The 57,041-nt window shown below is 74.0% G+C and carries 46 protein-coding genes and 1 pseudogene (2 of these 47 only partly in view); 31 read left to right on the forward strand and 16 right to left on the reverse strand.

What is annotated here, in order from left to right:
* The 3 genes from ACFVVA_RS25125 to ACFVVA_RS25135 all read right to left on the reverse strand — a co-directional run.
* Positions 1-3,122, reverse strand: the 5' portion of a protein-coding gene (locus ACFVVA_RS25125) for an error-prone DNA polymerase (protein ID WP_387692836.1). Its footprint begins 160 nt before the window's first position; the window shows 3,122 of its 3,282 coding nt (coding positions 1-3,122); its start codon is at positions 3,120-3,122; its stop codon lies beyond the left edge, outside the window.
* 64 nt (positions 3,123-3,186) lie between these two features.
* Positions 3,187-4,842: a DNA polymerase Y family protein gene (locus tag ACFVVA_RS25130; protein ID WP_387692838.1), complete on the reverse strand. Its 1,656-nt coding sequence runs from the start codon at positions 4,840-4,842 to the stop codon at positions 3,187-3,189.
* Between the two features lies 1 nt (position 4,843).
* Positions 4,844-5,692: a hypothetical protein gene (locus ACFVVA_RS25135; RefSeq protein WP_387692840.1), complete on the reverse strand. Its 849-nt coding sequence runs from the start codon at positions 5,690-5,692 to the stop codon at positions 4,844-4,846.
* A gap of 313 nt (positions 5,693-6,005) precedes the next feature.
* On the opposite strand from ACFVVA_RS25135, the gene ACFVVA_RS25140 reads away from it, so the two are divergent.
* The 5 genes from ACFVVA_RS25140 (at position 6,006) to ACFVVA_RS25160 (ending at position 9,300) form a co-directional block, all read left to right on the forward strand.
* Entirely contained in the window at positions 6,006-6,545 is a 540-nt protein-coding gene (locus ACFVVA_RS25140; RefSeq protein ID WP_387692843.1) for an RNA polymerase sigma factor, read from the forward strand.
* Between the two features lie 20 nt (positions 6,546-6,565).
* Positions 6,566-6,922 carry a hypothetical protein gene (locus tag ACFVVA_RS25145; protein ID WP_387692845.1) on the forward strand — a complete coding sequence of 119 codons (357 nt, stop codon included), beginning with the start codon at positions 6,566-6,568 and terminating at the stop codon, positions 6,920-6,922.
* 212 nt (positions 6,923-7,134) lie between these two features.
* Positions 7,135-7,848, forward strand: coding sequence for an ArsR/SmtB family transcription factor (locus tag ACFVVA_RS25150; RefSeq protein WP_387692847.1), 714 nt, complete (start codon positions 7,135-7,137; stop codon positions 7,846-7,848).
* Entirely contained in the window at positions 7,845-8,660 is an 816-nt protein-coding gene (locus tag ACFVVA_RS25155) for an SRPBCC domain-containing protein (protein ID WP_387692850.1), read from the forward strand. Before ACFVVA_RS25150 ends, ACFVVA_RS25155 begins: the two co-directional genes overlap by 4 nt.
* Positions 8,661-8,727: 67 nt before the next feature.
* A complete protein-coding gene (locus ACFVVA_RS25160; RefSeq protein ID WP_387692852.1) occupies positions 8,728-9,300 on the forward strand; it encodes a dihydrofolate reductase family protein in 573 nt (190 codons plus the stop codon).
* A gap of 162 nt (positions 9,301-9,462) precedes the next feature.
* Here ACFVVA_RS25160 and ACFVVA_RS25165 read toward each other — a convergent pair.
* Positions 9,463-10,227 (reverse strand): annotated as a pseudogene (locus tag ACFVVA_RS25165) (class I SAM-dependent methyltransferase); the annotation flags it as partial.
* Between the two features lie 146 nt (positions 10,228-10,373).
* Between ACFVVA_RS25165 and ACFVVA_RS25170 the strand changes: the two are divergent.
* Positions 10,374-10,964, forward strand: a complete 591-nt coding sequence (locus tag ACFVVA_RS25170; protein ID WP_387692855.1) for a DinB family protein — start codon at positions 10,374-10,376, stop codon at positions 10,962-10,964.
* A 4-nt stretch (positions 10,965-10,968) separates the two neighbouring features.
* On the opposite strand, the gene ACFVVA_RS25175 is transcribed toward ACFVVA_RS25170, so the two are convergent.
* Complete coding sequence (locus ACFVVA_RS25175) at positions 10,969-11,529, reverse strand: ATP-binding protein (RefSeq protein WP_387692857.1); 561 nt, start codon at positions 11,527-11,529, stop codon at positions 10,969-10,971.
* A gap of 58 nt (positions 11,530-11,587) precedes the next feature.
* On the opposite strand from ACFVVA_RS25175, the gene ACFVVA_RS25180 reads away from it, so the two are divergent.
* The 4 genes from ACFVVA_RS25180 (at position 11,588) to ACFVVA_RS25195 (ending at position 16,187) form a co-directional block, all read left to right on the forward strand.
* Positions 11,588-12,601, forward strand: a complete 1,014-nt coding sequence (locus tag ACFVVA_RS25180; protein ID WP_387692859.1) for a hypothetical protein — start codon at positions 11,588-11,590, stop codon at positions 12,599-12,601.
* 201 nt (positions 12,602-12,802) lie between these two features.
* The gene (locus ACFVVA_RS25185; protein ID WP_387692861.1) at positions 12,803-13,954 is read left to right on the forward strand and encodes an SUKH-4 family immunity protein; all 1,152 of its coding nucleotides are present in this window, start codon (positions 12,803-12,805) and stop codon (positions 13,952-13,954) included.
* Positions 13,955-14,127: 173 nt separating this feature from the next.
* Entirely contained in the window at positions 14,128-15,225 is a 1,098-nt protein-coding gene (locus tag ACFVVA_RS25190) for a DUF2332 domain-containing protein (RefSeq protein WP_387692862.1), read from the forward strand.
* A 203-nt stretch (positions 15,226-15,428) separates the two neighbouring features.
* Complete coding sequence (locus ACFVVA_RS25195) at positions 15,429-16,187, forward strand: MerR family transcriptional regulator (RefSeq protein WP_387692864.1); 759 nt, start codon at positions 15,429-15,431, stop codon at positions 16,185-16,187.
* Between the two features lie 133 nt (positions 16,188-16,320).
* Here the strand turns inward: ACFVVA_RS25195 and ACFVVA_RS25200 are convergent, their stop codons facing one another.
* Positions 16,321-18,714 (reverse strand): FtsX-like permease family protein, encoded by a 2,394-nt coding sequence (locus ACFVVA_RS25200; RefSeq protein WP_387692866.1) that lies wholly within the window; start codon positions 18,712-18,714, stop codon positions 16,321-16,323.
* On the reverse strand, positions 18,711-19,424 hold the full coding sequence (locus tag ACFVVA_RS25205; protein WP_387692868.1) for an ABC transporter ATP-binding protein: 714 nt from the start codon (positions 19,422-19,424) through the stop codon (positions 18,711-18,713). Before ACFVVA_RS25205 ends, ACFVVA_RS25200 begins: the two co-directional genes overlap by 4 nt.
* A gap of 301 nt (positions 19,425-19,725) precedes the next feature.
* Between ACFVVA_RS25205 and ACFVVA_RS25210 the strand changes: the two genes are divergently transcribed.
* The 3 genes from ACFVVA_RS25210 to ACFVVA_RS25220 all read left to right on the forward strand — a co-directional run bounded on the left by ACFVVA_RS25210 (position 19,726) and on the right by ACFVVA_RS25220 (position 23,166).
* The gene (locus ACFVVA_RS25210) at positions 19,726-21,174 is read left to right on the forward strand and encodes a histidine kinase (protein ID WP_387692870.1); all 1,449 of its coding nucleotides are present in this window, start codon (positions 19,726-19,728) and stop codon (positions 21,172-21,174) included.
* The gene (locus ACFVVA_RS25215) at positions 21,126-21,773 is read left to right on the forward strand and encodes a response regulator (RefSeq protein ID WP_380538753.1); all 648 of its coding nucleotides are present in this window, start codon (positions 21,126-21,128) and stop codon (positions 21,771-21,773) included. The genes ACFVVA_RS25210 and ACFVVA_RS25215 overlap by 49 nt, the downstream gene beginning before the upstream one ends.
* Positions 21,774-22,122: 349 nt before the next feature.
* Positions 22,123-23,166, forward strand: coding sequence for an isopenicillin N synthase family dioxygenase (locus ACFVVA_RS25220; protein ID WP_387692872.1), 1,044 nt, complete (start codon positions 22,123-22,125; stop codon positions 23,164-23,166).
* 186 nt (positions 23,167-23,352) lie between these two features.
* Here ACFVVA_RS25220 and ACFVVA_RS25225 read toward each other — a convergent pair whose 3' ends face one another.
* Positions 23,353-23,553, reverse strand: a complete 201-nt coding sequence (locus ACFVVA_RS25225) for a hypothetical protein (protein WP_387692873.1) — start codon at positions 23,551-23,553, stop codon at positions 23,353-23,355.
* A 547-nt stretch (positions 23,554-24,100) separates the two neighbouring features.
* On the opposite strand from ACFVVA_RS25225, the gene ACFVVA_RS25230 reads away from it, so the two are divergent.
* The 3 genes from ACFVVA_RS25230 (at position 24,101) to ACFVVA_RS25240 (ending at position 28,261) form a co-directional block, all read left to right on the forward strand.
* Positions 24,101-24,901, forward strand: coding sequence for a BTAD domain-containing putative transcriptional regulator (locus ACFVVA_RS25230; protein WP_387692875.1), 801 nt, complete (start codon positions 24,101-24,103; stop codon positions 24,899-24,901).
* Positions 24,898-27,384: a BTAD domain-containing putative transcriptional regulator gene (locus tag ACFVVA_RS25235; protein WP_387692877.1), complete on the forward strand. Its 2,487-nt coding sequence runs from the start codon at positions 24,898-24,900 to the stop codon at positions 27,382-27,384. The genes ACFVVA_RS25230 and ACFVVA_RS25235 overlap by 4 nt, the downstream gene beginning before the upstream one ends.
* A gap of 85 nt (positions 27,385-27,469) precedes the next feature.
* Positions 27,470-28,261 (forward strand): MerR family transcriptional regulator, encoded by a 792-nt coding sequence (locus ACFVVA_RS25240; RefSeq protein ID WP_387692879.1) that lies wholly within the window; start codon positions 27,470-27,472, stop codon positions 28,259-28,261.
* A gap of 105 nt (positions 28,262-28,366) precedes the next feature.
* On the opposite strand, the gene ACFVVA_RS25245 is transcribed toward ACFVVA_RS25240, so the two are convergent.
* From ACFVVA_RS25245 to ACFVVA_RS25260, 4 genes are all read right to left on the reverse strand, one after another.
* A complete protein-coding gene (locus tag ACFVVA_RS25245) occupies positions 28,367-30,544 on the reverse strand; it encodes a 3-hydroxyacyl-CoA dehydrogenase NAD-binding domain-containing protein (RefSeq protein ID WP_387692881.1) in 2,178 nt (725 codons plus the stop codon).
* 88 nt (positions 30,545-30,632) lie between these two features.
* Positions 30,633-31,847: an acetyl-CoA C-acetyltransferase gene (locus ACFVVA_RS25250; protein ID WP_359900090.1), complete on the reverse strand. Its 1,215-nt coding sequence runs from the start codon at positions 31,845-31,847 to the stop codon at positions 30,633-30,635.
* Between the two features lie 71 nt (positions 31,848-31,918).
* Positions 31,919-33,061 carry an acyl-CoA dehydrogenase family protein gene (locus ACFVVA_RS25255; RefSeq protein WP_387692883.1) on the reverse strand — a complete coding sequence of 381 codons (1,143 nt, stop codon included), beginning with the start codon at positions 33,059-33,061 and terminating at the stop codon, positions 31,919-31,921.
* Between the two features lie 2 nt (positions 33,062-33,063).
* Complete coding sequence (locus tag ACFVVA_RS25260; RefSeq protein WP_387692968.1) at positions 33,064-34,281, reverse strand: CaiB/BaiF CoA transferase family protein; 1,218 nt, start codon at positions 34,279-34,281, stop codon at positions 33,064-33,066.
* A 306-nt stretch (positions 34,282-34,587) separates the two neighbouring features.
* Here ACFVVA_RS25260 and ACFVVA_RS25265 point away from each other — a divergent pair, with 306 nt between their 5' ends.
* The 9 genes from ACFVVA_RS25265 to ACFVVA_RS25305 all read left to right on the forward strand — a co-directional run bounded on the left by ACFVVA_RS25265 (position 34,588) and on the right by ACFVVA_RS25305 (position 44,571).
* Positions 34,588-35,067 (forward strand): hypothetical protein, encoded by a 480-nt coding sequence (locus ACFVVA_RS25265; protein WP_387692885.1) that lies wholly within the window; start codon positions 34,588-34,590, stop codon positions 35,065-35,067.
* Positions 35,068-35,087: 20 nt separating this feature from the next.
* Positions 35,088-37,205 carry a hypothetical protein gene (locus ACFVVA_RS25270; protein ID WP_387692886.1) on the forward strand — a complete coding sequence of 706 codons (2,118 nt, stop codon included), beginning with the start codon at positions 35,088-35,090 and terminating at the stop codon, positions 37,203-37,205.
* Positions 37,206-37,218: 13 nt separating this feature from the next.
* Positions 37,219-38,283 (forward strand): hypothetical protein, encoded by a 1,065-nt coding sequence (locus tag ACFVVA_RS25275; protein ID WP_387692888.1) that lies wholly within the window; start codon positions 37,219-37,221, stop codon positions 38,281-38,283.
* A 94-nt stretch (positions 38,284-38,377) separates the two neighbouring features.
* On the forward strand, positions 38,378-38,929 hold the full coding sequence (locus ACFVVA_RS25280) for a GNAT family N-acetyltransferase (RefSeq protein ID WP_387692889.1): 552 nt from the start codon (positions 38,378-38,380) through the stop codon (positions 38,927-38,929).
* Between the two features lie 81 nt (positions 38,930-39,010).
* The gene (locus ACFVVA_RS25285) at positions 39,011-39,988 is read left to right on the forward strand and encodes a hypothetical protein (protein ID WP_387692891.1); all 978 of its coding nucleotides are present in this window, start codon (positions 39,011-39,013) and stop codon (positions 39,986-39,988) included.
* Positions 39,985-41,253, forward strand: coding sequence for a sensor histidine kinase (locus ACFVVA_RS25290; protein WP_387692893.1), 1,269 nt, complete (start codon positions 39,985-39,987; stop codon positions 41,251-41,253). The genes ACFVVA_RS25285 and ACFVVA_RS25290 overlap by 4 nt, the downstream gene beginning before the upstream one ends.
* A 44-nt stretch (positions 41,254-41,297) precedes the next feature.
* A complete protein-coding gene (locus ACFVVA_RS25295) occupies positions 41,298-42,017 on the forward strand; it encodes a response regulator (RefSeq protein ID WP_387692970.1) in 720 nt (239 codons plus the stop codon).
* A 137-nt stretch (positions 42,018-42,154) separates the two neighbouring features.
* Positions 42,155-42,805, forward strand: a complete 651-nt coding sequence (locus tag ACFVVA_RS25300) for a Pr6Pr family membrane protein (protein WP_387692895.1) — start codon at positions 42,155-42,157, stop codon at positions 42,803-42,805.
* A 284-nt stretch (positions 42,806-43,089) separates the two neighbouring features.
* On the forward strand, positions 43,090-44,571 hold the full coding sequence (locus ACFVVA_RS25305; RefSeq protein ID WP_387692898.1) for a S41 family peptidase: 1,482 nt from the start codon (positions 43,090-43,092) through the stop codon (positions 44,569-44,571).
* Positions 44,572-44,601: 30 nt separating this feature from the next.
* Here the strand turns inward: ACFVVA_RS25305 and ACFVVA_RS25310 are convergent, their stop codons facing one another.
* Complete coding sequence (locus ACFVVA_RS25310) at positions 44,602-46,215, reverse strand: ABC-F family ATP-binding cassette domain-containing protein (protein ID WP_387692901.1); 1,614 nt, start codon at positions 46,213-46,215, stop codon at positions 44,602-44,604.
* Positions 46,216-46,763: 548 nt separating this feature from the next.
* Between ACFVVA_RS25310 and ACFVVA_RS25315 the strand changes: the two genes are divergently transcribed.
* From ACFVVA_RS25315 to ACFVVA_RS25330, 4 genes are all read left to right on the forward strand, one after another.
* Positions 46,764-47,963, forward strand: a complete 1,200-nt coding sequence (locus tag ACFVVA_RS25315) for a trypsin-like serine peptidase (RefSeq protein ID WP_387692903.1) — start codon at positions 46,764-46,766, stop codon at positions 47,961-47,963.
* Between the two features lie 120 nt (positions 47,964-48,083).
* A complete protein-coding gene (locus ACFVVA_RS25320; protein ID WP_387692905.1) occupies positions 48,084-49,721 on the forward strand; it encodes an ABC-F family ATP-binding cassette domain-containing protein in 1,638 nt (545 codons plus the stop codon).
* A 124-nt stretch (positions 49,722-49,845) separates the two neighbouring features.
* A complete protein-coding gene (locus tag ACFVVA_RS25325; protein WP_359900059.1) occupies positions 49,846-50,529 on the forward strand; it encodes a nitroreductase family protein in 684 nt (227 codons plus the stop codon).
* An 83-nt stretch (positions 50,530-50,612) separates the two neighbouring features.
* The gene (locus tag ACFVVA_RS25330; RefSeq protein WP_387692907.1) at positions 50,613-51,215 is read left to right on the forward strand and encodes a GNAT family N-acetyltransferase; all 603 of its coding nucleotides are present in this window, start codon (positions 50,613-50,615) and stop codon (positions 51,213-51,215) included.
* A 91-nt stretch (positions 51,216-51,306) separates the two neighbouring features.
* On the opposite strand, the gene ACFVVA_RS25335 is transcribed toward ACFVVA_RS25330, so the two are convergent.
* Positions 51,307-52,260 carry an aldo/keto reductase gene (locus tag ACFVVA_RS25335; RefSeq protein ID WP_387692909.1) on the reverse strand — a complete coding sequence of 318 codons (954 nt, stop codon included), beginning with the start codon at positions 52,258-52,260 and terminating at the stop codon, positions 51,307-51,309.
* Between the two features lie 337 nt (positions 52,261-52,597).
* Here ACFVVA_RS25335 and ACFVVA_RS25340 point away from each other — a divergent pair, with 337 nt between their 5' ends.
* Together ACFVVA_RS25340 and ACFVVA_RS25345 are read left to right on the forward strand one after the other, a co-directional pair.
* Positions 52,598-54,133, forward strand: a complete 1,536-nt coding sequence (locus tag ACFVVA_RS25340; protein ID WP_387692911.1) for a carbohydrate binding domain-containing protein — start codon at positions 52,598-52,600, stop codon at positions 54,131-54,133.
* Between the two features lie 174 nt (positions 54,134-54,307).
* The gene (locus tag ACFVVA_RS25345) at positions 54,308-55,711 is read left to right on the forward strand and encodes an SDR family oxidoreductase (RefSeq protein ID WP_387692913.1); all 1,404 of its coding nucleotides are present in this window, start codon (positions 54,308-54,310) and stop codon (positions 55,709-55,711) included.
* Positions 55,712-55,822: 111 nt separating this feature from the next.
* Here ACFVVA_RS25345 and ACFVVA_RS25350 read toward each other — a convergent pair whose 3' ends face one another.
* Together ACFVVA_RS25350 and ACFVVA_RS25355 are read right to left on the reverse strand one after the other, a co-directional pair.
* On the reverse strand, positions 55,823-56,350 hold the full coding sequence (locus ACFVVA_RS25350; protein WP_387692915.1) for a hypothetical protein: 528 nt from the start codon (positions 56,348-56,350) through the stop codon (positions 55,823-55,825).
* A gap of 106 nt (positions 56,351-56,456) precedes the next feature.
* Positions 56,457-57,041 carry the end of a serine hydrolase domain-containing protein gene (locus tag ACFVVA_RS25355; protein ID WP_387692917.1) on the reverse strand. 627 nt of this gene lie beyond the right edge of the window, so the window shows 585 of its 1,212 coding nt (coding positions 628-1,212); the start codon falls outside the window, past its right edge; the stop codon is at positions 56,457-56,459.

Consider the following 57,041-nt stretch of genomic DNA (forward strand, 5'->3'; position numbering starts at 1 on the left):
GTCTCGTCCTCCAGGCTGAGGAAGAGCACCCCGCCGGCCGTCGGCGGCCGCTGCCGGTGGGTGACCAGGCCGCCGACCACCACCGCCGTTCCCGGCGGTACGTCCGGGAGCCGGTCGGCGCAGAGGGCGCCGCCGCGCTCCAGCCGGGCGCGCAGGTGCTGGAGCGGGTGACTGGTGGCGGAGGTGCCGGTGGCCCACAGGTCGGCGATGGTCTCCTCGACCGGGCTCATCCCGGGCAGCTCCGGCGCCTCGGTGCCGGGCGTGGTGCCGGGGATCAGATCGGCCGAGATCCCGGCGAACGCCCCTGCCGCCCACAGCGCCTGACGCCTCGTCAACCCGAAGCAGTCGAAGGCCCCGGCCGTCGCCAGCGCCTCCAGGGCGGGCCCGGGCAGGCCGGTGCGGCGGGCGAAGTCCTCCAGGTCCGCGTACGGCTGCCCGGCCACGATCGCCTCGGCCTGCGGGGTGCCGATGCCGCGCACCGTCTCCAGGCCGAGCCGGATCGCCGGCTGCGGGCGCCCTGCCGTCAGCGGCGGCTTCGGGGTCGGCCCCCGGTACGGTTCCAGGGTGGGCCGCGCCCCACTGGCGTTGACGTCCACCCCGCGCACCCGCACGCCGTGCCGGCGGACGTCCGCGACCAGGCTGAGCGGCGAGTAGAAGCCCATCGGCTGGTTGGCCAGCAGGGCACAGGTGAAGGCCGCCGGGAAGTGGTGCTTCAGCCAGGCGCTGGCGTACACCAGATAGGCGAAGCTGATCGCGTGGCTCTCCGGGAAGCCGTAGTTGGAGAAGGCCTCGATCTTGCCGTAGACGTCCTCCGCCACCTCGGGCGGAATGCCGCGCTCGGCCATCCCGCCCAGCAGCCGGTCGCGCAGCCGGGCGACCCGCTCGTGCGAGCGCTTGGCGCCCATCGCCTGCCGCAGCCGGTCGGCCTCGGCCGGGGTGAACCCGGCGCAGTCGATGGCGAGTTGCATCATCTGCTCCTGGAACAGCGGCACCCCCAGGGTCTTGCCGAGCGCGTTCTCCATCAGCGGGTGCGGGCAGCCGGCCGGCTCCGCCCCGGCGCGGCGGCGCAGGTACGGGTGGACGGAACCGCCCTGGATCGGTCCGGGGCGGATCAGCGCGACCTCGACCACCAGGTCGTAGAAGTGGTCCGGCTTGAGCCGGGGCAGGGTCGCCATCTGCGCCCGGGACTCGACCTGGAACACGCCGACGGTGTCGGCCCGGCGCAGCATCGCGTACACGCCCTTGTCGTCGTCCGGGATGGTGGCCAGGTCGTAGCGCAGACCGTGGTGCTCCGCGACCAGGTCGCAGGCGTCGTGCAGGGCGGCCAGCATGCCGAGGCCGAGCAGGTCGATCTTCACCAGTCCGGCGCCGGCGGTGGACTCCTTGTCCCACTGGAGCACGGAGCGCCCGGGCATCCGGGCCCACTCGGTGGGGCAGATCTCGCCGATCGGCTCCCGGGTGAGCACCATGCCGCCCGAGTGGATGCCCAGGTGACGGGGCAGGCCGTGCAGCTGGGTGGCGAGCTGGAGCACGTCGGCGGGGATGACGGCGTCCGCGCCGGGGGCCGAGCGGAAGTCGGTCTGCCGGCTGAACGCGTCCACCTGCCCCTGCGGGTAGCCGAGCACCCGGGCCGCGTCGCGGATCGCCAGCCGGGGCCGGTAGGTGATCACATTGGCGACCTGGGCGGCGTGCTCGCGCCCGTAGCGGCCGTAGACGTACTGGATGACCTCCTCGCGGCGGCGGTTCTCGATGTCCAGGTCGATGTCGGGCGGCCCGTCCCGGGCCGTGGAGAGGAAGCGTTCGAACAGCAGCTTGTAGTGGATCGGGTCGACCGCGGTGATCCCGAGGGCGTAGCAGACCGCCGAGTTGGCGGCCGAGCCTCGGCCCTGGCACCAGATGTCCCGGCTCCGGCAGAAGTCCACGATGTCGTGCACGATCAGGAAGTAGCCGGCCAGGTCGAGGTCCTCGATCACGTCCAGCTCCCTGCCGAGCTGGCGGCGGGCGGCGGCGTTGCCGGGGCCGAAGCGGCCCGGGCCGCCGGCCGCGACCAGGGCGCGCAGATGGCTGATCTCGCTCTCGCCCTCGGGCACGGGGAAACCGGGCAGCTCCGGATCCAGCCGGGCGAAGTCGAAGGCGCAGGCCCGGCCGAGTTCGGCGGTGGCCCGCTGCACCCCGGGGAAGCGGGCCAGCCGGCCGGCCATCTCGCGGCCCGAGCGCAGGTGCGCGGTGCCGGCCGCCCTGGTCCAGCCGACCGCGTCCTGGAGGGTGCGGCGGTCGTGCAGCGCGGCGAGGCTCTGCGCGAGGCGGCCCTGGGCGGGGCCGGCGTGGTGGGCGTTGGTGGAGGCGACAACGGGGAGCCGCGCCGTCGCCGCGAGGGCGGCGAGGGCGTCGTTGCGCCGGTCGTCGCCGGGCAGCCACTGGTCGATCAGCTCGACGTGGACGTTCTCGCGGCCGAACGCCTCGGTGAGGGTACCGAGCCGGCGCTCGGCCTCGCCCCGGTCGGGCAGTGCGGCGGGGACCCGGCCGAGCCGGCAGCCGGTGAGCACCGCCCAATGGCCGTCGTGCGCCCCGGCGAGCGCCGCGAGGTCGTACACCGGACTGCCCTTGGCGCCGCCGGCCAGCTGGGCGGCGGCGATCGCGGCGGAGAGGCGGCGGTAGCCGGCCGGATCGCGGGCGAGGACCAGCAGGTGCTCCTCCGCCCCGCCGTCGCGGACGGTCAGCTCGGCGCCGAACACGGTGGCCAGGCCCGTGCCCCGGGCCGCCTCGGCGAGCCGGACGGCCCCGTACAGGCCGTCGTGGTCGGTGATCGCGAGGCTCTCCACGCCCAGCCGGACCGCCTCGGCGACCAGGTCCTCCGGGTCGCTGGCGCCGTCCAGGAAGCTGAAGGCGGAGTGGACGTGCAGCTCGGCCCAGGGCTCGGCGGCCCTCCCGGGGCCGGTCCCGAACCCGGGCTCCGCCGGAGCGGGAGCGGGAGGGGATTCGGGAGCGGGGGGAGCCTCGGGAGCGGGGGCAGGCTCGGGAGCGGGGCGGCGCAGCGGGACGACCGTGCGGTCCGGCGCCGCGCCGGTCAGCCGGCGGTGCAGCTCGCTCCAGGGGAGGGTGGGGTGGCTGGTGAAGCCCATCGGGGGTTGCCTTCGTCGTTCTCGTGCTCGTTCCACTCCCCCCGGGTCCGGGCCGACCGACCCGCTAGTCGTAGCCGGCCTCCAGGTACCAGGCACCCCCCTCCACGGTGAGCAGCAGCGCCCGGCCACCGCCCACCACGACCTGGAACCGCGCCCGGCGCCGGGCCAGCGACTGGTCCCACCAGTACTCGACCGCCGGCCAGGGACCGGTCCAGCCGTCCACCCGCTCCTCCCGGCCCCGGACCACGACCAGGGCCAGCCGGGCCGACACCCCCGCCCGGCCGTCCACCGTGACCGGCCGCCCGGCCCCGTCCAGCACCCGCACCGGCGCGGGCTCCCGCAGCACCACGGCGGGCCACACCTCCGGCAGCCGCCCCGGCCAGGGCGCGTCGGCCGCCACCGCCGCCTCGTACGGCTCGCCCCACGGCACCTTGACCGCCTGCTCGCCCGGGCCGCGCCCGCCGGCCGGCTCGATCCGGCGCAACCCCGCGTGGCCGAGCACCGCCTGCACCCGGGCGACCGCGCGCTCCACCCGGTCGTCCGCGACGGCCTGACCCCACAGCGCGAGCTGGCGGCCCTGGTCCGGGGAGAGGCCGTCGGGGGCCAGCCGGAGCAGGGTGAAGCCCGGGTCCTCCCCGCCTTCCCCGTTGCCGGCGAAGGTGCCCGCGCCCTGCCAGGCCTGCAGCTGCCAACGGACCCGCTCGGCCAGCGCCGTCGCGGACAACCGGCCCTCGTGCCGCCACAGCCGGGAGGCCGTCCGACCGTCCGCGCAGGCCACCTCGACGGCCACCCGGCGGCAGGTCAGCCCGGCCCCGGCCAGCCGCCGGTGCAACTGCTCGGCCAGCGTGCGGGCGACGAACACCAGCGGCTCGGCCAGCGGCTCCGGCGGGTCGAAGCGCTGCTCGACGGCGAGGTCAGGCTCCTCGTCGCGCGGCACCAGCGGGCGCGGCTGCAAGCCGCGGGCCAGCCGGTGCGCGACCGTCCCGGACGGGCCGAAGCGGTCCGCGACCGACTCGGCCGGCAGGGCGGCGAAGGCCCCGACGGTGGGCAGGCCGAGCCGCCCCAGCAGTTCGGCCAGCGTCTCGTCGCCCAGCGCGCTCACCGGGTACGGGGCGAGGAACTCCGCCGTCCGGCCGGCCGGGACCAGCACCCCGGCCCGGGCGGCGAGCACCGCGGCGAACAGGCCGTCGGCGACACCGACCCGGGTCTGCGGGGCGGCTTCGGGGCGGGAGGCGGTTGCCGGTCGGGAGGTGGCTTCGGGCCGGGAAGCGGCTGCCGGTCGGGCCTCGACGGCCACCGCGCCCGGGACGGCGTCCGGGACGAGGGGCCGTCCGAGGGCGTCCGCCACCGCTCTGCCGACCTTGCCGGCCAGCGCCTCCTCGCCGCCGAAGTAGCGGCCCGGGCCCTTCACCGGGATCGCGCACAGTCCCGGACGGATCACCTCCACCCGGGGCGTGAACGCCTCCACCGCCGCGACCACCGGCTCGAAGCGGCGGGTCTCCGCCTCCGGGTCGCGGTCGCGCAGCTCCAGCTCCGGGCAGAGCCGCTGGGCCAGCTTGAGCCGCTGCCCCTGCCGCACCCCGGCCGCCCGGGCGCCCGCCGAGCAGGCGAGGATCCGCCTGCCCTCGGTCACCGCGACCGGGTCGTCGCCGGTGACGGCCACCACCGGCCAGTCCGGGCACCAGACCACCAGCACCCGGGGGGTTCCGTCGTCCGCCATCTCAGACCACCGCCGCCACGCGGGGTGCCATCGGCTCCGCCGCCGGTAGCGCCGGCATCGCCGGTTCCGCCACCGGCTGCGGCCGTCCCTGTCGCGGCTGTTCCTGGAGCGGGCGCACCGCGCCGTGCTCGTCGGGCAGCCAGAGCCGGGCCGTCCGGCCGCGCACCGCCGAGCCGCGGCCCTCGGCCACCACCTCCACCTGCCGGCCGACGAGCTGCCCGTGGCCGTCGCCCAGCCCGAACCAGCGCCCGGAGCGCACCCCCAGTCGCAGCACCGCGCCCGGCCACGGTCCGGCGACCAGCAGCACGCAGCCGCTGCGCCGCAGCACCGCCGTCAGCCGGGCGGCCAGCTTCGGCGGCACCGGCCCGTCCGGGCGCAGCATGATCAGCTCGACCGCGCCGGCCAGCACCGAGACCACTTCGGCCCAGTGCGGCCCCGGATCGTCCGCGACCAGCAGCCGCCGCAGGTCCAGTCCGTACCCCTCGGCGGCGGCCAGCCCCAGGTCCGGCAGTCCGACCGCCGCGGCCCAGCCGCCCTCGGTCTCCTTCACCCCGGCGGCGAGCGCCAGCAGCAGCCCGGTGTCCCCGCCCGCCACCGACACCGCCGTCCCCCGGCGCAGCCCGGCGTCGGGCAGCACCTCCCGCAGCGCGGACGGCACCGGCAGCAGCCCCCGGGGCTCCGCCGTCCGCCCGGCGGCCGGTGTCGCCCGTCCCTCTCGTTCCTCCCGCTCCCGCGGCTCACCCCGCTCCCCCCGCTCCCCCGGCGCGGCAGCCGGGGACGCCACCGGGCGGAGCACGGGGCGTGCGGGCTGCTCGGCGGTGGATTCGAAAACAGATTCGAAAACGGGCACACCCCCAGGATCGAACATTTGTTCGCAAAGATTCAAGTCCGACCTGGTCAACCCACCCGTCACTCTCCGTGTACCCGGCCGCTCGCGCAGGCCGTACGGGCCGTGGCACGGCCGTCGGCGCCCCACCGGGAACCCGGACGACTTTCTGCGGCACGGGCCGAATCCTTTGGAGTGGCCCGCGCCTCTTATAAACGTTCCGACAAACGTCGGGTACGGGATCCGGAGGTAGTGATGATCATCGGAATCGGCATCGCCGTCGCCCTGGTGCTGCTCTGCACCTGCACGCTCGCCGTGAAGCGCAAGCGAGCCGGACGTGGCTGAATCGACCTGGCCCGGCGAGCAGTTGATCGCCGCCGCACAGGCCGGCGACGTCGACTCGATCGCCGCGCTGGTGTCGGGATCGCACCCCAATGTGCAGCGGTTCGCCCGTTCCCTCTGCGCCACCCCGGAGGACGCGGAGGACGCGGCACAGGAGGCCCTGATCATCCTGTACCGCAAGATCGGGATGCTGCGGGCCTCCGGCGCCCTGGCGTCCTGGATGTTCCGCATCGTCCGCAACGAGTGCCTCCGGCGCGCACGGACCCGGCTGCGGGACCACGGCGCACCGCTGCGGCAGGACGTCTGCGCGGACTCCGCCGAGGAGGCCGCCCTGCGCCGCCTGGAAGCCGGCACGGTGGCGGCCGCGGTCGCCGCCCTGCCCCCCGACCAGCGCCGAGTGCTGATCATGCGGGACGTCCAGGGCCACAGCGGCCGGATGGTCGCCGACGCGCTGGGCCTCAGCACGGCGGCGATGAAGTCCCGTCTGCACCGGGCCCGTTCGGCGGTCCACCGGACGCTGCGGCCCACCACCTGAATCCGCCCGTGGAGGAAACGATGACCGGAACGACGACCGGAACGAAGCCCGGAACCGCCACCGGCCCCGGGGGGCCCGACTTCGCGAGCAAGTCCCTGACCGAACACGTCGTGCGCGGCGTGGTGGGCATCGGCTCGCTGATCGGCTCGGTCGCCCTCGTCCCGACGGTCGGGCCGGTCGGCCTGGCCCTCCTGCCGGTCGGCCTGCTCGCCCTGCGCGGCTGCCCGACGTGCTGGGCGATCGGCTTGGCGCAGACCGTCTCGCGGGGCCGCCTCCAGCGCTCCTGCGAGGACGGCCGGTGCAAGCTGGCCGTCGCCGACCGCCACGACGGGCACGGGGAGGAGGCGTGGCCGGCGTTCACGGGCTCCACCGTCTGAGCGGCTCCCACCGGAGGGCGGCGGGGGCCGAGGGGTGACGGCGGCGGGAGGACGGAGGCCGAGGGGGTGGCGGGAGGGCTCGTCCCGTCGAAGTCCGGGCCTCCGCCCCACGACCCCGTGTTCCGCCGGTCGGGCGGCGGCACTCGCCCGACCGGGTTACCGACAAGCGTTTTTTCCTTGACAACTTTTTTTGTCGGTCGGATGCTGGAACGGTGCTGGAAGTCGCCGTGATCGAAGAACCCGCTGCGGCCGAGGCCTCGCTGGACCCCATGCGGTCACGCCTCCTCGCCGCCCTGACCGAGCCCGGCTCGGCCGCCATGCTGGCCGCCCGGCTGGGGCTGCCCCGGCAGAAGGTCAACTACCACCTGAAGGAACTGGAGCGGCACGGCCTCGTCGAACTCGCCGAGGAACGCCGCAAGGGCAACGTCACCGAACGGGTGTACCGCGCCACCGCGTCCTCCTACGTGATCTCCCCCGGCGTCCTGGCCGCCATGAGCCCGGACCCCGCCCGCTCCCCCGACCAGCTCTCCGCCCGCTGGCTGCTGGCGCTCGGCTCCCGGCTGGTGCAGGAGGTCGGGTCCCTGCTGACCGGCGCCTCCCGGGCCCGGCGACGGGTCGCCACCTTCGGCATCGACGCGCAGGTACGGTTCGCCTCCGCGGCCGACCGGGCCGCCTTCGCCGAGGAGTTGGCCCAGTCCGTGGCCGCCCTCGTCAGCCGCTACCACGACGAGTCCGCCCCCGGGGGCCGCAGCCACCGGGTGGTGGTCGGACTCCACCAGATCCCCTCCGCACAGCCCGGGGCGGAGACGGAGGCGGGGGCAGCCGGGGCCGGGGCCGAACCGGCCGGGACCGGGCCGGAGGCCGACGCCGCCGGCAGCGCGGCAGAAGGCGCCGGAACCGCACCGAACCAGGAGAACCCACGATGACCCACCCCTTCGAGATCGAGCTGGAGACCTCCCTCCCGGCGAGCCCGGAACAGGTCTGGGAGGCGATCGCCACCGGACCGGGGATCGACTCCTGGTTCATGGGCCGCAACGAACTGGACCCGCGCGAGGGCGGCACCGCCGTCATGGAGACCGGGGGCCACCGCGCGGAGGCGGTCGTCACCGCCTACGAGCCCGGCAAGCGCCTGGCCACCCGTACGGCCGCCGGCGAGGACGGCCGGTTCATGGCCTTCGAGTACCTGATCGAGGGCCGGGACGGCGGTGCCACCGTGCTCCGCGTCGTCCACAGCGGCCTGCTCGGCGACGACTGGCAGGACGAGTACGACGCGCTGCGCCGCGGCTGGCCCTTCCACCTCCACACGCTGCGCGAGTACCTCACCCACTTCCCCGGGCGCACCGCCGTCCCCGTCTTCGCCGCCGCGCCGTCGGCCGGCCGACCGGAGCCGGAGGTCCGGGCCCTCCTCGCCCACGCCCTGTCGCTGCCGCTCCCGGTCACCGCGGGCACGCGGGTCCACGGCGAACCGGCGGGCCTGCCCCCGCTGGACGGCGAGGTGGCCTGGGCGGACGACGAGCGCTTCGAGGTCCGCACCGCCGACGGGCTCTACACCTTCCACCACGGCTCCGGCCTGGTGCTGATGTTCCACCACCTCTTCGGCCCGGCTCCGGACGGGTCCGAGGCCGCCTGGCAGCAGTGGCTGTCCGGGGTCCTCGGCCGACCTGCTCCTTCCGGCCGTTCGGACCTCCCCGGCCCGACCGGCCCGACCCAGCCTGACCGACACGGCCGACTCACCTGACCCGACCTGCCCGGCCCGACCGCTCCAGATCCGCACGAGAAACCGCACGAGAACCGAGGAACCACCCATGCGCACCCTGATCAGCACCGCCTTCGTCTCGCTCGACGGCGTCGTCGAGGGCCCCGGCGGCGAACCCGGCTACCGCAACTCCGGCTGGACCTTCAAGGACATCGAGTTCCTCCCCGAGGCGTTCGAGATCAAGGGTCGGGAGCAGGAGGAGGCCACCGCGATGCTGCTCGGCCGGGTCAGCTACCAGGCGTTCAGCCCGGTGTGGCCGGACATGCCGGAGTTCGCCCGCTACAAGACGCTGCCGAAGTACGTCGTCTCCACCACCCTCACCGAGGACGACCTGGTGCCGAACTGGGGCGGGACCACCATCCTGCGCTCGCTCGACGAGGTCGCCGCGCTGAAGGAGACCGAGGGCGGCCCGATCATCGTCCACGGCAGCGCCGCCCTGAACCGGGCCCTCTCGGACGCCGGTCTGATCGACCGCTACCACCTGCTCGTCTTCCCGCTGCTGCTCGGCGCCGGCAAGCGCCTGTTCAGCACGACGGACAAGGACACCCAGAAGCTGAAGCTGGTCGAGCACGAGGTGTACGGGAACGGCCTGCAGAAGCAGGTCTTCGACGTCGTCCGCTGACCGCTCCCCGGCTGCGCCCCGACCGTTTCCCCTGCGTCGGCGGCGAGAGCGTCGACGGGTTCGGGGCGGGGGCGGCCCTCCTGTCCCGTGCCCGATGCCCGATGCCCGGTGTCCGGTGTCCCGTGCGGCCGTGCTCCGTTCTCTGCGCCCCCTCCCGGGCCGTCAACGCTCCGCTGCGGTGCGCCAGATGAACACCTCGCCGCTCGGCTGCCGCTCCGAGAAGAGCCCCGGCGGCGAGGTCCGGGCCGGGAGGCCGCGGAGGTCCGATTCGAAGGCCGGGCGGCGCTCCGCGAAGAGGTGCGGGGCCGAGGAGGAGAGCGAGAAGACGCCCGCGACCGCCTCGCCGGCCGTGCGCTCCAGCGGTCGCCCGCCCGGGACGACGATCCGCTGCGGGCCGGTGAAGCCCGCCCGGGTGAGGACGGCGGCCTCGCCGTCCGGTGTGCCGTGCGGCAGCAGCCCCTGCCCGGCGCGGCGGACCGGGCCGAGGTAGCGCCGGACCAGCTCGCCGATCGCGGCGTACGGGACCGGCGGGTGCGGCAGCCCCTCGGTGGGCCGCGGTTCGCCCTTCAGGTCCGAGACGTGCGCCAGGGCGCCGCCGGGCCGCAGCACGCGCCGTACGGTCGCCGCCACCAGGTCGCGGTCCATCCAGTGGAAGGACTGGCCGAAGGTCGCCAGTGTGAAGGTGCCGAGGCCCGAGGGCAGTTCCTCGGCCCGGGCCCGCACCCAGGTGGCCTTGGGCTCCGCGGCGCCGGCCCGGCGCGCCTCGGCGGTCATCCCGGCGCCCGGGTCCACTCCGACGACCTCGCCGAACAGGTGCGCCAGGCCCAGCGCCAGCGTGCCCGGCCCGCACCCCACGTCGAGCAGCCGCCCCCGCCCGTCGAGCCCCAGCGCCTCGGCCGGCGCCTCCGCCAGTCCGGGGGCGACCGGGTTCGGCCAGAGGTTCGGACAGGGATCCGGCCAGGGAACCGGCCTCGGGCGAACGGAGTTGATCCTGGCACGAGTTGACTCCTGGCCAGACGTTCGCGGGGCGGGAAATCGATGGACAGGCATTCCGTGATCAGCAGACTGATCCCATGACCGTGACAGATGACAAGACCGACCTCCGGATCTACATCCAGGACGCCCGCGACGCCCTGCTCTGGAAGCTCGAAGGCCTCTCCGAGTACGACCTGCGCCGCCCGCTCACCCCCACCGGAACCAACCTGCTGGGCCTGGTCAAGCACGTCACCGGCGCCGAGGCCCTGTACTTCGGCGACACCTTCGGCCGCCCCTTCCCCGAACCGGCCCCCGTGTGGATCACCGGCGGGACCGAGCCGAACGGCGACCTGTGGGCGCGGGCGGACGAGAGCACCGAGGAGATCACCGGGCGCTACCGGCGGGTCTGGGCACACTCCGACGCCACCATCGAGGCCCTGCCGCTGGACGCCGTCGGCAAGGTCCCGTTCGGCGCCGGCCACGAACAGACCCTGCACCGGGTACTCGTCCACATGATCGCCGAGACCCATCGCCATGTGGGACACGCCGACCTGGTCCGCGAACTTGTGGACGGCGCCACCGGCCAGCGCTCCGACGGCGCCAACACCGCCCCCGGCGACGCCGACTGGTGGCGGGCCCACCACGACCGCGTGGAGCAGGCGGCCCGGCAGGCCGGCAGCCTGGCCTGAACCGTCAGCTCCCGTGCGGGGCCGCGTCCGCGCCGACGTGCCGCACCACGGCCGCCGCCCGGTCGGCGAGGGGCCCCGGGGCGATCGGTACACACACGTACCCGAACCCGGCATAGGCCTCCCGGTGGATCCGCTCGAACCGCAGCGACTCCTCGTACGAGATGCGCCGGGCCTCGGACGGAATGACGAAGCCCGGGCTCTCCACGAAGAACACCCGGCGCTCGTACACCCCCGCCTCCCGGATGCGGTCGAGCTCCCGGGTGAGGGCCTGGGTCACCGGATGGCCGAGGTACACCGCCAGGGCGTACGTGCACACCGGCGAGCGGTCGAAGAACCGCACCTCCCCCGGTCGGCCGACGGCCCCCTCCTGCCGCCGCCGCTGCAGGTCGACCACCGCGTCCACGAACGACGGGTCCGTCCACGGCTCCGGCTCGCCCCGGGCCTGCCGCAGCGCGATGACGTCCGTCGCAGACTCCTCGACCACCGGATGGCCCGCCCACTCCAGCCACCGCAGGATCGCCGTCTTCCCGGCCCCCGGGGTGCCGGTCAGCAGGTAGCGCTTCATCCCCGCACCCTACGGGCCGGGTGGAGCGGCAGCGAAGCGGCTCCCTAGGGTGTCGGGCATGGGGACATCCGGCGTGACGGGTACGGAGCAGGGCGCGAGGGTGACCGTCCGGTGCGCGGACTGCGGCGGCGACGCGGTCCGGAGCTTCGGGCAGTTCCTGCTGCACGGACGGGAGTTGTGGTGGGACGCCGAGCGCTTCTGCCCGCGGTGCGGCGCCGCCTGCTGCGAGGACGCGGGCCCGGAGGCCGCACCGCAGGACGTCCGCGAGACGCTGCTGACCACCCACGGACCGGCCCGGCTCCGACTCACCGGGCCGCTCACCGACCCGGTGGCCGCACTACGGACGCTCCGCGAAGGAGCGGACATCACACTCCGGCAGGCGCGGGAACTCCTCGACGAGCTGCGGGACTTCGGCCTCAGCGGGACAGCCGTCGAGATGGCGTACTGGCGGGCGCGGCTGGCCGAGCGCGGAATCGAGGCGGAGGTGGCGGACAGCTTCGGGAGGGCGTACCGGTACGTGGGGCCGCCGGAGCTGCGGGCGGCTGGTGACGGCACCGGCGGCGGGGGCTGTGGCAGTGGCAGTGGCAGTGGCGGCGATGGCGGTGGCGGTGGCGGTGGCGGTCAACGGTTGCGGACGGAAGGCGAGTTCGCCGCCTGGGCGGAGGAGCGGTCGGCCGAGGAGCTCGCGGAACCGTTCACCTTCGTGGTCGACCTCGGCGGCGCACTGCGAATCGCTCCGCGCCGCAGCGAGCATGTGGACTGTGCGGGCGGGGAGTTGGTGCTGAGCGCCGGGGAGATCGGGTTCCGGCGGTCACCGGACGGATGGGAGGTCGAGACGGTCGGCAACCACTCCACCGGCTACTGCCCCGACACCACGTCCTGGCCCGCCGTCGCCGCCGCCCTCGCCCGCCTCGGACTGCCGCACCCCGACGCCTTCACCCACGCGGTGGTCTTCCGCCGCTGCCCCCGGTGCGCCCGCTGCAACCTCGTCCGCGAGGAGCACTACGCCTGCGTCTTCTGCGACGCGGACCTGCCCGAGCACTGGAACGTCGACGGGGCCGCGCTGCCGTGAGCCGCCCGGGCGCCCCCTCCGCCCCCGCACGGCGAGCGCCCCGGGCGACCAACCGAACCACCCCGCCCCGCCCCGCCCCCGGCCGGCCGCTCACACCGACCCGCCGCCGCACCCCTCCCCCGCTCGGGAGTCCTCGGTGTTGTCGGGCCGGGCCGCTAGGGTCTGTGGGTCACGGGGCAGGCAGGGAAAGGGTTGGGGCACGTGGGATTTGTGCGGGCGGCGGAGCTGCCGGGTGAGGTGGTGCACGCGGGGAGTCGGGAGTTCCTGGTGCGGGAGGGACTGCCGGCGACCGGGGCGTTCCTGGACTTCGAGGCGCTCGGGGACGGGGAGCTGACGGCCTTCCCGGCGGAGGCGGAGCGGCTGTTCGTCCTCGGGGAGACGGAGTACTGCACGCCGTTCGCCGCCGGCGGGAGCCTGGTGCTGCTGGACGGGGTGACCGGCGAGGTGTTCCTGGACAACGGTGGCCCGCGGCGCGACCTGCTGGCCTCCGGCGTGGCCGCGCTGGCGGGCCTGGTGCGCGAGGTGGACGCGGTGGCCGAGGGGGCCCGGCGGCCGGAGGCACTGGACGGGCGACGCGGGCCCACCGTGGTGGCCGAGGTGCTGGCAGGGGCCGAGCGGCGGATGCGGGAGATCGATCCCGGACTGTTCGACGACGGATCCGCTCCGCCCCCGCACTGGGGCACCGCGCTGCTGGTGCGGGCGCTGGGCTGGGGCGCGCTGCCCGGCGGGCCGGGCGGGCCCGCGTACGAGACGGCCCCGGAGCTGGTGGCGGAGCTGGCGGCGCTGACGGACCAGGACGGCGGCCCCGGCCGGGTGCACCGGTTCCGGCCCGAGGAGCTGCCCGCCGCCCTCGTGCACGAGCCGACCCGGCGGCTGCTGACCGAGGTCGGCCTGCCGCTGGGCGGGGCGATGTTCGGGGTGTGCGAGGAACCGCTGGTCACCATGGGCGAGGCGTACCCGGAGTACTTCGACGGCGAGGAGGAACGGCCGTACCAGCGGGACTTCCTCGCCCTCGGGGACTGGCCCACCGACCTCACGATCGCCCTGGACGGCGCCACCGGCCGGCTGGAGCTGCCGGACTGGTACGACGACGGCCACCCCGAGGCCTACCTGAACCGCGACCTGTCCGCCCTGCTCTACGCCCTCTGGACGTACGAGCGGCTGCGCGCCGAGTGGGACCGCTGGGACTACGGCCGGGCCCGGGGCACCTGGGCGGTGTTCGATCCGCAGGCGCTGCTGAGCGCGGTGGTGGACCGACTGGTGGAGACCGTCGACCCGGAGGCGTTCGCCTCGCCCGGCTGCTCCTGGCGACTGCTCGCCGAGGACGGGCACATGGGCGGCCTGCTCGGCTGAGCGCTTCGCCCGGCCGGGCTCTGGTGACGGGCGGTGGCCGGGGCGCCGACGGGCCGGTGCACCGGCCCGCCGGTCGACGCGCTGTGGGCGGCGGGCGGCGGGAGGGGTGACGGGCCGGACGTAGGCTGAGCCGATTCGATCACTTGAGAAGGCGTCGAAGGGAGCTGCGAAGGATGCGCAGCGGTACGGGGGAGCTCTACCGGGCGTTCGCGGAGAGGGAGGCGCACGGCAACTCGCCGATCTACCAGGAGCTGGCCGAACGCGTCGCCGAGGACCGGCAGTTGTGTGCGCTGCTGGACGGGCTGCCCATCGCGAAGCGGCAGCCGAATCTGCTGTTCGGCGCGGTCCGGCACCTAGGCGGGCCGGTGACGGAGGGCTGGCCGGCTTTCCGCGGCTGGGCGGCGGAGCATTGGGCCGGGGTCTCGGCGACGATGCTGGAGCGGCGGACGCAGACCAACGAGGCGGGCCGCTGCGCCACCCTGCTGCCGCTGCTGGCCGCGCTGCCGCAGCCGCTCGCCCTGATCGAGGTCGGCGCCTCGGCCGGACTCTGCCTGTACCCGGACCGGTATCGATACCGGTACCGGTACGTGGCCGGAGACGGGCCCAGGAATGGGGGCGTGAGCGAGAGCGGCAACGGCAACGGCAGCGGCAGCGGCAGCGGCAGCGGCAGCGGGGCCGGTACCTCGGTCGCCGAGTTCGGCGCCGAGGCGAGCCCGGTGACGCTGGACTGCGCGGTGAGCGGTCCAGTGCCGCTCCCCGGATCCCTGCGGGAGCGGCTGCCCGAGGTGGTGTGGCGGGCCGGGATCGACCTCAATCCGCTGGATGTGCGGGCCGAGGAGGACGTGCGCTGGCTGGAGTCGCTGGTCTGGCCCGAGCAGACCCACCGGCTGGACCGGCTGCGCGGCGCCGTCCCGGTCGCCCGGGCCGAACCGCCACTGCTGGTGCGCGGCGATCTCAACGCGACGGTGGGTGAGTTGGTGGCTCGGGCCCCGGCGGGGTCGACGCCGGTGGTGTTCCACAGCGCGGTGCTCGCGTACCTGTCGCCGGAGGAGCGGGAGGAGTTCGCGACGACGATGCGCGAGCTGCCCGGGCACTGGATCTCCAACGAGGCGGTTTCCGTGCTGCCGACCGTCGCCCGACGCCTCCCCCGCCCGGCCCCGGCCGACTCCGGATTGTTCGCGCTCGCGCTGGACGAGCGGCCGGTGGCCTTCACCGGGCCGCACGGGCAGTCCCTGGACTGGTTCGGCGAGGCGTGGCCCGGCGAGGCATAGAGGCAGACGAGGCACAGAGGCACGGGCGGCGCGCGGCGGTGTGCGGCAGCGGGCGGCGGTATGCGGCAGCGGGCAAACCGGCGGGAGTCTCGGCTTGAAGCTGCCGCAACGGCAGCCTCTACGGTCGTGACCAGGGCCGGAGAACCGGCCCCGGTCCACGCGAACGTGGGGACGTGGGGACGTGGAGAACGAGGGAGGCAGCCATGGCCTGGCCCATCGCAGATGTGGCCCGGATGTCCGGCGTGACCGCCAGGACGCTGCGGCACTACGACGAGATCGGGCTGCTGCCCCCGGCCTGGATCGGTTCCAACGGCCACCGCTACTACGAGGAAAGGCAGTTGCTCCAGCTGCAACAGATCCTGGTACTGCGGGCACTGGGCGTGGGGCTGACCGAGATCGCCCGGATCCTGGGCGATCAGGTGGACGAGCTGGAGGCCCTGCGGGGCCACCACCACCGGCTGGTCGCCGAGCGCGACCGGCTCGACGCCCTGGCCACCACTGTTTCCCGCACGATCGCCGACCTGGAACGCTTCCGGAAGGACGGCACGCCCATGACCATCAACCGCCCCGAGAACCTGTTCGAGGGCATCCAGCCCGACGACGTCGACGCGAGCCTGCGCGACTTCCCCGAGCACGCCGAGGCGGCCCGGCTCGCGACCGCCGCGATGTCTCCGGCCGAGATCGAGGCCGGACAGCGCGAGCGGACCGCCCGCATGATCCACCTGGCGGAGCTGATGGCGGCCGGCCACCCGGCCGACGCCGAGCCCGTGCAGAGCACGATCGACGAGGAGTACCAGCTGCTCCGCACCATCCGTTCGGTTCCGACCGAGGAGTACCTGGCGATCGCCCGTTCCTGCACCGAGAACGAGCAGTGGAGCGCCGCGTACGAGGCCATCGCCCCGGGCCTGGCCGCGTACCAGCGTGCCGCCATGGAGGCGTACGCGGCGGCGCGGCTGTCCTGAGCCGGGTTGGGCCGGACCGACCTGACCCGGCCATGTCCGCCCCAGCCCTGTCCTGTCCGGTCCGGGAGCCTTACGGGGGGCTCCCGGACCGGGCCGGACGCCGGGTGGCTCCGCTCCTGCTCCTCCCTCCTTGTCACTCCGTGCGCAGCGCCGTGACCGTCCGGGTGCGAGCTGCCCAGGTGGCCGGGAGGGCGGCGCCGAGCAGGGCCAGCACCAGGCCGCCGAGTATCAGCGGCCCCGCCACCGGCGGGGCGAAAACGGCGAGGTCGGCGTCCGGCACCCCGATTCCGGCGGCCCGGGCCATCGCGGGCATCACCTGGTGGTGCACCAGGACACCGATCGGGACTCCGATCAATCCGGCCGCCAGCCCGCTGCCGCAGACCGAGGTGAGCACCATGCCGACCGTCTGCCGGGGCGCCATCCCGAGCGCCTTCAGCACCCCGAGGTCGTGCACCCGTTCCCTGGTGTCCAGCAGCACGGTGTTGAGCACCCCGAGCCCCGCCACCACGGAGAGCAGCAGTGTGAGCACGCCTGCCAGGGTGTTCATCGCCAGCACCACGATGTTGAGGTGCTCCCCGCCGGGTTCGGCGCCCAGGCCCATCGGCTTCACGGCCTGGTCCAGCCCGTCGGCGTAGGACTGCGCGTCGGTGCCCGGGGTGAGGTCGATGTGGAAGGTGAGCGCCTCGGCGTGGATCGCGCCACCGAGCGGCGCCAGCGTGGCCCGGTCCGTGAACACCACGTCGTGGGTGGTCAGGACCTCGCCGGTGATCTTCGCCGGGGTGCTGCGGCCGTGGTCGGTGAGGGTGACGGTGTCACCGACCTTCGCCTCGTTGGCCCGCAGGTAGGCGGCGGCCACCACCACCTCGCCGGGGCCGCGGAACCAGCGGCCGGAGACCAGTTGGAAGCCGCTCCAGGAGGCGTCGCCGCTGAACGCGACCACCTCGGAGCGCCCGGTGTTCCCGGCCAGGGCGACCGGGGCCGGGGCGGTGCTGTACCAGGCGCGGGTGCCCGGCCGGGACTCGACGGCCTTGACCACGGCCGCCTCGTCCACGTGGTCGACGGGCTGCGCGGCGCCCTCGATCGGGACCTGGACCACCACCTTGCCCGCGCGGTCGGCCGTCAGCCCCTCCTGGATGGAGCTCAGCGAGAGCGTCAGACCGACGCAGAGGGTGACCCCGACCGTGCCGAGCACCACGGCGGCACCGGTGGTCGCCGAGCGGCCCGGCCGGTTGAGCGGGGAGGCCAGCCCGAGGCTGAACGCACGTGGCACCGGCAGCCGGCCGATCAGGTCCTGCGCCCGGGACAGCGGACCCGCCGCCCCCGCCCCGCCGGCCGTGCGGCGGGCGACCGCCCGCTTGGCGCCGGGAGCCGTCCGGCCGACCGCGAGTGCCTCCACCGTCCGCAGCCGCCCGGCCCGCAGGGCCGGTACCACCGCGGTGCCCGCCACGGCCGCCAGCGCCGCCACCGCGACCACGGCGTCCACCCAGACCGGGATGCCGAGCAGCCCGCCGCGCAGGGCCTTGTGAGCCAGCCCGAGGACCGGTACGGAGAGCAGGTTCCCGAGGAGCACGCCGAGCGCCGTGCCGAGCCCGGCAGGGATCAGCGCCTGGCCGACGTAGGCGCGTGCCACCTGGGCGGGCGTGAAGCCCAGGGACTTGAGGATGCCGATCCGCCGGGTGGCGGCACTGACGGCGCCGCTGACCACGACACCGATGATCAGCACCGACATGGCCAGCCCGAGCACCCCGAAGGCCGTGACGAACGGGACGAAGGTCGAGGCCGTCCGGTTCGCCTCCTCCCGGGCGGGCCGGTAGGAGGTGACCCCGGCGAGCGCGTCGCCGGGGAGGGCGGCGGCCAGCGCGGCGCGGTCCGCGGCCACCTCGGCGTCGTCGTCGGCGTGGGCGAAGCGGTAGAGGTACTGGACCGCGGGCACCGTGCCGGGCGCCGCCAGCCCGGCCACCTGCTCCGGGGCGACCCAGCCGTCCGCGCTCCAGGAGACCGAGGCCGCCAGGCCGACGACCTTGAGCGTCGGGTGCCCCGGCCGGTCCGGGAACTCCATGCTGTCGCCGACCGCCAGCGGGGAGTGCCCGTCCAGGAACACCACCTCACCGGGGCCCGCGATCCAGCGGCCATCGATGATCCGCAGGCCGTCCAGTGGGCCGTCCTGGGCACGGCCGACCAGCGTCATCGGCGGCAGCGGGCTCCCGGCCGGCGGGATCCGGGTGTCGGGGCCGGAGCGCGGCTGGACGGTCACCGCCTGGTAGGGGCCGGCCGTGGCCGTCACGCCGGGCGCGTGGGCCGTCGCGGCGAGCTGGGCTGGGCTCGCTCTCTCCCCGTCGTACAGCACGTTGAGGTGGGCGCCGCGCTGGTCCGCGAAGGAGCGCTGGTAGGGGCCCTGCGCGGCGACCAGCAGCCCGAGCGCGAGGATGCACGCCGTCACGGACACCATCGTGGTGAGCACCATCACCAGTGTCTGCACCCGCCGGCGGCCGACCCCGGCACGCACCACCTTGCCGAGCGCGCTCATCGGCCACCGCCCGGCGCCGGCGCGGCCGCCGTGTCCCGGACCAGCCGGCCGTCGCGCAGTTCGATCGTCCGGTCGGCACAGGCGTCGGCGAGCGCGGTGTCGTGCGTGACCAGCAGGATCGTCTGGCCCTCCGCGTTGAGCCCGCGCAGCAGGTCGCGGACGTCGGCGGCCGAGGCGGTGTCCAGCGCTCCGGTGGGCTCGTCGGCCAGCAGCAGCGGCGGACGGTTCATCAGCGCCCGGGCCACCGCGACCCGCTGGCGCTCGCCGCCGGAGAGCCGGCCGGGGAAGGCCTTGGCGTGCCGGGCCACTCCCAGCCGCTCCAGCAGTTCCCCGGCCCTGGCCCGGGCCGCCTCCCGCCGCATCCCCGCGAGCTGGGCCGGGAGCAGCACGTTGTCCTCCGCGGTCAGGTCGTCCAGCAGGTTGAAGAACTGGAACACCATGCCGATCCGCGCCCGCCGGTACTCGGCCAGCGCGGCCTCGCCGAGCCGGTGCACGGCGACGCCGTCCACCTCCACCTCGCCCTCGCTCGGGCGGTCGAGACCGGCGACCAGGTTCAGCAGGGTGGACTTGCCGCTGCCCGAGCGGCCGAGCACGGCCAGCGCCTCGCCGGCCCGGACCTCCAGGTCGAGCCCGGCCAGGGCGGGACGGGCGGCGTCGGATCGGTCGTACGTCTTGCTGACGCCGCGGATCCGGATGATCGGCGCGTTCACGGGCCCTCCACGGTTCGGGGTCCGGCCCCGGGAAACCCGGTCCGGCTGACGGGACATGACGCTACGAATCCGCGACGGGGTGCCGACAGCCGTCTGGACGGCCTCTACGGGGTGTATCCAGATACACCCCGAACTGGGTGTTCAGGCCTAGAGCGCCGGGCGACCCGGACGGGCAGACTGACCCATCGAAAGATCGGAACCGGGGTCCGCGGGGCTTCGGGGCGACGGCCTGGGTCCGCCGCTCCGGGCCCGCGGCTCCGAGGTCCCCGACCGGGGCCGCGGATGGGAGAGGGGGCGCGTCATGAACGCGGGAGTGCTGGAAGGACTGGCCCTGAGGGTCGGCCGGGCGTGCGCGGACGGGGTACGGGCCTGGTACGCGGCGACGCTGGCCGTGACGGGCTTCCTCGCGCTGCTGGCGGGGCCGGTCCTGCTGGCCTCCGCGCTGTTCGGACCGGACGATCCCCTGGACCTCCATCCGGGCGGACCGCTGATCCTGGTGGTGCCGATGGGGCCGGTCGCCCTCTGGGCGCTCTGCTGGGCCACCGGGGGCGGCGGCCGGGCGGTCGGCGCCGCGCTGTTCGCCCCGGGGGCGATAGCGCTGATGGCGACGCACCTCTACGGGGGTGCCGCGCCCGGCGGCCGGTCCGGCTCGCTCTGGCTGGCGCCCTCGCTGCTGGTGCTCGGGCTGTTCGGGGCCCGCTGGGCCGCGACGGAGAGCAGGCGGACGGTCGGGAAGTGGAGCGGGCGGCCGATCCCGGTGCCGTACCGCCGGCCGGTCGGGGCCGGGCCCTGGCGGCGGCTGCGCACCGGCGGCTGGCTCACCGACCCGGCGACCTGGCGGGACTTCGCCTGGACCCTGCTCACCGGCGCCGCCGTGCTGCTCACCGCCGCGATCGTCCTGCTGACCCCGGTCGCCCTGGAGGTCTTCGGCCGGAACGGCCGGTTCTTCGCCCTGGGCGTCGTCTACGCGATGGGTCTGACCGTCGCCCCGTTGGCCGTGCTGTGGGCGGCCCCACCGGTCCTGCGGTTCCACGAGAAGGCCGCCCGGGCCCTGCTCGGGCCCTCCCGGCGGGCCGAGCTCGCCCGCCGGGTCAGCCACCTCGCGCGGACCAGGGCGGACACCATCGACGCCGGGGCGGCCGAGCTGCGCCGGATCGAACGGGACCTGCACGACGGGGCGCAGGCCCGGCTGGTGGCCCTGGGCATGCTGCTGACCGTGGCCGAGCAGCTGAAGGACGATCCGGACGCCCTCGGGCCGCTGCTGGCCGAGGCCCGGCTGTCCTCGGTGAGGGCGCTGGGAGAGCTGCGGGACCTGGTCCGCGGCATCCACCCCCCGGTGCTCGCCGACCGCGGCCTGGCCGACGCGGTTCGGGCGACGGCGCTGGACATGCCGCTGCCGGTCGGCTTCAGCGGCGACCTACCCGGCCGGGCATCCGCCCCGGTGGAGTCGGCGGCCTACTTCGCGGTGACGGAGCTGCTGGCCAACGTGGTCAAGCACGCCGGGGCCTCGCAGGTGTGGATCGAGATAGGGCACAGTGACGGGCTGTTGCGGATATCGGTCACCGACGACGGGCGCGGCGGCGCCGACCCGTCCCGGGGAACCGGCCTCAGCGGAACCGAACGCCGACTGGCCGCCTTCGACGGGGTGCTCGCGATCAGCAGCCCGTCCGGCGGGCCGACCATTGTGAACCTGGAGATCCCGTGCGCGTTGTCATCGCCGAAGACCTCTTCCTCCTCCGGGACGGCCTGACCCGGCTGCTGGAGGCCAACGGCATGAAGGTCACCGCGGCGGTGGAGGACGGAGAGCAGTTGCTCGCCGCGGTGGCCGCGGACCGCCCCGACATCGCCGTGGTCGACGTCCGGCTGCCGCCGGGCTTCACGGACGAGGGGCTGCGGGCCGCGCTCGCGGCCCGCCGGGCCCACCCGGGCCTGCCCGTCCTGGTGCTGTCGCAGTTCGTGGAGCAGCTCTATGCGCGCGAGCTGCTCGCCGGCAGCACCGGCGGGATCGGCTACCTGCTCAAGGACCGGGTGATGGACGGCACCCAGTTCATCGACGCCGTCCGGCGGGTCGCCCAGGGCGGCACCGTCATGGATCCGGAGGTGATCACCCGACTGCTCACCCACAACTCCTCGGCCGGCCCGGTCTCCACCCTCTCGCCGCGCGAGCGGCAGGTGCTGGCGCTGATGGCGGAGGGCCGGTCCAACGCGGCGATCGCCCAGCAGCTGGTGATCACCGAGCGGGCGGTCGCCAAGCACACCGCGTCGATCTTCGTCCGGCTCGACCTCCAGCCCTCCGATGACGACAACCGTCGGGTCCTGGCCGTCCTGGCCTACCTCAACAACTCCTGAAAGGAGCCGCCATCGCCCGCGCTCCGGCACCGGCTCCGCACAACTTGATAGATCACCGACAAGTGGCGAGTGGCCCTCCGCTGCACGGGGCTCGCCTGCCGCAGAACGGGTCAATTAGGCTGGTGAGGTGCTCATCCTTGTTCGCCGCCGCCACGTGGACCTGCTCCGCGTGACGACCATGTCCTGTCGACGCTCCGGCTGAACCTCGCGCCACCCACCCTCACCGGCGGCTCCTGCCCGGCCGCCACCACCTCCCGGCTCCCCGAGCACCCGCCGCACCAGGCGCTGCTCCGGCCGTCCCCGGTCGACCACCGGGACCAGCCGGGACGAGACCCAGCGGATGTCACACATGACGCAGCAGTACACGCCCATATCCAAGACCGGCACCGACTCCGCCCCGGCGGACGCCCTCCCGGTGATCGACCTGTCGCTCGCCGACGGCAGCCCGGAGGACCGTCGCCGCCTGCACGACGAGCTCCGCGACGCGGCCACCGGCGTCGGCTTCTTCCAGCTCGTCGGCCACGGTGTCACCCCGGACGAGACCACCGCACTCGCCCGGGCCATGCGCGCCTTCTTCGCACTCCCCGAGGCCGACCGGCTCGCCGTGAGCAACCTCAACTCCCCCCACTACCGGGGCTACACCCGCACCGGCGACGAGCGCACCGGTGGCAGCCAGGACTGGCGCGACCAGCTGGACATCGGCGCCGAACTGCCCCCGCACGTCCCCGGCACCGGCGAGCCCCCGTACTGGTGGCTGGAGGGACCCAACCAGTGGCCCGAGGCACTCCCCGAGCTGCGCACCGCCGCGCTCGGCTGGATCGACCACCTCGGCGGGGTCGCCCGCCGCCTGCTGCACGAGCTGCTCACCGCGATCGGCGCCCGCCCCGACTTCTACGACGAGGCCTTCGCGGGCCACCCCCACCTGCGCCTCAAGCTGGTCCGCTACCCCGGCAGCGCCCCGGACGGCACCGGCCAGGGCGTCGGCACCCACAAGGACTACGGCTTCATCACCCTGCTGCTGCAGGACACCGTCGGCGGCCTCCAGGTCGAGCGCGCGGACGGCACCTTCCTGGACGTCCCGCCGCTCGACGGCGCCTTCGTCGTCAACCTCGGCGAGCTGCTGGAGGTGGCCACGGACGGTTACCTCAAGGCCACCAGCCACCGCGTGGTCAGCCCGCCCGGCGCCCGCGAGCGCTTCTCGGTGCCGTTCTTCTACAACCCCCGCCTCGACGCCCACATCGAGCCGCTCGACTTCCCGCTCGCCCACCACGCCCCCGGCGCCACCGAGGACCCGGCCAACCCGCTCTTCGCCGACTTCGGCCTCAACGAGTGGAAGGGCTACACCAGGGCCCACCCCGAAGTCACCCGCCGCCACCACGCCGCCCTCGCCTGACCCCCGCGACGCGTCGCCCGCACCGCACGGACTCGATACCGTACGAGGTCGACACCGCACGGGGCCCACGCAGCGCCGGGCCGGACGGCCCCGAGCCCGCACCGCAGCGATGCTCCCCACCGGCAGCCCTCCGGCCCGGGTACCCCACGCGGGGTGCCCGGGCCGGAGGGACCCGCCGCCCCGGCGCTATCGGAGCGGCGGCACGACCGACACGGTCGACATCACGTAGAGGATCGCCGGCAGCGCCCCGAGCAGCGTGGTGACCGCTGCCAGCACCACGGCCGGACGGCGCGTGTGGCGCAACAGCCGGACCAGATAACCGACGAGTACGAAGAAGGCCAGGGTGACGACCCCGGCCGCGAGCAGCGCAGACTGCTGAAGTTGCATGGCGAATCCCTGTGGATAGACGTGCCCAGTCCCCACCGAAGCGCGCGATCGAGGACAACTCACAGGCGTCCCCTGGTAGGAGGGACAGTGCCATCGCTCGAACAGCCTCGGCCTGAGGCTGACGATAGCTCAACTCCGGTCCACCAGGACAGGGTTACCGGGCCGAAAATCGGCAAGGAAAAGCGGCGGGATCCCCGGGCTACCACCCCCGGGGGCCCCACCTGCAGCGTTGCGGGACTGGGCAGTCCACAATTCTCCGCTTGGGCCATGAAAGCTCCCGCCGATAAACATCGGCGAAACGTCATGACTGCCTAGCCACTTAACAGATGCTAAGCACCTCGCTAGTCTGCAGGCCTCGGGCCCCGCACGTCAACGAACCGAATGGAACGACCCGAACCAAGCACGCGGAACGAACCAGGCACCCGGAACGCGAGCACACGCAACGAACCAGCGGAACGAACCAGCGGAGCGACGGCCCCGCATCCCGACAGATCATCACCGGACCGGCACCGGACCGGCAGCAGACCCAGCGGCGGGGAACAGCACCATGACCGACCTCTCGTTCGCCCTCCTCGGCCCGGTGACGGCCCGGGCCAGGGGACACATCGTCACCATCGGCCCGCCCCAGCGGCGTTGCCTGCTGGCCGTGCTGCTCCTGGCCCAGCGCCAGGCCGTCCCGGTCGCCGTCCTGCGAGAGCGCCTCTGGGCGGGCGCCGCGCCGGCGAGCGCGGTCACCGCGATCCAGGTGCACGTCCACCACCTGCGACGGTTCCTGGCCGCCCACGCCGGCACCGGGGCGGACGCCCCCCAGGTGCTCGCCTTCCCGGGGCACTCTCGCGACCAGGCCAGCTACGCCTTGCACACCCACCCCGGGGCGGTGGACGTCCACGAGGTCCGACGGCTCACCGACCTCGGCCGGGACCTGCGGCGCACCGGGGATTCCGAGGGCGCCCGCCGGGCCCTGCGCACAGCGGTGGAGCTGTGGCACGGGGAACCGCTGGTCGACCTCGCGACCACGCCCTACCTGGCCGCCGTCCGCCAGGGGTTCGCCGACCTCCACCGGGATGCCCGTGAGCAGTTGGCCACCACCGAACTGTCCTTGGGCGCGGTCGGAACGGCGCTCCCGCTGGTCCGGCAGCTCCTGCTCGACCATCCCCGCGACGAGGGTCTGGTCCTGCGGCTCTGCACCGCGCTGGGCCGGGCCGGTGCCGCCGACCAGGCCCTCCCCCTGCTGGACGGCGCGCTCCACCGCTCCCGGCAGCAGGCCCCGGAGCACACCGCGCCACCCGAGCGGCTGCTGCACCTGCGCGAGCGGCTCCGGTCGGACGGCCGCGAGGCCCACCGATGAGCTACCGGGCCAGGCTGCTCGGCCCGGTCGGCTTCCACCACGACGGCGTCGAGGCCACCCCGCGGGGCGTCCGGCCCCGCACGCTGCTCGCCGCCCTGCTGCTCACGCCCAACGAGCCGGTACCCGTCGAGCAGTTGGCCGCAGACGTCTGGGGCCGGGACCTCCCGGACCGGGCGCGCCAGCAGCTGCACACGCACGTCTCCAGGCTGCGCGTCCTGCTGCGTTCGCTGGGTGGGCCGGGGCAGGCGCCCGCGCTCGTCGCGCTGCCCGGCGGGTATCGGATCGAGATCGACGAGCAGCGGGTCGACACGTGCCTGTTCACCGATCTGGTCGATGCCGCCCGGCGGTCCGCCGACGCCGGGCGGGACCAGGAGTCCCGGGACGGGCTGGTCCGGGCCCTGGCCCTCTGGCAGGGCCCGGCGCTGGCCGGTGTCCCCGCTCACGGCCGTCTCGGCGAGGCCCAGCACGCCTTCGAACAGGCCCGGATCGACGCCGTGGCCCTGCACCTGGACCTGGAGTCCCGGCTCGGTGGCCGCACCACCTCCCTGCCGGAGCTCTCCCGGACGGCCACCCACCGGGACGAGCACACCCGTCACCGGCTCAGCATCAGCCTCGGGCATCCGGAGCCCGGGCCGGGGGTGCGGTCCGCACCGGAGGTCCCCGCGCTCCTCCGGCCGCCCGGCGCGGCGGCCCCGCCGGTGCTCCGCTTCCTCGACGGCGTTCCCCAGGCCTTCGACGGCGACGTCCGGCTCCCGCTCGGCTCCCCCCAGCAGACCGCCGTCCTGGTGATCCTGGCCTACTACCGGGGCCGGATGGTCCCGATCGACGCGCTCGTGGACGATCTCTGGGGCGACCGGCCGCCGCCCCAGGCCACCGCCATGCTCCGCGGGTACATCGCCCGGCTGGGCACCGCCCTGGCCGGGATGCGTCCCGGGTCCGGACCGAGCGCCACCGTCCGGCGCTTCCGCTCCGCCTACCGCTTGGACGTGCCCGACGACCACGTGGATGCCTGGCGGCTGGCCGACCGGTTGGCCGAGGCCACGGCCGCGCACGCGGCCGGCGCCCACCGGGAGGTCCTCACCGCGGTCAAGGCCGCGCCCGCGTCGTGGAACGGCGACCCGCTGCTCGGCATCCCGGGACCGCTCGCCGCCCACTGGCGCCGACAACTCGTGGAACAGCACGCCGACCTCGCCGAGCTCGGCTTCGGCGCACTCGTCGAACTCGGCCGCCCCGCCGAGGCCCTGGCCGGGCTGCGCGAGCTGGTGGCCGCGCATCCGCTGCGCGAACGACCCCGTTCCCTGCTGATGCTGGCCCTGCACCGCAGCGGGCAGCGCACCGAGGCGCTACGGGTGTTCCAGAGCACGCGCCGGCTCCTCGCCACCGAACTCGGCATCGGTCCGGGGCCGGAACTCGTCGCCCTGCACCACCGCTTCCTGGCCGAGGGCATGCCTCCGTTCCGCACCGCCGAGGCGATCACCCCGCCGGCCGAGCTCCCGGCGGTGCCGCAATTGCCTGCCCCGCCCGCGGACTTCGTCGGCCGCGAGGACCTGCTCCGGCGCCTGACGGCCGCGCTGCGGGCGGGCCGCACCGACGGGCCGACCGTCCTGGCCCTGCACGGGCTCCCCGGCATCGGCAAGAGCGCGCTGGCACTCACGGTCGCCAACCGGCTCCGCGAGCTCTTCCCGGACGGCATGCTCCGGATCCCGCTCTACCGGTGGGGCGAGGAGGACGGCCCCACCGAGGCCGCGGCTCACCTGCTCCGGCAGCTGGGCACGCCACCGGACCGGATCCCCCCGCATCTCGACGCCCGCACCGCGATGCTCCGGTCCGCCCTGGCGGGACGCCGCATACTGCTCCTGCTGGACGACGCCCACGACGCCGAACGACTCTGGTCCCTGGTGCCCTCGGAACCGGGGTGCGCGGTGCTGGTGACCAGCCGCTTCCGGCTCCCCCACCTGTCGGCCGCCGAGCATGTGGCGGTCGGCCCGCTGTCCCCGGTCGAGTCCCTGGAGCTGCTGGCCGGGTCCGTCGGCGAGGGCCGCGTCGACGCCGAACGGGAAGCGGCGGTCGAACTCGTGGAAACCTGCGGAGGCCTTCCGCTGGCCCTTCGTCTCCTCGGCACCTGGCTCGTCCGGCACCCGGAGCTGCCACTGGCCGAGGTGGTTCGGCGGTTCGCCCGGGCCGGCGCGGACCGGCTGCCCGGGGACGCCCTCGCCGCGGCCTTCGACACCTCCTACCGTCGGCTCCCGCCCGACCAGGCCGAGGCGTTCCGTCTGCTCGCCCTGGTCGAGGAGTCGCCGATCACCCTGGCCGCCGCCGCTACCCGCCTGCGACGCCCCGAGGCGGAGACGATCGAGCTCACCGAGGCGCTGGTGGACGTCGGACTGCTCGTCTCCCCCGCGCCCCGCCGGTACGCCTACCCCCACGACCTGCTCCGCCGCTACGCCCGCGGCCTCGCCACCGGACGCCGGCCGTCCTCCTGAGCCGGTGCACCGATGGACCCGGGGCGACGGGCACTGTCACACTGCTGCTGTCACAGCAGGAGTGTGCCAGCGCGGGAGGCGGCGGGTGGGGGAGCACGGCGAGGTGGGGGTCGGGTTGCGGCTGACGGTGGACGAGCTGGCGGCGCGGGCCGGGGTCACGGTGCGGACGGTGCGGTTCTACGGGACGAAGGGGCTGCTGCCGCCGCCGGAGCTGGGGCCGCGGCGGGTGGGGCTGTACGGGGCGGCGCACCTGGACCGACTGGAGCTGATCGAGGAGTTGCAGCGGCAGGGGCTGACGCTGGCGGCGATCGAGCGGTACCTGGCGCGGTTGCCGCAGGACAGCTCACCGCTGGACCTGGCGATCCACCGTGCACTGGTGGCGTCCTGGACGCCGGAGGCCCCGGAGGAGGCCACCAGGGCTCAGCTGGAGCGGCGGGCCGGGCGGGGGCTGACGGAGGAGCAGGTCGGGCGGCTCGCCGCGATGGGGGCGCTGGAGCGGACGGGGGATCCGGAGGTGTTCCGGGTGGATCCGGGACTGCTGCCGCTGGGCGTGCGGATCCTGGACGTGCCGATCCCGCTGGAGACGCTGCTGGCCGCCCGGTCGGTGGTGGTGGAGCACAGCCGGGCGACGGCCCGGGAGTTGCAGCGGCTGTTCCGCGAAACGGTGTGGAAGCCGTACCGGGAGAGCGAGCCCGCGCCCCAGGAGCTGGCCCGGATGCGGGCGCTGACGGACCACATCCAGCCGATGGTGGCGCAGGCGCTGGTCACGGCCTTCCAGCGGTACCTGCGGGAGGAACTGGGCGAGGAACTGCGCCAGGAGCAGGGGCAGGGGCAGGAACAGGCCCGGGAACAGGAGCAGGTACAGGTACAGGCGTAGGGGCGGAGGCCCGGTGGGGCCGTGCGGCGCACGGCCCCACCGGGATCCGAGCAGGTCGTCGGGTCGGTTTGTGAAGGTCGGTTCGTGAGGGTCGGTCCGTGAGGGTCAGTCCGTGAAGGTCCGTCCCTCGGCCGCCACCCGCTCCAGCAGCGCCGGGGGCGCGAACCGCTCGCCGTACGCGGCGGCGAGTTCGCGGGCGCGGGCCGCGAAGCCGGCCGGGCCGCCCTGGTAGCCGTTGATGTACTGGAACACGCCGCCCGTCCAGGCCGGGAAGCCGATGCCGAGGATCGAGCCGACGTTGGCGTCGGCGACCGAGGTCAGCACGCCCTCCTCCAGGCAGCGCACCGAGTCCAGCGCCTCGCTGAACAGCATCCGCTCCTTGAGGTCCTCGAAGGGGACGTCCGCCGCCCCTGCGGGGAAGTGCTCCAGCAGCCCCGGCCAGAGCCGCCCGCGCCTGCCGTCCTCGCCGTACTCGTAGAAGCCCGCGCCGCCACTGCGTCCGGGACGGCCGAACTCGTCGACCATCCGGTCGACCACCGCGTCCGCCGGGTGCGGCGTCCAGGTGCCGCCGACGGCCTCGACCGAGCGCCGGTACTCGTCCCGGATCTTGCGCGGCAGGGTGAGGGTGAGCTCGTCCATCAGGGAGAGCACCTTGGCGGGGTAGCCGGCCTGGGCGGCGGCCTGCTCGATGCTGGACGGGTGGACGCCCTCGCCGACCATGGCGACGCCCTCGTTGAGGAACTGGCCGATCACCCGCGAGGTGAAGAAGCCGCGCGAGTCGTTGACCACGATCGGGGTCCGGTCGATCTGCCGGACCAGGTCGAAGGCGCGGGCCAGCGCCTCGTCCCCGGTCCGCGGGCCGCGGATGATCTCGACCAGCCTCATCTTGTCGACCGGCGAGAAGAAGTGCAGCCCGATGAAGTCGCCCTGGCGCTCGACGCCTTCGGCGAGCACGCCGATCGGCAGGGTGGAGGTGTTGGAGCAGAGCAGCGCGTCGGCGTCGACCACGCCCTCGATCTCCCGGAACACCTTGTGCTTGAGCTCGGTGTTCTCGAAGACGGCCTCGATCACCGCGTCGCAGCCGGCCAGGTCAGCGGCCTCGGCGGTGGGGGTGATCCGGGCCAGCAGCTCGTCGCGCCCGGCCTCGGTGGAGCGCCCGCGCGCGACGGCCTTGTTCAGCAGCCCCTCGGAGTAGGCCTTTCCGCGTTCGGCGGCCTCGACGCTGACGTCCTTGAGCACGACGTCGATGCCGGCCTTGGCGCAGGCGTAGGCGATGCCCGCGCCCATCATCCCGGCGCCGAGCACCGCGACCTTGCGGACCGGCCGCTTCTCGACGTCCTTCGGGCGGCCGGCACCGGAGTTGACCGCCTGCATGTCGAAGAACAGCGCCTGGATCATGTTCTTGCTGGTCTGTCCGCAGACCAGCTCGGTGAAGTAGCGGGCCTCGACGGTCATCGCGGTGTCGACGTCCACCTGGGCGCTCTCCACTGCGGCGGCCAGGACGTTGCGCGGGGCCGGGTAGGGCGCGCCGTTCAGCTGCTTGCGCAGGTTGGCCGGGAAGGCGGGGAGGTTGGCGGCGAAGGCCGGGGTGGCCGGGGTGCCGCCGGGGATCCGGTAACCCTTGACGTCCCAGGGCTGGACGGCGCTCGGGTTGGCCTCGATCCAGGCGCGCGCCCGGGCGGCCAGCTCCTCGGGGGTGTCGACCAGTTCGTGCACCAGTCCGTGCTCCAGCGCCTGCGCCGGACGGTACTGGCGGCCCTGGAGCAGGAACTTCAGCAGGGCGTCGGTGATGCCGAACAGCCGGACCGTACGGACCACGCCGCCGCCGCCCGGCAGCAGGCCGAGGGTCACCTCGGGCAGGCCGATCCGGCCGGCGGGGGTGTTCAGCGCGATCCGGTGGTGGCAGGCGAGGGCGATCTCCAGGCCGCCGCCGAGCGCGCTGCCGTTGAGGGCGGCGACGACCGGCTTGCCGAGGGTCTCCAGCGTGCGCAGCGAGCGCTTGATCCGCATCGACTTCTCGAAGACGGCCGCGGCGTCCTCGGGGCGGGCGGCGGAGAGCATCCGCAGGTCTCCCCCGGCGAAGAAGGTCTTCTTGCCGGAGGTGATCACCACGCCGCGCAGCGCGTCCGAGGACGCCAGGGCAGCCAGCCGCGCGACGACGGTCTCGAAGTCGGCGGCGAAGGCCTCGTTCATGGTGTTGACGGACTGGGCGGGGTCGTCGAGGACGAGGGTGACCACGCCGTCCTGGTCCTGCTCCCAGCGGATGGTGGTGGTGTCGCTCATGGGTTCACGGTCTCCAGGTCTACCGGTCTGCGAAGGAGGTGCCACGCCCGGCGTGTCCCAGGAAGGGGGCGGCGGGCGACGGGCGGGCTCAGATGCGCTCGACGATGGTGGCGATACCCATGCCGCCGCCCACGCAGAGGGTGATCAGGCCGTAGCGCAGGTCGCGCCGCTCCAGTTCGTCGATCACGGTGCCGAGCAGCATCGCGCCGGTGGCGCCGAGCGGGTGGCCGAGCGCGATCGCGCCGCCGTTGACGTTCACCTGGTCGTGGCGGAAGCCGAGTTCGCGGATGAAGCGGAGCGCGACCGCGGCGAAGGCCTCGTTGATCTCGACCAGGTCGATGTCGGCGGCGGTGAGCCCGGCCTTGGCGAGCGCCTTGTGGGTGGCCGGGGCGGGGCCGGTGAGCATGATGGTGGGCTCGGAGCCGGAGACGGCCGCGGAGACGATCCGGGCGCGCGGGCGCAGCCCGTACCGTTCGCCGACCTCGCGGTTGCCGATGGCCACCAGCGCCGCGCCGTCCACGATGCCGGAGGAGTTGCCCGCGTGGTGGACGTGGTCGATGGCCTCGACCCAGTGGTACTTCTGGAGGGCGACGGCGTCGAAGCCGCCGGCCTCGCCGATGGCGGCGAAGGAGGGCTTGAGGCCGGCCAGGGTCTCGACGGTGGTGCCGGGGCGGATGAACTCGTCGCGCTCCAGCACGACCAGGCCGTTGCGGTCGCGCACCGGGACGACCGAGCGGTCGAACAGGCCGTCCGCCTGGGCCTTGGCGGCGCGGGCCTGGGACTCGGCGGCGAAGGCGTCCACGTCGGTGCGGGAGAGGCCCTCGATGGTGGCGATGAGGTCGGCGCCGATGCCCTGGGGGGCGAAGTTGGTCTCGTAGGCGGTCATCGGGTCGGCGAACCAGGCGCCGCCGTCGGAGGCCATCTTCACCCGGGACATCGACTCCACGCCGCCGGCCAGGACGAGGTCCTCCCAGCCGGAACGGACCTTGGCGGCGGCCAGGTTGACGGCTTCCAGGCCGGAGGCGCAGAAGCGGTTCTCCTGGACGCCGGCGACGGTGTCGGGCAGGCCGGCCGCGATGGCGGCGATCCGGGCGATGTCGGAGCCCTGGTCGCCGACCGGGCTGACCACGCCGAGCACGATGTCGTCGATCGCGGCCGGGTCCAGCCCGGGGTAGCGGTTGCGCAGTTCGTGGATCAGTCCGACGACCAGGTCGATCGGCTTGGTGCCGTGCAGCGAGCCGGAGGCCTTGCCCCGGCCGCGCGGGGTGCGGATCGCGTCGTAGACGTACGCTTCGGTGGTCACGGTGGAACGCCTTTCAGCGGGTTTCGGGGCAGGGGGTGAGCGGGGTCGCCCAAGAGCTCGGGGCGGAACGGTCAGCCGAGGAGGGAACGGCCGACGATCTCCTTCATGATCTCGGTGGTGCCGCCGTAGATGGTCTGGATGCGGCCGTCGGTGAACGCCCGGGCGACCGGGAACTCGCTCATGTAGCCGTAGCCGCCGTGCAGTTGGAGGCAGCGGTCGGCGGTGCGCTTCTGCAGCTCGGTGGCCCACCACTTGGCCATCGAGGCGTCCGCCGGGGTGAGCGCCCAGCGGTTGTGCTCGGTGATGCAGCGGTCCACGAAGGCCCGGGTGACGGCGCACTCGGTGGCCAGTTCGGCGATCTCGAAGCGGACGTGCTGGAGCTTGGCGAGCGGACGGCCGAAGGCCTCGCGCTGCTTGACGTAGTCGGTGGTGATCTCGACCAGGTACTCGGCGCCGGCGATCGCCGCGGCGGCGATGGTGAGCCGCTCCTGGGCGAGGTTCTGCATCAGGTGGACGAAGCCGCCGTTGAGTTCGCCGATCAGGTTCTCCTTCGGCACCCGGACGTCCTCGAAGAACAACTCGGCGGTGTCCTGGGCCTTCTGGCCGATCTTGTCGAGGTTGCGGCCGCGCTCGAAGCCGGGCGTTCCGCGCTCGACGGCCAGCAGGCTCAGCCCGTGCGCGCCGCCCTCGGGGGTGGTGCGGGCGACCACGATCACCAGGTCGGCGAGGATGCCGTTGGAGATGAAGGTCTTGGCGCCGTTGAGCAGGTAGTGGTCCCCCTCGTCGACCGCCTGGGTGCGGATGCCCTGGAGGTCGGAGCCGGTGCCGGGCTCGGTCATCGCGATCGCGGTGATCAGCTCGCCCGAGCAGAAGCCGGGCAGCCAGCGGCGCTTCTGCTCCTCGGTGGCGAGCGAGGTGAGGTACGGGCCGATGATGTCGTTGTGCAGGCCGATCGCCAGGCCGGAGGCGCCGGCCCGGGCGAACTCCTCAGCCAGCACCGCGGCGTAGCGGAAGTCCGGGGTTCCGCCGCCGCCGTACTCCTCGGGGACGGCGAGGCCGAGCAGGCCCTGGCGGCCGGCCGCGAGCCAGGCGGAGCGGTCGACGATGCCGGCCTTCTCCCAGCGGTCGTAGTGCGGCTGCACCTCCTTGGCCAGGAAGGCCCGCACGGTGGCCCGGAAATCGTCGTGCTGCTCGGTGAAGATCTCGCGCTGCAACGCTACTCTCCTTGCTCTGCCGAAGGGTTGGGGGACGGGATGCCGGGGTCGAGGGGCGGGGGGCCGGGTTCCGGGGAGGCGACGCCGGGGTCGAGGGGCGGGGCGCCGGGTTCCGGGGAGGCGACGTCGGGATCGAGGGAGGGCACGCCCCAGTCGCGGGCCACCTCGCCGGTGTCCGCGCCCGGCCGGGCCGGCGGGCGGCGCAGGGCGCCGGGGGTCGCGGAGAAGCGCGGGGCCGGGGCGGGCTGGGTGACACCGTCCGCCTCGACGTACGTCCCGCGCGCCGACAGGTGGCCGTCCACAGCTGCCTGACGCATCGTCAGCACCGGCTCCACGCAGGCGTCCGAGCCCGCGAAGACGGCCTCCCACTCGGCCCTGGTCCGGGTGGCGAAGCGGGCGGCGATCAGGGCCCGCAGCTCGGGCCAGCGGGCCGGGTCGTACTGGCCGGGCGCGTCCGGGCCCAGCTCCAGCAGCCGGGCGAACTCGGCGTAGAAGCGCGGCTCCAGCGCGCCGACGGCCAGGTACCCGCCGTCGGCCGCCCGGTAGAGCCCGTAGAACGGCGCGCCGCCGTCCAGCAGGTTGACGCCCCGGCGGTCCTGCCAGTGACCGGCCGCCAGCAGGCCCCACAGCATGCTGCCGAGGTGCGCCGCGCCGTCCACGATCGCGGCGTCCACCACCTGGCCCGCGCCGGTGGCCCGGGCGTGGTGCAGACCGGCGAGCAGGCCGACGACCAGGTAGAGCGAGCCGCCCGCGTAGTCGCCCAGCAGGTTGGCCGGGATGCCGGGGGCCTCCTCGGCCCCGCCCGGCGCGGCCACCATCCCGAGCACCCCGGCGACCGCCGCGTACCCGAGGTCGTGCCCGGCCGTCGCCGCCCGGGGACCGTACTGCCCCCAGCCGGTCATCCGCCCGTACACCAGCGCCGGATTGCGCGCCAGGCACGCCTCCGGCCCGACGCCGAGGCGCTCCGCGACACCGGGCCGGTAGCCCTCGATCAGCAGGTCCGCCCGCTCGACCAGGTCCAGCACCCGCCCGGGGCCCTCGGGGGACTTCAGGTCGATCAGCACCGAGCGCTTGTTGCGGTTGCTGAGGTCGTACGCCGGATCGGTGCCGAGCGGCGAGGGCTCCGGCCGGTCCACCCGCACCACGTCCGCCCCGAGGTCCCCCAGCAGCATCGCCGCGAAGGGCCCCGGCCCGATCCCGGCGAGCTCCACCACCCGCACACCCGCCAGCGGCCCCCCGGCCTCCGGCGCACCGCTCGCGTCACCCACTGGCAGCTGAACCCTTCCCGACGGGTTTGACAGTAAAGCTGTAACACTCGGGATGATAGGCAAGCGACTCGCCAGTAACAAGACCTCCGCCCTCGCGCCGAACCGCCAATTCCCCCTCGGCCGGGCCCCGGTGAACCCCGCCACTCCCCGCACACCCGGAATGACGGAGGGTGGGTCAGTGCACTGACAGTGCCCCCCTGTACGGTCGTCATGCCGCAGGGGAGCGGCCGCATCGCCGAATGGGGAGGATTTCCGCACATGGGTAGCCCGAACTTCGTCACGGGACCGGTCGCACCGGCCAAGGACCCGATGCCGGGCCCGGCGTCCACGTACGCCGCGAAATCGCCGTACGCCAATCCGGCGGCGCAGCCGAGCGACACCACCGTGCCGCCGCTCCCCCTCATGCCGCCCGGCAAGGCCACCACCCGGCTGGACACCCCGTACGAGCTCACCGCCTCGGCCGCGATAGCCCGCCAGATCGCCACCGACCTCGACAACGCCAACGGCAAGGCGGGCGCGGGCGCGCACAGCCTCACCGAGTATGCGAGCACCGCGTCGACCAGGATCCGCGGCTTCTCCTTCGGCGGCGCCCTCACCGGCAGCACCGAACGCTGGCTGCAGCAGTGCAAGACCCTGCACGGCAAGCTCGGCAGCGCCGCCAACAACCTCGACCGGACACAGCAGTACTACCAGTCCAACGAAGCCGCCGTCGCCGCCGGCTTCCGTCCGGGTCGGTAGAAGGCAAGGGGAACGAAGAGATGGTGTCCTTCAAGGAACTGCACGAGGCCGACTTCTCCGGGGTGAACGAGGCCGCCGAGGCCTGGGCCGGCGTGGCCAAGGCCCTCACCTCCATGGACGGCCGGGTCGCCAAGGACCTCACCAGCACCGCCCAGCGGGCCGGCTGGACGGGCGACGCCGCCGACGAGGCGACCAAGGCGATGCAGGGCATCGACGGCGACTTCAAGCAGGCCTCGGCCGTCGCCACCGCCCTCGCCGCGATCATGAAGACCGCCGCCGAGGACTTCGCCGCCGCCCGCCGCGACCTCGACACGGCACTCCACGACGCCCAGGCCGACACCACCCTGAGCGTCACCGCGGACGGTGCGGTCAACTGGACCGTACCGAAGGAGTCCAGGAACGACCCCGAGGCCGAACGCACCATCCGGGCCAACGCCCAGGCGATCGCCGACCGGCTCGGCAAGGCCGTCGCGAAGGCCACCGCCGCCGACCAGCGGGCCACCATCGACCTCCAGGCCGACATCGGCACCAGCACCACCGCCTTCAACCCCACCCCGGGCGGCGCAGGTCCGGTCGCCGACGCCAAGCGGGCCACGGACCTGATGTCCAAGGCCGGCAGCCTCTCCGACGACCAGCTCAAGCAGCTGCAGGCCCTGATGGCCGCCAACGCGGAGAACAAGGACTTCTCCACCACCCTGCTCAACGGCCTCAACGCCGGCGGCAAGACCGGCCCCGAGGCCCTGCTGGAGTACAGCAAGGTCTACGACGGCCTCGCCCACGGCAACCACAACGCCGCGGGCTACCAGGACGTCTACAAGAACCTGTCCGTCGCCCTGGCCAGCGCCACCCGCGACGGCGGGATGGGCAAGGAGTGGGAGGACGGGCTGCTGGCCGCTGCCCGCCGCCCCGGGGCGTCCGCGGCGGGATACAACGACAACTACCCTGCGCTGACGAAGCTGATGGGGGCGAAGGGGGCATTCGACAAGCCGTTCCTCCTCAGGGTCGGCAATGATCTGGTCGACTATGAGCGCAACAGCAAGGTCAAGGGCGAGGAGCTCTGGGGCCCGAACTGGAATGCCCTCGCCGGTCAGACCGACCCGATGGGTGGTCTGATGAGTGCACTGAGCCGCGACCCAGGAGCGTCGAAGGACTTCTTCGACCCGGGAAAGACCAAGAACCTGGACTACGCGCTGCACGAGCGGAAGTGGCCGAACCAGGGCTACGAACAGAACCAGATGGACGACCTCGTTCGCGACACCTCACGCGCAGCGCTCGGCGACGCTCTGGAAGCCGCCACGACCGGCCGGGACCCTCACGGCAACCAGCCACCGGTCCGCCCGCACGACAAGGTCATGTCGCAGATCATGGACGAGACACTCAAGACCTTCGCCGGCAGCGGCCCCGGAGACAAAGCCAGCCTCCCGGCCGCGCTCCGTCGGCCGATGGCCGACATGATCGCCGACTACGCCCCGAACATGCACGAGATCCTCGGCAAGGAGTTGTCCGGACCCGCCCAGCCGGACGGGCTCACCGTCCAACGCGACCAGTTGTTGCGTGTGATCCGTGGTGCCTCCGAGGATCCTGCATCGTTCGCGATCATCCACAGTGCCGAGTCCCGGGAGATCGCCGCCCGTCTCGGCGACTACGGCCCCGAGGCGTTCAAGCCCGATGCGGTGGGCGGTGCGAATCAAAAACTCCACTCCTTCACCCAGGAGGCGGGCTCCGCTCTCGGCGCGCTCGACGCCGTGTTCGCCGATACGGCTTCGGAGCACACGGAGTCCAAGAAGGCGAAGGCGGACTGGGACGCGAAGATGAACTACCACCTGCTCGGCACGCCCGCGAACCTGCTGCCGCTCGGCGACGTCGCCCAGCGCCTGGTCGATGTCGGGACCGCCCAGTACGCCAATGACGCCAAGGCATTGGCCGATGCCGAGCTCCAGGGGAACCTGAGCTCCCACTTCTCCGCAGGACAGAACCAGTTGAACAAGATGATCGACGACAGGGTGGCCCAGTTCGGGACGGACGCCACCACCGCCGACCTGACGGGAAGCGTGTCGCAACAGCTGAAGACAGACGGGCGAACCAGCTACAACATCGCCATCGACGGTACCTACCGCACCGTGTTCGGGCGGTCGTGAACAGGTGGAAGCCATGAGGAACGATGCTCCTTCCGGCGGTTCCGGAACCCCTCAGGGGCACGTCGGCGCGGCGCTCGACCGGCGGGGGTTCACCACGCGGGGCCTGCGGTTGCGGGCGGCCGCCGTGGTGGTGGCGCTCTCGCTCGTCCCGGTGGGGGCGGCGGGGTTCGCGGTGTACCGGCTGACGAACGTCGGCGGGCCGGACAGCGTGTGCGACGGGGCCGCCACGGCGGACCAGTTGCACGACCTCCTGGGCTCCGGGCGGATCGGCGAGCACCGGAGAGGTTTCTCGGCCACGGAGGAATCCACCGGGAACAGTTGCACCGCGACGGTCCGTTCCGGCTTGTTCGGGACCTCCGAGAAGACCGTGCGGTTCACCCCCGTCCGCAATGCCAAGGACGGGCCGGGCGCGCTGGCCGCCTCGGACGCCCGGCTGTTCTCCGGCGGCTCGGTCGGCTCGGTGACGCCCGACGGCGCGTGGGCGGTGCTCCCCGAGGGGTGCGACAAGGGCGTGCGCGCCGAGGTGCGCGCCGACGTGCAGGGCCACGACGAGGCCAGGGCCCGGCTGGCCGCGGCCTTCGCCAATGGCCTCGCCAAGGCGCGCGGGTGCGGCAACGGGGCACTCCCGGCACCGACGACCCTGTCGGAGAAGGGTGCCGAGACGGACCCGGACTGGGCCAACCTCTGCGGCCTGCCCGGGTTCGCACCCGCCAGGAACCCCGAGGCCCAGTGGCGCATGCCGCAGCAGGTCACCACCGCCACCGCCCCGATCTGGTCGTGCCGGATCGGCGGGGACCCGCGGTACGACAGCCGGGTGCAGGAATTCGCGATCACGACCGAGCCGCGGACCACCGCCCTGGCCTGGAAGGAGAGCACGGCTCCCGGTGTGGGTCGGGCCCAGTGGGTGGCAGACGGCACGCTCGTCACCACGTGCCAGGGCAAGGACGTCTTCTTCACCGTCACCGGTGGGATCACCTCGGGCCTCGAAAAGCCGTTCCTCTTCCCCGACCAGAAGGACCTGGTGCGGCAGTTCCTCACCGCCGGCGGCAAGGCGATCGGCTGCGAGCCGATCCTGTAGCGGCCGCCTCCTGCGGGCGGAAAATGGGCGGACGGGCGCCCGGGTAATGGCTTAGCTTCCGATGTACCTATTACGCGAGACACGGGGAAGCGCCATGACCACCACCGACCCGACCACCCGCACGATCGTCGCCGTCTCCGAGCGGCTGGTGCTGACGCAGCCCCAGGAGGGGGACGTGGAGGTGATGTTCGCGATCCACGGGGATCCGGAGACCAACCGGTACAACCCGAACGGGCCGCAGCGGGACATCGCCGAGGCGCGGGAGATGCTGGACGGGTTCGTCGCCGACTGGGTGCGGGACGGGGTGGGGTACTGCGCCGTCGCCACCCGGGAGGACCCGGGGGTGGTGATCGGGTTCGCCGGGCTCTTCCTGCACACCCTGGACGGGGAGCGGGTGTTCAACCTCTACTACCGGTTCCGGCCGTCCGCCTGGGGCAAGGGGTACGCGGCGGAGGCGGCCCGGGCGGCGATGGCCGAGGGGCTGCCGCGCCACCCCGGCATCCCGGTGATCGCCCTGATCCACGCGGACAACCTGCCCTCGCGCCGGCTCGCCGAGCGGCTCGGGCTGGTCGCCGACCCGGACGGGCGCACCGACGAGGAGGACCGGGTGATCCACCGGATGGCCCCGGCCCTCGCACCGGCCTGAGCCCGGGATCCCCCGCCGGGGGGAGCGGGATCGCACCGTGGGCGGAGGCCCCGGGGCGGGGCCCGGCGGGACGGTGGGGGCATGAGGATCAACGAGCACGTGGTGCGGACCGGGGCGGCGTGGACGGCGGTGGCGGCGACCGGGCCGTACCTGACGCTGAAGCTGCTGTGGCTGACCGGGCACCCGGTGGGGTCGGACTCGCCCGGTGAGATGGACCGGCTGTGGCTGGTGAACCTGCTGACCTTCGGCATGGACGCGATCGCCGTGGCGTTGGCGCTGGCGTTCGCCCGGCCGTGGGGGCGGCGGGCGCCGGCCGGACTGGTGGCGTTCCCGATGTGGGTGGCGACCGGGCTGCTGGGCACGATCCTGATCGCGCTGCCGCTGTACCTGCTGAGCGTCCTGGTGCTCGGGCCGGAGCGCGGCGGCCCGGACGACAAGGGCATCGGCGACTGGGTCTTCCTCGTCGTGTACGGCGGCTTCGCCGTCCAGGGCCTCGCCCTGCTCACCGCCTTCGCCCTGTACGCCCGGCAGCGCTGGGCCGGGCTGCTGCGGGAGCGGATCGGCGACCTGCCCGACTCCCCCACCCTGACCGTGCAGCGCGTCCTCGCCTGCGTCGCCGCGCTGCTCGCCGCGGGCGTCGCGGCGGTCCGCTCCTACTGGGCGCTCGGGGGCACCGCCGGACTTCCGCGGGACATGGCCGAGGCCCGGAGCCGGGGCGTGGCGGTGATGGACGGGGTGGCCGCGGTGATGGCGGTGGCCGCGGCGGCGGCGCTGCTGGTCCTGGTCTTCCGGATCCGGCCGGGGCGCCGGGTGCTCGGGCCGCTGCTGGTGGTGTGGACGGCGGCCGGCTCGCTGTTCGGCTGGGGCGGCTGGCAGTTGGTGGCCTTCGGGGTGACGACGACCCGGGTGACCGAGCTGCGGACGGCCGTGCCAGGGCTGACACCTCTGGTGCAGAGCGCCCAGGTGGTGGCCTCGGTGCTGGTCCTGGCGGTCGGGGCGATGGCGTTGACCGAATGGGGCGCCCGCCGGCGCGCCGCTGCCGTAGAGTCGCGCGGGTGATCACGGGGGTGGGCCGCCGGTTGCGGCGTGCGGCGGGGGCCGCGCTGGGGCGTCGGGCCCGCCTGCGCTGGGTGCACCTGGTGCTGGGCGGCGCGCTGCTGATGCCGTACTGGATGCTGTCGGTGGTGCTGTACGGGGCGCTCGAACCGAGCCAGTCGCCCGCCCGCCAACTGCTGCTGTACGTCCTGTCGTTGCTCACCTCGCTGCCGATGGCCGCGGTCACCGCGCTGGTGCCGACGGTGCGGGGCCTGGAGGGCGCGGCCGCGCGGGCGCTGTGCGCGGTGGCCCGGCCGGAGAACCTCGCCACCGGACCGGCCCGCTCCTGGACCGCCCGCCGGCGCACCGCGCTCTGGTACGTGCTGCACGTCCTGTTCGGCGGGGTGGTCTCCGGGATGACGCTGGCCGGCACCCCGTTCGCGGTGGTCCTGGTGCTCGGCTTCGCGGGGACCGAGGAGTTCGTCCGGATGTGTGAGCAGCACTTCCCCGGCTGGCTGGCCACCGGCCCGGCCCTCGGCCTCGGCGTGCTGCTGCTGATCGTCGGCACCAACGCCGTCTGCGGCGCGCTGCTCGCCCGCTGGGCGCCCGCCCTGCTCGGCCCGACCCCCGAGGAGCGGGTGGCCGCGGCCGAGCGCCGGGCCACCGTGCTCGCCCAGCGCAACCGGCTGGCCCGCGAGCTGCACGACTCGGTCGGGCACGCGCTCAGCGCCGTCGGCATCCAGGCCTCGGCCGCCGCCCGGGTGCTGCGCAGCAACCCGGACTTCGCCGCCGAGGCGCTCGCGGCGATCGAGGAGACCGCCCGGGGCGCCGTCGCCGAACTCGACGCCGTCCTCGGGCTGTTGCGCGAGGAGGACCCGGAGGCCGCCGAGCCGTCCGGGCCCACCCTCGCCGGGCTCGACGACCTGCTGCGCCAGCTCGGCCGGGCCGGGGTCGCGGTGGACGCCGAGCTGGCGCCCGGGCTGGGCGGCCTGCCCGGGGCGGTCTCCCGCGAGGCGTACCGGATCGTGCAGGAGGGCCTGACCAATGTGCTGCGGCACGCCGGGCCCGCGCCGGCCGGGCTCCGGGTCGGGCTGGCCGGCGACCGGCTGGAGATCGAGCTGACCAACCCGCTCGGCGCCGCCCGGCCGAGCCGCCCCGGTGGCGGACGCGGACTGCGCGGGATCGCGGAACGGGCGGCGGCCCTGCACGGCGGCAGCACGGCGGGGCCCGGTGAGGACGGAACGACGTGGCGGCTGGCCGTCTGGCTGCCGGTGGGAGGGACGACATGAACGAGCACGAAGGCGCGGACGCAGGCATGAACGAGCACGCAGGCATGAACGAGCACGAAGGCGCGGACGCAGGCGTGGGCCGGGCCGCGGACAGCATCCGGGTGGTGATCGCGGACGACGAACGGCTGGTCCGCCTGGGCCTGCGGGTGGTGATCGACAGCGAACCGGGCCTCACCGTGGTCGGCGAGGCCGCCGACGGCGCCGAGGTCGTCCCGCTGGTGCGTGAACTGCGCCCCGACGTGGTGCTGATGGACGTCCGGATGCCCGGCATCGACGGCATCCGGGCCACCGAACAGCTCGTCAACGGGATGGCCGCGCCGCCGCGCATCCTGGTCGTCACCACCTTCGAGCACGACGACCACGTGTACGACGCGCTGCGCGCGGGCGCCACCGGGTTCCTCCTGAAGCGGGCCCGGGCGGAGGAGATGGTGCAGGCGGTGCGGCTGGTCGCGCGCGGCGACTCACTGCTGTTCCCGGCGGCCGTCCGCGAACTCGCGCTGCGCCACGGAGCGGACCGGCGCCGGGAGGCCGAGCGGGCGGACCGGGCGGGCCGGGGGCCGATCCGGCGGCTGACCGAGCGGGAGAGCCAGGTGCTGCGACTGATGGCCACCGGGCTCAGCAACGGCGAGATCGCGCGGCAACTGGTGGTGAGCCCGGAGACGGTGAAGACGCACGTCGGCAGCGTGCTGGCCAAACTGGGCGCCCGGGACCGCACCCAGGCGGTCATCGCCGCGTACGAGTCGGGCTTCGTGCTGCCGGGCTGACACCCGCTCAAACGGCTTTCTCGGCGCCGCGCGAATCGAACGTGGATTCCACCCGATCGTCACCAGCGAGTAGAGTGCGGTTTTCCCCCGAAAACCTCCGATACCTCCCGTATCGCCTGGAACGAACTGGTGGCCGCATGACTGTCCGGACCCGGCCCGCGCTGTGGTGGCGCATGGGCATCGTGCTCTCGGCGGGCCTCGGCCTGATCCTCGGAACCGCGCCGCTGGTCTACTTCACCGTGCAGAGCAACGTGATCGTGTTCGGCTACTTCATCGGCGCGGTGTACTGGATGCTCAAGCGCGGCACGGTGGACGCGCCCGCGCCCCGGCTGCGCGGCGCCGCCACGCTGTACATCCTGATCACCGGGCTGGTCTCGCACATCCTGCTCGAACACGGCGCCAACCCGCTGCCCGGGCTGGTGAGCGGGCCGGACAGGCTGGCGCACTGGTCGTCGTTCTTCCTGCACTACGTGACGCCGGTCCTGGTGATCGCCGACTGGCTGGTGCTCAAGCCCCGCAACGCCGCGGCCTGGAAGGACATACCGCTCTGGCTGGGCTTCCCGCTCGGCTACGCGGCGATCGTGCTCGCCCGCAACGCGCTGTTCGACGACTACCCGATGCCCTACCCCTACTTCTTCTTCGACCCGACCACCAAGGGCTACGGCTACGTCTGGGGCCAGATCGCCCTGCTGACCGTCGAGTTCGTGGTGCTCGCCGCCCTCGTCGTCGGACTGGACCGGCTCGGGACCCGGATCGCGGGCCGGCTGCGGCCCGCGCCGCAGGCCTGACGCCCGCCTGCCGCAGAAACCTTCAACCACGCAGACGTTCAGCCGCGCAGACGTTCAGCCGCGGCGAACTCCTGCCCGACGGCGCACCGGTCCGCTGTCGAGACCACCGGGGACCATTCCTCCCGGCCCCGAATGAGCCCTGAGGAGGAAGCGGATGGGCCCGCAGGAGGAAGCGGGTGCGGCTCGCCGGATGACGCCCTGGCGGTGGGGCCCGCCGTAGCGTCGGCCGGGAGCGGTGGCGGAGGGGTTCCGCGGGGGAGACCGGGGTTCGGCGGAGGCCGGAGATGACACGCAGGAGCACGGGCAGGGCGGCGGCCGCGGCGGTGGCGCTCGCGGCGGCGGTGGGGTTGGCGGCGCCGGGGGCGGCCGCGGCCCAGGAAGGGCGGGCGAACCCGCTGGACGGGGTCTGGCGGACGGAGGGCTACGGTCTGCTGGTCGCGGTCTCCGGGGACCGGCTCACCACCTACGACGTGACGGCGCACAGCTGCGTGCCGGGGTGGATCACCGGGACGCGGACCGCGGCACCCGGACCGGACGGCACCACCCGCTACGGCATGGGCGACAACGCCATGACGCTCACCCCCCGGGGCCGGAACCGGGCGGTGGAGCGCGAGGAGGGCGGGGTCGGCAGCAAGACGCTCAACCGTCTGGACGCCCTGCCGCCGCTGTGCGCCACGCCGGCTCCGAACGACCCGCTCGCGGTCTTCGACCGGTTCTGGGAGAACTTCGAGGAGAACTACCCCTTCTTCGCCGCCAAGGGCATCGACTGGCACGCCGTCCGGGACGAGAAGCGGCGCACGATCACCCCGACAACGACCGTCGACCAGTTGCAGGCCGTCTTCGTGGACATGCTCCGCCCGCTCGGCGACGCCCACACCGCACTGGCCCGGGTGGTCGACGGGCACCCCGAGATGGTCTTCGGCGGGCAGCGGCCCGGGTCGACCGAGGAGACGGAGGAGCTGACCGCCCGCGCCCGGCAGGCCTCGGCCGCCCGGCTCACCGGTCCGGAGCAGCTCTTCGCCAACGGTCGGCTCGGCGTGGGCCGGCTCCCCGACGGCATCGGCTACTTCCGGGTGAGCAGCTTCGGCAGGTACGCCGCGGGCGGCCACCAGAGCCAGCTCGACGAGCTCGATCGTGCGCTGGACGCCCTGCTGGCCGGCCCGGACCGCTTGGCCGGACTGGTCGTCGACGTGCGGCTGAACGGCGGCGGCTCGGACGCGCTCGGGCTGCACATCGCCGCCCGGCTCACCGACCGCCCCTACGTCGCCTACCGGAAGGTGGCGCGCAACGACCCGGCCGACCCGGCGAGGTTCACCCGGCCCGAGCCGGTCACCGTGCGCCCGTCGGCGGGCGCGCGCTTCAACGGCCCGGTGGCGGTACTCACCTCCTCGATCTCCACCAGTGCGGCGGAGACCTTCACCCAGGCCATGATGGGCCGCTCCCCCAAGGTGCTGCGGGTCGGCGAGAACACCCAGGGTGTCTTCTCCGACGTGATGATCAAGAAGCTCTCGCCGGACCTGATGGTCGGCCTGCCGAACGAGAAGTACCTCACCCGGAACGGCGGCACCTTCGACGGACCGGGCATCCCGCCGAACGTCCGCACCCCGGTGTTCACCCCGGACGAGCTGGCCGCGCTCAGGGACTCGGCCCTGAGCACGGCCCGCCGGATGCTCGTCGAGGACGCCCGGGGCCGGCAGACCACCCAGGGCCAGCAGGACGCCCAGGCCGACCGGGCCGACCAGGACGCCCAGGGCGCCCAGGAGTAACAACGGCAGGCACGGCAGCGACGCCAGGCGCTACATCGGCTTCACCGCCCGCAGTTCGCCGTCCAGCTCCAGCCACCGGGTGAGCCCCAGGCCGCGCAGGAACGGCAGGTCGTGGCTGGCCACGATCAGCGCCCCCCGGTAGGCGGCCAGCGCCTGGGTGAGCTGGCGGACGCTGGCGAGGTCCAGGTTGTTGGTCGGCTCGTCGAGCAGTAGCAGCTGCGGCGGCGGGTCGGCCAGCAGCAGGGCGGCCAGTGTCGCGCGGAAGCGCTCGCCGCCCGAGAGGGTGGCGGCGGGCTGGTCTGCCCGGGCCCCGCGGAACAGGAAGCGGGCGAGCCGGGCGCGGACCGCGTTGTCCCCGGCGCCGGGGGCGAACAGCTTGACGTTCTCCACGACCGAGCGCTCGTCGTCCAGCAGGTCGAGCCGCTGCGGGAGGTACCGCAGCGGCACCGGGGTGATGACCTCCCCCGCCAGCGGGGCGAGTTCGCCCGCGATGGTGCGCAGCAGGGTGGATTTGCCGGCGCCGTTGCGGCCGACCAGGGCGATCCGCTCGGGCCCGCGCAGGTCGAGGTCGGCGGTGGTGCCGTAGGGCAGCCGGACCTTGTCCAGGGTGAGCACGGTGCGGCCGGCCGGGACGGCGGTGCGCGGCAGGTCGATCCGGATCTCGGCGTCGTCCCGCACCGCCTCCTCGGCCACGCCGAGCCGCGCCCTGGCCTCCTCCAGTCGCTCGGCGTGCATGCCCTGGAGCCGGCCCGCCGTCTCCTGGCCCTTGCGCTTGAGCATCCCGGCGAAGATGTGCGGGTCGTTGCGGGTGACCGAGCGCTTCTTGCCGTACGCGGCGCTGCGATCCAGCCGGACGCGGGCCTCGGCCAAGTCCCGCTTCTGGCGCTGGACGTCGGCCTCGGCGTTGCGCAGCAGCCGCTCGGCCGTCTCCTGCTGGGCCGCGAGGGTGCGTTCGTAGTCGTCGAAGTCGCCGCCGTACCAGGTGACTTCGCCATCCCGCAGGTCGGCGATCCGATCGACGTGCCGGAGCAGTTCGCGGTCGTGGCTGACGATCAGCATCACGCCGTTCCAGCCTGCCACCGTCTCGTAGAGCCGCTCGCGGGCGGCCCGGTCGAGGTTGTTGGTGGGCTCGTCGAGCAGCAGGACGTCGGGGCGGGCCATCAGCAGGGCGGCCAGCCGCAGCAGCACCACCTCGCCGCCGGAGAGTTCGCCGGTGGTGCGGTCGAGGCCGAGGCGGTGGAGGCCGAGCCGGTCGAGGGTGGCGCGGGCGCGCTCCTCGACGTCCCAGTCGTCGCCGATCGCGTCGAAGTGGCGCTGGTCGGTGTCGCCGGACTCGATGGCGTGCAGGGCCTCGCGGGCGCCGCGGATGCCGAGCGCCTCGTCCACCCGCAGCGTCGTGTCGAGCGTCAGTCCCTGTGGCAGGTAGCCGAGTTCGCCGTCGACCCGGACGGTGCCGCCGGTGGGGGTGAGCTCGCCGGCGATCAGCCGCATCAGGGTGGACTTGCCGGCGCCGTTGAGACCGATCAGGCCGGTGCGGCCGGGGCCGACGGCGAGCTGGAAGCCGTCCAGGACGGGCTTGCCGTCGGGCCACTCGAACGAGAGCTCGGTGCAGAGGACGGCGGTGGTGGTGGGTTGGTGTGCCATAAAGGCCTCCCGGGGTGGTTGCCGAAGGGGTGATGAGCAACACGGGGAGACACCGCGGGTGCGGAACCGGGGACGGCCGGAGGAGAACGAAGGGGTGGCGTCACGCAGAAGGGCGCCACGGGCCGTGACTGAGGTCGCACACTCGCGCACCGCGCAACGGCAGCAGGGCCTGCGCGGCGGGGGCGGTGTCCCGGGACCTCAGTAGAGCAACGGCCTTCTCCTTGTCTGGCTGATGACCCGGACCACGTTAGGCAGCCCGTACGCCACCCGCAACCGATTTACCGGCCCCGAGGTCGCGGCGGGGATGCACCCCCCCACGCACCCCCGACGGAGGCCCGACGGAGGCCCGACGGGGAGCCGGCGGGGAGCCGGCGGGGGCCCGGTGCCGATCCCGTGCCGATCCGGTGACGGCCCCGCCCCGGTCAGGGGCGGGTGTCAGGAGTCCCCCGGCCGCATGGCAGACTCCTCACCTGCCATGCCGGCGGCCGAAGCGGGCCGCACCCGGGGAACGGGTCGCATGGCGGTAGTCAACAGGGGGATTTGAACTCATGTCACCGATATCCCGGCCGGGCCGTGCCGTCCTGGGCGCCTCCGTCGCCGCGCTGACCATGGTGGTCGCCACCGCGTGCGGCCCCGACAACGCCGATCCGGCCGTGACCGCGGCTCCCAGTGTCGCGGCCAGCGCCGCCGGCACCCCGGGCGCGGCTCCGATCAAGCTTCCGACGCTCGAAGAGCTGAAGACCTGGAAGCTGGAGGACTGGGACAAGTGGGCCCAGGCGAACGTGATCACCCCGGCGGTCAAGGGTTACTGGACCCTGCAGAAGCTGCTGGAGGCCAAGCCGAAGCCGCTGCCCCAGCCCGCCCCGGAGGCGACCCAGCCGCCCGCGCAGCCCACCGGCGCCGCGTCGGCCACCAGCGCGCCCACCGCGGCCCAGCCGGGCGGCGGCGCGGACCAGCTGCCCGCCGTGGTCCCGGCCAAGCCCGTGGCGCACCCGTTCCCGAAGAACATGCACGTCAACGGCAAGATCTTCTTCAAGGACGGCAACGAGGACTACGTGTGCTCCGGCACCGTCGTCTCCGACCCGGCCAACCCGGGCAAGAGCAACCTCGTGTGGACCGCCAGCCACTGCCTGCACGGCGGCAAGGGCAACAAGTACTACACCGACATCACCTTCGCCCCGGCCTTCAACAGCAACGGCGTGCTGAGCAACGGCAACAAGCAGGCCAAGCTGGAGGACGCCGAGCCGTACGGCGAGTGGACCGCCAGCTCCGGCATGGTCTCGCCGCAGTGGGCCGGCGAGGCCGACCCGGAGAAGGGCGGCCCGTGGAGCCAGTACGACTTCGGCATCATCAAGGTCGCCAACCCCAACCCGGGCGGCAAGTCGCTGGAGGAGACCGTCGGCGGTTCCGTCCCGCTCTGGTTCAACGCCCCGCGTGACCAGGTCGGCGCCGTCAGCAACTACGGCTTCCCCGAGGGCAAGCCCTTCGACGGCGTGGAGCTGGAGCACTGCGACGGCGGCAAGCCGTCCAAGAAGACCGGCGACCCGAGCCGCCCGGCGATGCTGCTGATCGGCTGCAACATGACCGGCGGCAGCAGCGGCGGCGGCTGGTACGCGACCAAGGACGGCAAGCCGGCGCTGGTCAGCGACACGTCCATCGGCAACGGCGCGAACACCTACGAGGCCGGTCCGTACCTGGAGGACGTGGCCCAGCACATGTTCGAGTACTTCTCGAAGAAGGCCAAGTGATCAAGGCCCGGTGATCAAGTCCGGGTGATCAAGTCCGGGTGATCCGGGGGCCGCGGCAGGACAGCCGCGGCCCCCGCTTTTTCCGTCGCGCGGGCCGCTCCTCCTACAATCGGCCCCATCATGAGCGCGACACTCGTAGTCAAGGACCTCAGCGCCGGCCACGGCGAACGCACCCTCTTCTCCGGCCTGGACCTGGTCGTCGCCCCCGGCGACGTGATCGGTCTGGTCGGCGTGAACGGTGCCGGCAAGTCGACCCTGCTGCGGCTGCTGGCCGGCCTGGACACCCCGGAGGGCGGCTCGCTGCGGCTGAGCCCGGCGAGCGCCAACGTCGGCCACCTGCCGCAGGAGCCGGAGCGGCGCGAGGGCGAGTCGGTGCGCGACTTCCTGGCCCGCCGCACCGGTGTGGCGGCCGCGCAGGCCGCGCTGGACGAGGCCACCGAGGGCCTGGTCGAGGGCCGGGCGGGCGCCGACGACGCGTACGCCGTCGGCCTGGAGCGCTGGCTGGACCTCGGCGGCGCCGACCTGGAGGAGCGCGCCGAGGAGGTCGCCGACTCGCTCGGGCTGAAGGTCTCGCTGGACCTGCCGATGACCGCCCTGTCCGGCGGCCAGGCCGCCCGGGCCGGCCTCGCCTCGCTGCTACTCTCCCGCTACGACGTCTTCCTGCTCGACGAGCCCACCAACGACCTCGACCTGGACGGTCTGGAGCGCCTGGAGGCCTTCGTCAAGGGCCTGCGCACGGGCACCGTGCTGATCAGCCACGACCGCGAGTTCCTGGCGCGCACCGTGACCAAGGTGCTGGAGCTGGACCTGCACCAGCAGCAGGTCAACCTGTACGGCGGCGGCTACGAGGCGTACCTGGAGGAGCGGGCGGTGGCCCGTCGGCACGCCCGCGAGGAGTACGACGAGTACGCCGACACCAAGGCCGGGCTGGAGGCCCGGGCGCGGATGCAGCGCGGCTGGATGGAGAACGGCGTGCGCAACGCCCGCCGCAAGTCCTCCGACAACGACAAGATCGGGCGCGCGATGCGCACCGAGTCCACCGAGAAGCAGGCCGCCAAGGCCCGGCAGACCCAGCGGATGATCGAGCGGCTGGACGTGGTCGACGAGCCCCGCAAGGAGTGGGAGCTGCGGATGGAGATCGCCACCGCGCCGCGCTCCGGCTCGGTGGTCGCCACCCTGCGCGGCGCGAGCGTGCGGCGCGGGGACTTCGCCTTCGGCCCGGTGGACCTGCAGATCGACTGGGCCGACCGGGTCGCCATCACCGGCGCCAACGGCGCGGGCAAGTCCACGCTGCTGGCCGCCCTGCTCGGCCGGCTGGAGCTGGACGGCGGGAGTGCCTCGCTGGGCTCCGGCGTGGTGGTCGGCGAGGTGGACCAGGCGCGCGGCCTGTTCCTGGGCGGTGAGCCGCTGCTGGAGGCCTTCGCGGCCGCCGTACCGGAGCTCGCACCGGAGGACGTGCGCACCCTGCTGGCCAAGTTCGGCCTCAAGGCGGTGCACGTGCTGCGTCAGGCCGCCACCCTCTCCCCCGGCGAGCGCACCCGGGCCGCGCTGGCGCTGCTGCAGGCCCGCGGGGTCAACCTGCTGGTGCTGGACGAGCCCACCAACCACCTGGACCTGCCGGCGATCGAGCAGTTGGAGTCCGCGCTCGGCTCGTACACCGGCACCCTGCTGCTGGTCACCCACGACCGGCGGATGCTGGACACGGTGTCGGTGAACCGCCGGATCGAGGTCCGGGACGGGCGGGTGCACGAGCTCTGAGCCGGCGCCGACCGGCGACCGGTCTCCATCTCCCGGTCTCCATCTCCCGGTCTGCACCTCCCGGTCTATACCTATCGGTCTGTACCTCTTCCCGGAGGGGCCGTCATGTGCTGTGCTGTCCGCCATGGTTGACAGCACAGACAGCGCCGTGGCGGGGACGTCCCACCCGACCGTCCCGCTCGCCCCCATGACGGTGCCCGCCCACGAGGCCGAGGCCCGCAGCAGGTCCTTCCACGACGTGATGGCCCGGCGCCGGACCGTCCGCGACTACTCCACCCGCCCGCTACCGGACGGGGTCGTCGAGTGGGCGATCCGGACGGCCGGCACCGCGCCCAGCGGCGCGCACGTCCAGCCGTGGCGGTTCGTGGTGATCACCGACCCGGAGCGCAAGCGGCGGCTGCGCGAGGCGGCCGAGACCGAGGAGCGCGAGTTCTACGGCCACCGGGCGTCGGAGGAGTGGCTGGCCGCCCTCGCCCCGATCGGCACCGACTGGCGCAAGCCGTTCCTGGAGGACGCGCCGGCCGTGATCGTGGTGTTCGAGGTGCACAAGGGCCCCGACTCGCCGCGCCCGTACTACACCAAGGAGTCGGTGGGGATCGCCGTCGGGCTGCTGCTGGCCACGCTGCACCAGGCCGGGCTGGCCACGCTGACCCACACCCCGAGTCCGATGAAGTTCCTCAACGAGGTGTGCGACCGCCCGGCGGAGGAGCGCGCGGCGTACGTGATCCCGGTCGGCTACCCGGCCGAGGGGGCGCGCGTGCCGGACCTGCGGCGCAAGGAGCTCGACGAGGTGATGGTCCGGCTCTGACGCGCCGGGGCGCGGGCGGGCGCGCCCGCCACCGGGGCGACACCGAATGGTGACAGGTCCCGGCCAAGGACATAATCGCCGTCATGAGCCAAGCACAGTCACGGTCCTGCGGCCTCGCCCCGCCGGTGGCGGCGGTGACCGCCGGGCGGCCGCCGGAACGGCTGCGGCTGCCCGGCGGCCTCTGGCTGCGGCGCCGCCGCAGCACCCACGCGGCCGCGCTGAACCGGGCCGTCCGCGCCAACCTGGACCACCTGCGGCCCTGGATGGAGTGGGCGGCCGAGGCCCCCTCCCGCGCCCGGACCGCCGAGCTGACCAGGGCCGGCGCGGCCGCCTGGGAGGCCGGCACCGACTTCATGTACCTGGCCGGCCTGGACGCCGAACCCGGCGGCGTGATCGGCGCCTTCGGCCTGCACGGGCGGATCGGGCCGGGCGCGCTGGAGATCGGCTACTGGGTCGCCACCGGGCACGTCGGCCGCGGCATCGCCACCACCGCGGCCGGGGCACTGACCGAGGCCGCGCTGGCACTGCCCGGGATCACCCGGGTGGAGATCCGCTGCGACCGGGCGAACGGCGCCAGCGCGGCCGTCCCGCGCAAGCTCGGCTACCGGCTGGACCGGGTCGCCGAGACCGCCGTCCGGGCTCCGGGCGAGACCGGACGGCAGCTGGTGTGGGTGATGGAGCGCTGACTCCCGGCGCGGCACCGGCCACCGGCGCGGCACCGGTCACCGGCACGGCACCGGCTACCGGCGCCGCACCGCCCGCCCTCGCGGCGCGTCGTCAGTAACGCTCGCCGGTCGCGGCCGGGAGCGCGTCCAGCTCGGCGAGGTCCGCCGCCGAGAGCTCGATCCCGGCCGCGCCCACGTTGTCCACCAGGTAGCGCGGCGTCCGCGTACCCGGGATCGGGAAAACGTACCGGCCCTGCGCCAGCACCCAGGCCAGCGCCACCTGCGCGGGGCTGGCACCGGTCCGTCCGGCGACCGCCCGGACCTTCTCGACCAGCGCCAGGTTGGCCTTCAGCGCGTCCTGCTGGAAGCGCGGCAGCCGGCGGCGGAAGTCGTCGGCGGACAGCTCGTCGAAGGAGGTGATGCCGCCGGTCAGGAAGCCCCGGCCGAGCGGCGAGAACGGCAGGAAGGCGATCCCCTGCTCCTCGGTGTACGGCAGCACCTCGGCCAGCACGTCCCGGGTCCACAGCGACAGTTCGGACTGCACCGAGGCCACCGGGTGCACGGACTGCGCCCGCTCGATCTCCTCGACCGTCGGCTCGGAGAGCCCGATGCTCCGGGCCTTGCCGGCCGCGACGGCCTCGGCGAACGCGCCCCAGGTCTCCTCGATCGGGACGTCCGGGTCGACCCGGTGCAGCTGGTAGAGGTCGACGTGGTCGGTGCCCAGCCGGCGCAGGCTCTCGTCGATCGAGCGGCGCACGTGCTCGGGCCGGCCGTTGCGCTCCTGCTGGCCCGCACCGCCCGGCACGATGCCCACCTTGGTGGCCAGGAAGGCGCGTTCCCGGTACGGCCCGGCCAGCGCGGCGCCGACCACTTCCTCGTTGGTGTACGGGCCGTACATGTCGGCGGTGTCGATCAGGCCGACGCCGAGGTCCAGTGCCTGCCGGATCACCCGGACGGAGTTCTCGTCGTCCCGGCTCCTCATGTCGTAGGCCCAGGTCATGCCCATGCAGCCGAGGCCGATGACGCCGATCTCGGGGCCGCCGGTACCGAACGGGGCGTTGCGCATGAGGGTGCTCCCATCGTGGGTTCCGCGGCTTCCGTGGCGGTGGCCGCAGCAGTGGTTCGCGTGGTGGTGCATTCGACGCGTTCAGCCTCCACCTTGGAGTGCACTCCAGGTCAAGTCCCTTTCGGAACCGGCCCCGTCGCCGTCTTAACCGTTCCTAAAACCTGCCCCCGGTGGGGCGTCCGGGGCCGGGAAGTGCTTGACGTGCACAGCTGGTCTAGTCCAGTTTGATGCTCAGCACCGCGCTCCCCCGCACCCGGAACACCCCCAGGCCGCCGCCCGCCCCGTGTCTCCCCCCTCGCGGCGCGGGCGGCCCCACCACGTCCCGAGAGGCACCCCCATGCCCAGCGCGCCCCTGCACGCCCCCACGCACCGCCGCCCCACTGGTCGCCCCACCGGCCGGACCACCCTGCTGAGCCTCGCCGCCGCCACCGCGCTCGCCGCCGGCGGCCTGGCCGTCCTCGCCGGGAACGCCGGCGCCGCCGACGGCAACCTGCTCGCCAACGGCGGCCTGGAGAGCGGCGCGGTCAGCCCCTGGAGCTGTTCCGCCGGCACCGGGAGCGTGGTCAACTCCGGTGCGCACAGCGGGACGTACGCACTCAAGGGGGCGGTGGGCGCGAGCGACACCGCGCAGTGCGGCCAGAGCGTCGCCGTCCAGCCCAACACCAAGTACACCCTCAGCGCCTGGGTGCAGGGGCAGTACGTCTACCTCGGCGCGACCGGCAGCGGCTTCACCGACCCGGCCACCTGGACCGCCGGCGGCCCCGGCTGGCAGCAGCTGTCCACGAGTTTCACCACCGGGCCCGCCACCACCAGCGTCACCGTGTACCTGCACGGCTGGTACGGCCAGGGCGGCTACCTCGCCGACGACATCGCGCTGACCGGACCCGGCGGCGGCAACCCGACCACCCCGCCGCCGAGTTCGACCCCGCCGAGCCCGACCGGCACCCCGACCGGCACGCCCACCGGCGGACCGAGCACCCCGGCGCCGAACGTCGCGCTCCCGGTCGCCCCGTACATCGACATGGGTGCCTGGCCCACCCCCTCGATGCCCGACCTGGCCAAGGCCGGCGGCCTCAAGGGCTACACCATGGGCTTCGTCACCGGCGTCGGCTGCAAGGCCAGCTGGTTCAACGCCTACGACCCGCGCACCGCCTGGGCCAAGGACCAGGTGGACGCGCTGCGCGCGGCCGGCGGCGACGTCAAGGTCTCCTTCGGCGGCGCCGCCGGCACCGAACTCGCCGCCGCCTGCACCACGGTGGACTCGCTGTTCGCCGAGTACGACGCCGTGGTGAACGCCTACAACCTGCGCTACGTCGACTTCGACATCGAGGGCGCGGCCATCGCCGACACCGCCGCCAACGACCTCCGCTCCGCCGCGCTCGCCAAGCTCCAGCAGGCCCACCCGGGCCTCAAGGTCTCCTTCACCCTGCCCGTCCTGCCGGAGGGCCTGACCGCCGAGGGCGTCGCCATCGTCAAGTCCGCCCGGGACGCCGGGGTGGCCGTCGACGTGGTCAACATCATGGCGATGGACTACTACCGGAGCGGGACCGACTACGGCAACGCCGCCGTCCAGGCCGCGCAGTCGCTGTTCGGCCAGCTCAAGGCCCTCTACCCGGCGAAGACCGACGCCCAGCTGTGGGCCATGGTCGGCGTCACGCCGATGATCGGCGAGAACGACGACCACCAGGTCTACAACCAGGCCGACGCACAGCAGTTGGTGGCCTTCGCCCGGCAGAACCACCTCGGGATGGTGTCCTTCTGGGACGCCACCCGGGACGCCAACGCCTGCACCGGCGGCTCGCTGTCCAAGTGCACCAACATCCCGCAGCAGCCGTACGAGTTCGCGAAGATCCTCGGCCAGTACGCGGGCTGAGCCCACGCCCCCCCGGCGGCGGCCCCGGCGTCCGCCGCACATCGCCCACCAACCGCCAGCCACCGGCCACCGGCCACCAGTCACCAGTCACCAGTCACCAGCGGAAATTGGCATCTCATCGTCCCGGACCGTCCACTACAGTCCCTCCCACCTGTACGGCACGAGGGGGCGGACATGACGGTCCGGGACGACCATCACCAGCTGATCACCATCCTTCCGGCGAGCGACGCCGCCGGCGCGGCGGGCCTCACCGCCGAGGAACTCACCGCGTTCAGCCGCACCCTCGGCCGCCTGCGCGCCCTCCCCGCCCACGACCGCACCCGGCTCTACGCCGAGCGGCAGCTCGGCTCCTTCGTCATGGAGAGCCGCAAGCGCCGCCGCCAGGAGGCCCGGCAGGCCGTGCGGCAGGCCGACGCCGACCTGCTCGCCACCACCGCGACCGGCAGCCGGACCCGCCGCGAGGACGCACCGCTGGCCGCCGCGGACGGACCGGTCGGCGAGCTGCTGGTCCCGCGCAAGTGCTACGTCTGCAAGCAGGCCTACCGCTCGGTCGACGGCTTCTACCACATGCTCTGCCCGGACTGCGCGGCCGACAACACCGCCCGCCGCGCCCTGGGGACCGACCTGCGCGGGCGCCGGGCGCTGCTCACCGGCGGGCGGGTGAAGATCGGCTTCCAGCTCGCCCTGATGATGCTGCGCGACGGCGCCGAGCTGATCGTCACCAGCCGGTTCCCGCAGGACACCGTCCGCCGCTTCCGCGCCGCCGAGGGCAGCGGGCAGTGGTGGGAGCGGCTCAGCGTGGTCGGCATCGACCTGCGCGACCCGCGCCAGGTCATCGGCCTGACCGACCGGCTGCGCGCCGACGGGCGCCCGCTCGACATCCTGGTCAACAACGCCGCCCAGACGCTGCGCCGCCCGCCCGAGTCGTACGCGCCACTGGCCGCGGGCGAGCAGGACGCCCTGCCCGCCGCCGACCGCCGGGCGATCGAGCACGCCCCCGGGTTCCGGCCGGTCACCGGCCTCGCCCGGCTCTCCTCCGGTGCCGGGTCGCTGCTGGACCTCACCGACGAGTCCGGGCTGCTGCCCGACCTCGCCCCCGCCAACTCCTGGTCCGCCGTGCTCGGTTCGCTCGATCCGGCGGAGGTCCTGGAGACCCAGCTGGTCAACGTGCTGGCCCCGGCCCTGCTCTGCGACCGGCTGCTGCCCCTGCTGCTGGCCTCCCCGCACCCCGCCCGCTACATCGTCAACGTCACGGCGGTGGAGGGCCGGTTCGCCGTCCGCAACAAGACCGCCCGGCACCCGCACACCAACATGGCGAAGGCCGCGCTCAACATGCTCACCCGTACCAGCGCGGCCGAACTCGCCCCCCGGGGCGTGCACATGTGCGCCGTCGACACCGGGTGGATCACCGACGAGAACCCGGCCCCGAAGAAGGCCCACCTCGCCGCCCAGGGGTTCCGCACCCCGCTGGACATCGTGGACGGCGCGGCCCGGGTCTACGACCCGATCGTCCGCGGCGAGGCCGGGGACCCGGTGTCGGGGGTGTTCCTCAAGGACTACCGGGTGGCGCAGTGGTGAGGCCCGGACGGGCCGGGGCGGCCGCTCAGGTGTCGTAGTGGCCCCCGCACCCGCCCCCCGCGCGGCGCGGCGCTGGGCGGGGCGGCGCGGGGGGGCACTGGGCGGGCGGACTCACGCGACGCCCGGCCGGCGGCGGCGGTGGTAGGCCCAGGCGAGGGCGAGGGTGATCGGGCCCCAGAACATCGCCGTCGAGGTGCAGATCCGGCCCAGCAGCATCCACCAGCCATTGCTGTAGCCGACCTCCGCGAACACGCCCAGCCAGGCGAGCGGCATGCCGTCGAAGAGGGCCACCAGGACCAGGCCCCCGAGCACGGCCGGGACGAGCGCCGCCGGCGGCGGCACCCGCCGGCCCCGCAGTACGGGCACCCAGCGCGGGAACACCTCGCCCCAGCCGCTGACCAGCCCCAGGGTCAGCAGCGTCAGTGCCTCGGTGACCACGCTCAGACCGATCACGTACGGGGTGGCCCACCAGACGTAGGGCGGGGCGGCCGGGTCGACGGTGCCCATCCGGAAGTCGAAGGCGAACGGCAGGCGCCACAGGCAGTGCGGCAGCACGATCAGCGGGAGGGCCTTGGCCAGTCGCAGGGCCCAACGGGGAACGGGGCGTTCGGTGTCGCCCACCGGGATGTCCTTCAGCATGGCTCCACCGTCCCGGACACCACCCCCGCCGCACGTCCACCGCACGGCCCGCCCGCCTCCCCCGCGCGAGCCAGTCCGCCCTCGGCCCCGCGGTGGAGAACGGACGTCAGCCCTTGGACCCCAGGCCGTACGCGGTGGTCAGCAGCCCGAGGAGGTACGGGGTCTCGGCGCCGTTCAGCGCGGTCGGGTCGACCGAGTACACGACCTCGCGGGCGAGGTCCCGGGTGGCGAAGACGCCACTGGTGGAGCCCGGCCGGGACCCGGTCTTGCCCCAGACCACGATGCCGCCGGCCGTGAGGCGTTCGAGGCCCGTGCTCATGCAGGCCGTGCCGTCCGGGCAGTGGCTGCCGTGTCCGGCCATGGACACCGCCGGGACCGTGAACAGCAGCTCCTGCTGGGCCGGCGGCAGGAGGCGGCCCCGGAACAGCGCCGTCATGAAGCGCTCCAGGTCGGGGGCGCTGGAGATCATGCCGCCCTCGGCCCAGGGCCACGGGCTCTGCTCGGTCACGTCCACCCGGTGCGAGCCGCCGTCCGCGTCGGGGACGGCCAGGTAGGGGCGGGTCGCGGGGTGCCGCAGCCGCGGGTCGTCGGCGTCCGGGAGGGAGGTGTCGTGCAGGCCGAGCGGGCGGACGATCCGGTCGCGCAGCTCGTCGGCGTAGCGGTGGCCGGTGACCTTCTCCACGATCAGCCC

It is taken from the genome of Kitasatospora sp. NPDC058048, from assembly GCF_042885555.1.
Lineage (GTDB): Bacteria > Actinomycetota > Actinomycetes > Streptomycetales > Streptomycetaceae > Kitasatospora > Kitasatospora lactacystinica.

Excerpts from the sequence above, each read along its gene's own strand:
- ACFVVA_RS25130 (WP_387692838.1), bottom strand. The coding sequence starts at position 4,842 with ATGGCGGACGACGGAACCCCCCGGGTGCTGGTGGTCTGGTGCCCGGAC.
- ACFVVA_RS25145 (WP_387692845.1), top strand. The coding sequence starts at position 6,566 with ATGACCGGAACGACGACCGGAACGAAGCCCGGAACCGCCACCGGCCCC.
- ACFVVA_RS25155 (WP_387692850.1), top strand. The coding sequence starts at position 7,845 with ATGACCCACCCCTTCGAGATCGAGCTGGAGACCTCCCTCCCGGCGAGC.
- ACFVVA_RS25160 (WP_387692852.1), top strand. The coding sequence starts at position 8,728 with ATGCGCACCCTGATCAGCACCGCCTTCGTCTCGCTCGACGGCGTCGTC.
- ACFVVA_RS25170 (WP_387692855.1), top strand. The coding sequence starts at position 10,374 with ATGACCGTGACAGATGACAAGACCGACCTCCGGATCTACATCCAGGAC.
- ACFVVA_RS25175 (WP_387692857.1), bottom strand. The coding sequence starts at position 11,529 with ATGAAGCGCTACCTGCTGACCGGCACCCCGGGGGCCGGGAAGACGGCG.
- ACFVVA_RS25180 (WP_387692859.1), top strand. The coding sequence starts at position 11,588 with ATGGGGACATCCGGCGTGACGGGTACGGAGCAGGGCGCGAGGGTGACC.
- ACFVVA_RS25190 (WP_387692862.1), top strand. The coding sequence starts at position 14,128 with ATGCGCAGCGGTACGGGGGAGCTCTACCGGGCGTTCGCGGAGAGGGAG.
- ACFVVA_RS25195 (WP_387692864.1), top strand. The coding sequence starts at position 15,429 with ATGGCCTGGCCCATCGCAGATGTGGCCCGGATGTCCGGCGTGACCGCC.
- ACFVVA_RS25200 (WP_387692866.1), bottom strand. The coding sequence starts at position 18,714 with ATGAGCGCGCTCGGCAAGGTGGTGCGTGCCGGGGTCGGCCGCCGGCGG.
- ACFVVA_RS25210 (WP_387692870.1), top strand. The coding sequence starts at position 19,726 with ATGAACGCGGGAGTGCTGGAAGGACTGGCCCTGAGGGTCGGCCGGGCG.
- ACFVVA_RS25220 (WP_387692872.1), top strand. The coding sequence starts at position 22,123 with ATGACGCAGCAGTACACGCCCATATCCAAGACCGGCACCGACTCCGCC.
- ACFVVA_RS25225 (WP_387692873.1), bottom strand. The coding sequence starts at position 23,553 with ATGCAACTTCAGCAGTCTGCGCTGCTCGCGGCCGGGGTCGTCACCCTG.
- ACFVVA_RS25230 (WP_387692875.1), top strand. The coding sequence starts at position 24,101 with ATGACCGACCTCTCGTTCGCCCTCCTCGGCCCGGTGACGGCCCGGGCC.
- ACFVVA_RS25235 (WP_387692877.1), top strand. The coding sequence starts at position 24,898 with ATGAGCTACCGGGCCAGGCTGCTCGGCCCGGTCGGCTTCCACCACGAC.
- ACFVVA_RS25245 (WP_387692881.1), bottom strand. The coding sequence starts at position 30,544 with ATGAGCGACACCACCACCATCCGCTGGGAGCAGGACCAGGACGGCGTG.
- ACFVVA_RS25265 (WP_387692885.1), top strand. The coding sequence starts at position 34,588 with ATGGGTAGCCCGAACTTCGTCACGGGACCGGTCGCACCGGCCAAGGAC.
- ACFVVA_RS25270 (WP_387692886.1), top strand. The coding sequence starts at position 35,088 with ATGGTGTCCTTCAAGGAACTGCACGAGGCCGACTTCTCCGGGGTGAAC.
- ACFVVA_RS25275 (WP_387692888.1), top strand. The coding sequence starts at position 37,219 with ATGAGGAACGATGCTCCTTCCGGCGGTTCCGGAACCCCTCAGGGGCAC.
- ACFVVA_RS25280 (WP_387692889.1), top strand. The coding sequence starts at position 38,378 with ATGACCACCACCGACCCGACCACCCGCACGATCGTCGCCGTCTCCGAG.
- ACFVVA_RS25285 (WP_387692891.1), top strand. The coding sequence starts at position 39,011 with ATGAGGATCAACGAGCACGTGGTGCGGACCGGGGCGGCGTGGACGGCG.
- ACFVVA_RS25295 (WP_387692970.1), top strand. The coding sequence starts at position 41,298 with ATGAACGAGCACGAAGGCGCGGACGCAGGCGTGGGCCGGGCCGCGGAC.
- ACFVVA_RS25300 (WP_387692895.1), top strand. The coding sequence starts at position 42,155 with ATGACTGTCCGGACCCGGCCCGCGCTGTGGTGGCGCATGGGCATCGTG.
- ACFVVA_RS25305 (WP_387692898.1), top strand. The coding sequence starts at position 43,090 with ATGACACGCAGGAGCACGGGCAGGGCGGCGGCCGCGGCGGTGGCGCTC.
- ACFVVA_RS25310 (WP_387692901.1), bottom strand. The coding sequence starts at position 46,215 with ATGGCACACCAACCCACCACCACCGCCGTCCTCTGCACCGAGCTCTCG.
- ACFVVA_RS25315 (WP_387692903.1), top strand. The coding sequence starts at position 46,764 with ATGTCACCGATATCCCGGCCGGGCCGTGCCGTCCTGGGCGCCTCCGTC.
- ACFVVA_RS25320 (WP_387692905.1), top strand. The coding sequence starts at position 48,084 with ATGAGCGCGACACTCGTAGTCAAGGACCTCAGCGCCGGCCACGGCGAA.
- ACFVVA_RS25325 (WP_359900059.1), top strand. The coding sequence starts at position 49,846 with ATGGTTGACAGCACAGACAGCGCCGTGGCGGGGACGTCCCACCCGACC.
- ACFVVA_RS25330 (WP_387692907.1), top strand. The coding sequence starts at position 50,613 with ATGAGCCAAGCACAGTCACGGTCCTGCGGCCTCGCCCCGCCGGTGGCG.
- ACFVVA_RS25335 (WP_387692909.1), bottom strand. The coding sequence starts at position 52,260 with ATGCGCAACGCCCCGTTCGGTACCGGCGGCCCCGAGATCGGCGTCATC.
- ACFVVA_RS25340 (WP_387692911.1), top strand. The coding sequence starts at position 52,598 with ATGCCCAGCGCGCCCCTGCACGCCCCCACGCACCGCCGCCCCACTGGT.
- ACFVVA_RS25345 (WP_387692913.1), top strand. The coding sequence starts at position 54,308 with ATGACGGTCCGGGACGACCATCACCAGCTGATCACCATCCTTCCGGCG.
- ACFVVA_RS25350 (WP_387692915.1), bottom strand. The coding sequence starts at position 56,350 with ATGCTGAAGGACATCCCGGTGGGCGACACCGAACGCCCCGTTCCCCGT.